Below are 56,603 nucleotides of genomic sequence, written 5' to 3'. Positions count from 1 at the left end.
GGCCTGCAATGAGGCAAGTCCGCAGGTGGCCATGGTCTTTACCGGCCAACGTTCGTTCCGTCACTGATGCGCGTGGCATGAGCAGCCCTTCTGACTCCTCTGCCCGTGCCGCTTGCGCGCGGCTGTGCGTGTCCGCTCTGTCGGGGGGCGGCGGCAAGACCCTGCTTTCGCTGGGGCTGGCGCGGGCCTTTGCGCGCCGGGGTGTGACGGTCAAACCCTTCAAAAAGGGGCCCGACTATATTGACGCGGCGTGGCTCGGCATGGCGGCCCGGCAAACGGCGGTCAACCTTGATCCCCATGTGCTTGCGCCGGACGGGCTGCGGGCGCTTTTCGCGCATTCCCTGCGGGAGGCTGGCGTACATGCGCCGCTGTTGGCGCTGGTGGAGGGCAACCGGGGTCTTTTTGACGGGCTGGACGTGGCCGGCTCCTGCTCCACAGCGGCTCTGGCCCGCACGCTGGGCTGCCCCCTCGTGCTTGCCCTGGACTGTACCAAGATGACGCGCACCGCCGCGGCTCTGGTGCGCGGGGTGCTGGCCTTCGAGCCCGACCTGACCTTTGCCGGGCTTGTGCTCAATCAGGTGGGCTCGGCACGGCACGAAAGCCTTCTGCGCCGTGTTCTGGAGGAATATACCGACCTTCCCGTTCTGGGTGCGCTGCCGCGCATGGAGCGCAATCCCCTGCCCGAACGCCACATGGGCATTGCCACCAGCGGCGGCAGGCTGACGCCGCAACTGGACAGTCTGCTGGAAGAACTGGGAGATTTTGTGGAAGGGCATGTGGACATGCCCTCTGTGCTTGAAGCCGCCGCCCGCGCGCCGTGCCTGCCCGAAACGCCCCCCTTCTGGCCGGAAGATGCGCCAGAAGATCCTGCCCCCAGACCGGAAGAAATGTGCTCCGGTGTACGACGGCGTTCCGCGCGCAGGCCGCGTATCGGCTATGTGCGCGACAGCGCCTTCTGGTTTTACTATCCGGAAAATCTCGAAGCCCTTGCCCGGAGCGGGGCGGAACTGGTGGAGCTTGCGCTGGTGGGGGAGGCTGCAAGCCTGCCGGAATGCCCGCCGCTTGCAAGCGGGGCAGCATCCTCATGGATTTGGCCCGGCGTGGGCGAGTTGCACGGCCTGTATCTGGGCGGGGGCTTTCCCGAAGACTGGGGCCGGGCCCTGAGCACTTCGCCCGCCATGCGTTTTCTGGCCCGATGGGCCGGGGAGGGCATGCCCATATATGCCGAATGTGGCGGTTTTCTGCTGCTGGCCCGTGTCATGGAGAGTGCGGGCGCGCAGTGGCCCATGAGCGGCGTTTTTCCGGTGCGGGCGGAATTTCAGGAGCGTCCCCAGGGCTTGGGCTACGTGCGCGCCGTGGTGACTGGCGACAATCCCTGGTTTCCGCGCGGCATGGAGCTGTTGGGGCACGAATTTCACTACTCGCGTTGCCTCTGGGAAAAAACACCTCCGCCTCATGCTCTGAGCCTGAGCCGGGGCAGGGGTATGGGGCGGCATCCCGCGGACGCGGCACTGTGTTTTGACGGTCTGTTGTACAAGAATGTGTGGGCTTCGTACACGCACATTTTTGCTCCGGCAATCCCCTGCTGGGCGCGCAATTTTGTGGATCTGGCCCGGAATTTTATGAAGAGGGAGGGAGTATGAGCCAGGACGCGCGCGTGTCCGTGATCATACCGGTCTGGAATCTGTGGGCCATGACCGCCGCATGCCTGCGCTCGCTGGCCGCGCATGGCGCGGGCGAAAATATGGAAGTTGTGGTGGTGGACAATGCTTCCACCGACGACACTGTGGCGGAGCTTGAGCCTCTGGGCAGGGCGCTTTTCGGCGCGTCTTTTCGTGCGCTGCGCATGGCGGAGAATGTGGGCTTTGCCAGAGGCTGCAATGCCGGGGCGCGCGCCTGCGATGGTGATCTGGTGTTTTTTCTGAACAACGACACAACAGTGACCCCCGGCTGGCTGCCGCCCCTGCGCGCGGCCCTGCTGGCCTCGGAGCGCATGGGGGCTGTGGGGCCGCTGCTGCTCTATCCCGACACCACGGTACAGCACTGCGGCGTCTGCATTTCGCCTTTTTCCACGCTGGGGCATTTGTACGAGCATTTTCCCGGCAAGTATGCTGCGGCCCGAAACAGGCACCCTCTGCAGGCCATCACCGGGGCGGCCATGCTCTTGCGGCGCGCGGTTTTTGCAGACTGTGGCGGCTTTCATGAGGAATACCGCAACGGTTTTGAAGACCTGGACCTCTGCTGCACCCTGCGTGCGCGGGGGCTGAAGCTGGCTGTGGAAAGCGCGGGTGTGATCTTTCACCACACCAGCCAGACGCCGGGGCGTTTTGACCACGATACCCACAATGCCCAGGTACTGCACCAACGCCACGCACGCTCCCTGCGGCCGGATCTGCACCTTCTGGCCGCGCTGGACGGCTACCGCCTCTGTCTGGGGCCGACGCTCAAGTTCTGGCTGGCGCTGCCCGAAGAGGAAGAGCAGAGGCGCAACAGGGAACTGGACAAAGAAAATTTTTGTGAAGACCGCTGCCGCAGGGAACTTGAACGGGAGCCGCTGTGGCGCGGCGGCTGGCTCTTGCTGGCGGAACATCTGGAAAAAGGAAACAGGCAGGACGAGGCCTTGGAGGTCATGGCCCGCTGCGCCCGCTACTTCCCGGAGCATGACGTGCTGCTGCACCTTTTGCGCCTGGGCCGCAAGAGTGCGGACAAGGCGGAGCAGATCGCCCAAAGCGTGGCGCGGGGCATCAGCCCGATGCCTGATGCCGGGGCTCATGTGCGGCAGGCGAAAAACCAGGCCCGCATCCGGGGCGATGCGGCGCTGGAAAAACTTCTTGATTATTGGCTGGCGCTGCACGGCAAAGACGCCCGCGTGCCTTTGTTGGAAAAACCGTAACCTCTTGGGCCACGGCATCCCGTTGCAGCAATCCGGGCAGGCCGCTCGGCAGGAGGCAGACATGCGTATTCTCCATCATCCCTCCACAGACCCAAGCTTCAATCTGGCGGCCGAAGAGTGGCTGCTGCGCAACAGCGATGAAGACGTGTTCATGCTCTGGCGCAACGCGCGGGCCGTGATTGTGGGGCGAAACCAGAACACCCTTGCGGAAATCAATGTGGATTTTGTGCGAGAAAACGGCATCTCCGTTGTGCGCAGGCTGACCGGCGGCGGAGCGGTTTTTCACGATCTGGGCAACCTCAACTTTACCTTCATCAAGCTGGGCAACGCGCCGGGCCTGCTGGATTTTCGCTGTTTCGCCCAGCCCATGGTTGATGCGCTCCAGGCTCTGGGCCTGCCCTGCGGTTTTACCGGGCGCAATGATCTGGAGGTGAGCGGCAGAAAAATTTCCGGCAACGCCCAGTACATGCACAGGGACAGGGTGCTGCACCACGGGACACTGCTTTTTTCCGCCGATCTGGAGGTTCTTTCCTCGGTGCTCCGGCCGGGAGAGGCCAAGTATGCGGGAAAGGCCGTCAAAAGCGTGCGCAGCCGTGTGGGCAATATTGCGGATTTTCTGGATCATCCCATGAGTATTGAAGAATTCATGGCCTTTCTTCTGGAACGCATGGCCGGTGGGCCTGTTTTGCAAAATCTTGATCTGCGCCGGGAAGAGGCGGAGGCCATCCACCTTCTGGCGGACGAAAAATACCGCTCATGGGAATGGAATTACGGCCATGTGCCCGACTATGCCTTTGCGCGTGAAACGCGCACCGATGGCGGCGTGCTGGACATTCGCCTTGACGTGCGGAAAGGGCGGTTGGAGGACATCAGGATTCTTGGCGACTATTTTGGCGTGCGCGATGTGAAGGAACTGGAAGATCGGCTGCGCGGCTGTCCCCACACGCGCACCGACCTCACCGCCCGCCTTGGCGAGGTGGCGCTGGAAGCCTATATGCAGAACGTGTCGCGGGAAGTTTTTCTGGACTGTCTGTTCTGAGCTCCGGGGCAGCGGCGGAAAGGCTGTTCTTCGCGTACCTGCCGCCGCGCTCTGGACTTTTCTGCGGATATGGGAAATATTTTTTGACACGCTTTTCAGGGAGTGCGCATGGCTTGTCATCTTGTCACCGGAGGGGCGGGGTTTATCGGTTCCTGCTATGTATTGCAGGCTCGCAGGCGGGGAGTGCGCGTCATCACCCTGGACAAGCTCACCTATGCGGGCAATCCGGACAATCTGGCCGCATTGCGGGAGGATCCCGACCACGTTTTTGTGCGCGGCGACATCGGCAACGCAGAACTGGTGGCCTGCCTGCTGGCCACATACCGTCCTGACGCTGTGGTCAACTTTGCCGCCGAAAGCCATGTGGATCGCTCCATCGTCGATCCCGATGCCTTTGTGCGCACCAATGTGCTGGGCACGGCCTCGCTGCTGCGCGTGGTCAAGGACTGGTGGCAGGCGCTGCCTGCGGCAGCGGCGGCGGATTTTCGCTTTCTGCATGTGTCCACGGACGAGGTGTACGGGGCCCTGCAACCGGAGGATCCCCCTTTTCGCGAAACCACGCCCTACAGTCCCAACAGCCCGTATTCCGCCTCCAAGGCGGCCAGCGACCATTTTGTCCGTGCCTTTCACGAAACCTACGGTCTGCCCGTGCTCCTGACCAACTGTTCCAACAATTACGGGCCGCGACAATTCCCCGAAAAGCTCATTCCTCTGGTCATCGGCAATGCTCTGGACCGCAAGCCCCTGCCTGTCTACGGGCAGGGAACCAATATCCGGGACTGGCTGCATGTGGAGGACCACTGTGCGGCTATTGCCCGCGTGCTGGAAGACGGGCGCATTGGCCGGGCCTACAATGTGGGCGGCCGGGCCGAGCGGGCCAATGTGGATGTGGTGCGCGCGGTATGCGCCCTGCTGGACGAGATGGCGCCCTCCGCCGCCGGGCCGTACGCCGACCTCATTACCTTTGTGGCCGACAGGCCCGGCCACGACTTCCGCTATGCCATCGATTGCACCAGAATCGAAAGAGAACTGGGCTGGAAGCCCGCCCACGATTTTGCGTCGGGCCTGCGCGAAACCGTGCGCTGGTATCTGGACAACGGCCCGTGGCTGGAGCGCGTGCGCAGCGGCGAATACCGCTGGTGGATGGAGGCCAACTACCGGCATCGCGGCGCAGGAGGAGCAGCATGACCCGATGGAAAGGCATTGTGCTGGCGGGCGGTTCGGGCACGCGGCTGTATCCGTTGACCCTGAGCGTGAGCAAGCAGCTCATGCCCATTTACGACAAACCCATGATCTATTACCCGCTGGCCACGCTGATGATGGCCGGCATCCGCGAAATCTGCCTCATCTCCACGCCCGAACATCTGCCCCTGTATCAGGCGCTGCTGCGCGACGGCTCGCAGTGGGGCTGCTCTTTCCGCTATGTGGAGCAGCCCCGCCCCGAAGGTCTGGCCCAGTCCTTTCTGTTGGCCGGGGATTTCATTCGCGGCCACAATACCTGCCTTGTGCTGGGCGATAACGTGTTCTTTGGGCACGGCATGCCCGATCTGACCCGCAAGGCCATGGCCCGCTCCCGTGGGGCCACCATTTTCGGCTACCATGTGAGCGACCCGCAGCGCTACGGCGTGGTGGAATTTGACGCGGAGCGCCGCGTGGTCAGCATCGAGGAAAAACCCGCCTACCCCAAATCCAACTTTGCCGTCACCGGACTCTATTTCTATGATGCCGATGTGCTGGACATTGCTCGCAGCATCACGCCCTCGGCACGGGGAGAGCTGGAAATCACCGATGTCAACAATGCCTACCTGCAGCGGGGCGACCTGCATGTGGAGCTCATGGGTCGGGGCATTGCCTGGCTGGACACAGGCACGCACGAATCGCTCATGGACGCGGGCAGCTTTGTGCAGGCCGTGGAAAACCGCCAGGGGCTCAAGGTGGCCTGCCTGGAGGAAATTGCCTGGCGCAACGGCTTCATCTCTGCCGATGACGTGCGCGCCTTGGCCAAACCCCTGGCCAAGACAAGGTACGGCCAATATCTTCTGGAACTGGTGGATACGGGAATAGGCAAATGGAAGTAGTGCCGGCGCCCATTGAGGGCCTTCTTCTGATCAAGCCCAGGGTATGGGGAGATGCGCGCGGCTTTTTTGTGGAAACCTGGCAGCAGGAGCGGTATGCCGCAGCAGGCATTGACCTGCCCTTTGTGCAGGACAATCTCTCCCTCTCCGGGCACGGCATCCTGCGGGGGCTGCATTTTCAGAAAACGCGGCCCCAGGGCAAGCTGGTCAGCGTGGATCAGGGCAGCGTTTTTGACGTGGCTGTGGACATCCGGCCTTCATCCCCCACTTTCGGGCAGTGGCACGGGGTGGAACTCACCGGGGCGAACCAGTGGCAGTTGTGGATTCCGCCGGGGCTGGCCCACGGTTTTGTGGTCACCGGCGAGACAGCCCTTTTCCGCTACAAGTGCACGGACTATTATTGCCCGGAAGACGAAGGCTCCCTGCGCTGGAACGATCCTTTCCTGAACATCGCCTGGCCCGTTGCCTCCCCGCAGCTTTCGGCCAAGGATCAGGCAGCCCCTTCCTGGCGTGATCTTTTCGGGAAGGGGGCGGATGTCTGCCCCTGAAGCTGCGTCCGAGGCCCGGCAACGCCCGTTGTATAGAGAACATTTCTGCCGCATGTCGCGCGGTTAAAAAGCGGAATGCGCGGCAAGATTGCGCTCTTGCTTTGCCTCTGATAGGCTTTCAGAGAACTTGGGAGGTTTTTCATGCGCAAAACATGCCTTTTGCTCGCGTTGTTCGTTGTTGGCGTGCTTTTTCAGGCTCCCGCATTTGCGGCATCGTCTTCTCCCAAAGCGGGCTGGCCCGCCCATGTGCGCCTCTTGACCGGCCCCAACGGAGGGCAGTGGTTTGTGCTGGGCGAACGGATGGCGGAGGTGCTGGGCAAAGGGATGCTCCCCACCACAAGCCGCATGGGCGGCGGCATGGCCAATATTGCCAGCATCAACAGCAGCGCGGGCGACATGGGCTTTTCCCTCGCCTGCTTTCTCGGCGCGAGCCTGTCCGGCGAGGAGGAGTACAAGAGCATCAATCTGGACAATACCGTGCTCATGGCCAATATCTACCCGCAGGTTCTGTACTTTCTGCTGCCCAGGGACTTTGCGGAGCAGCACAACATACAAAGTGTGAAGGATCTGCTCCAACTGCGCATGCCGTTGCGCTTTGCCTCGCTCAAGCCCGGCACGGCTTCGGAATTCATTCTCAACCTGCTTTTCAAGTACGGCTACAATACCAGTTTCGACAAGCTGCGGGAGCAGGGCTGGATCACCTCCTTCAACAATTACGCGGAAACCGCGGACAGTTTTGTCGCCGGCGAGATCGACTGCTTTGCCTATACCGCAGGCACCACGGTTCCCCTCATCCTGCTCATGGAGCAGCACACCGATGTGGTCATCCTGCCTGTGGAAGAGGATGTTCTGAAGCATCTGGAAAAAAAGTTCAAAACCGGCACGTACGTCATAGAGCCGGGAAAATACAAAAGCGTGACCCAACCCATACAAACCTTGGGCGACTGGACGTGCATTCTGGTACGGAAGAATCTGCCCAAGGATTTTGTGTATGAGGTCAACAAGATATTGTGGGAAAACCGGCAGTATCTCAGCGGCTCTGTAGAGGATTTCGGCATGCTTTCGCCGCAGACCGCCCTGCCTGCGGGGCTTGAGGCGCATCCCGGTTCCGTGGCCTTCTGGAAAAGCCTGGGCAAGTAAATCCGTATGTTCAGACGCAGCATCCGTGCAAAACTGATTGCGCCCTTTGTTCTCGGTACCGCCTTTCTCACGCTGGTGCTCGCCTGGTATACCTATACCTCGGCGCGCAAGGCGGTTGAAGACGCCATGCTGCTCATCTCCGAGGCCAAAACCAACCACGCGGTCGCCTCCATAAATCTGCTGGTCAAGTCCTCCCTGACCAGCTTGCAAAACATGGCGGCAGACCCTCACGTCACGGCGCTTTTTGCCGGAGAAACCCCTTCCACCGAAAGTCTCAGGGAGATCGGCAACTGGCTTGAGGCCATCACCCTGGGCAACGAGTTTTACCGCGACAGCCTGGTTGTGGACAAAAACGGCCTCTGCATCGCCGCAAGCAATCCCGGCCATATCGGGCACTCCTATGCAGACAAACCCTATGTGCGCAAGGCTCTGGGCGGCATGTTCACCATGGGCGAAATGAACGTGGGCCGTGTGACCAAGAAGTTCAGCGCCTTTTTTGCCGGCCCCATAGATGCCGGAGGGCGGATTGCGGGCGCTCTTGTCATCGTCAACGATTTTCCAAAAATTGTTGATTACGAGAATCAGGGGGATTTTGACAACCAGGCCATCTTTACCGCCATGCTGACCCCCGAAGGCATGTTCATGGCCCACAGGGACAAAAAGCTGATGGGCAACACCAGGGCTCTGTCTCCCGCTCTCTACGAGGAGCTTGCCCGGCAGGGAGAGCAGGGCGGCGCTGTCAGCTATACCATGGAGGGCACGCGCTATGTTGGCTATGCCAAGGTGGAACCTGCCAGCAAATGGGTTGTGGTGACCAGCGGAAAGCAGACGCAGGTTTTTGCCTCCGCCTACCAGTTGGGAATGATCGTTTTTCTTATCGGTTTCGTTTTTCTGGGGCTGGCGTCCCTGCTCATCATCCGTTTCGGCAACGGCGTTCTGAACACCCTCTTGTCGCTCATCAACTATGCCAAGGATGTTTCGGAAGGAGATTTTGAGCACAAGCTTGAAGACACCACGCGGGAAGACGAGTTGGGCGTTTTGCACACGTCCCTGCAAAAGCTTGTGGATGCTCTGGAGAACATGCTGCTGGAAACACAGGAAAGCAGCAAGATGAAGAGCCAGTTTCTGGCCAACATGAGCCACGAGATACGGACTCCGCTGAACGCCATCATCGGCATGACCCACCTTTCGCTCCGCGATACGGATCTTTCGGACAAACAGCGGGACTATCTGGAAAAAATCCGTACGGCCGCCCGCTCCCTGTTGGGGCTCATCAACGATATTCTGGATCTCTCCAAGGTTGAGGCGGGCATGCTGGAAATGGAGGACTCGCCCTTCAGCCTGCGCGAAACCCTGCAAGACATTCTCTCCGTCCACAATCCCGGCGCATCGGCCAAGGGCCTCGCCCTGACCCTGGAGTATCCGGACGAAGTGTCGGAGCGTTTCATCGGAGATCCTCTGCGCATCGGTCAGGTGGTCAGCAATATTGTGGGCAATGCCATCAAATTCACTTCTTCGGGCAGCGTTTCCATTGCCGTTGCCCATGAAGGCGATGTGGAGGGAGAAGACGGGCAGACGCGCAGCGCCATGCGGGTCAGCGTGACGGATTCGGGCATCGGCATTGCCCCGGAAATGCTCACCAAGCTTTTTCAGCCCTTTACCCAGGCCGATGCCTCCATCTCCCGCCGGTTCGGCGGCACGGGACTGGGGCTGGCCATCAGCAACAGGCTGGTGGGCATGATGGGAGGCCGCTTTGCGGTGGCAAGCACTGTGGGAGAGGGCACGACCTTCAGCTTCACCATGCAGCTTCTGCAAGATCCGGATGGCAAAAAATCCGCAGGGGAAGAGCTTTCTCTGGACGAGGCCTTCGCCGCGCTGAACATTGCGGGCAAGCGCATCCTTGTGGCGGAAGACAATGCCATAAACCAGTTGATCATGCAGGAGCTCATTGCTCCGTCCGGAGCGGAGATCACCATGGTGGACGATGGGCAGCAGGCCGTGGAGGCTGTGCGCGCCCGGAAATTCGATATTGTGTTCATGGATATGCAAATGCCTGTCATGGGCGGCCTGGAGGCCACAGCCAAAATCCGGGAGTCTGTTTCTTCCGAAGATCTTCCCATTATCGCCGTAACGGCCAATGCCATGAAGGAAGACCGGGAAAAGGGCATGGCCGTGGGCATGAACGATTATATCACCAAGCCCCTTGAGCCGCAGCGCCTGCTGGAAATTCTGCGGTTCTGGCTGCCCTCCAAGAAGTGATTTGGGCGTGCGCTTTCCGGCGCGACCTGGACCCTTGGGGACGTTTTTTGCGGCTGTGCAACGGGTTGGGGCGTTGTGCGCAGCAGCACACGACCGCTGCGGAAAAAATTTTTCCGGGCTGGCCTGAAAAATCAGGTACAGCCCTATTCCTTTGCCCGCAAAAGCCGATTTCTCCGGTAAGCGAAGCGTGCGGGGAAGGGGGCGCAAATACGTGGCGACATCCCTGAAACGGTTTTTCCCCACGGCGCAACAGGGATTGTCCGTTTGGGCATAACGTATGTCGGTGCGGCGCATGCAGGCTGCATATTCCGACGGAGCGTACAGGAGTTTTTCATGACACTGAAAAAAATTGTTGCATGCGCATGCCTTGTGCTTGCCCTTGCATGCGGGCTGATGGGCTTTGAGGTCTATGACCTTTACAACAGCAAGGTCGCCACGGACGCCGCCCAGACGGCGCGGCGGGTTTCGCTTCTTCTTGCTTCGGAACTTGAGGCAAGCTCACGCAACCTCACCTCTGCGGTGCGCTCTTTTGCCGTCACCGGTGACGAGCGTTTTGCCGCCGCCTATGCGGAAATTGTGGAAATCCGCGAGGGGCGCAAACCGCGCCCCGCCAACAGCGCTGTTGCCCCCGGCAAGACCGTGCCCCTCCAGCAACTCATGCGCGAAGCCGGCTTTACAGACAGCGAGTTTGCCCTGCTGCGCCAGGCCGGCGATCTTTCCAACAAGCTCATTGTTCTGGAAGCCGAGGCCATGAACGCCGTGCGCGGGCTGTTTCCTGACGGGCAGGGAGCCTTTACAGTGCAGGGCGTGCCGGACAAGGCCCGTGCCCAGGCTCTGGTCTTCGGCCAGGCGTACAATGACGAAGTGGCAAAAATTATGGAGCCTGTGGCACGCTTTGTCACAGAGCTCAACCAGCGCCTGGACAATACCCTTGCCGTGGCCCAGGACGACTTTGCCAATGCCATGCGTCTGCTCAGCATTGTTGGGGCAGTGTTACTGACCGTGTTCGCCGGTTTTCTGCTCATCGTCCACTTTGTGATCGTCCGTCCGATCCTCAAGTGCGATGCTTTTGCCCAGGCTGTGGCCAGGGGCGATCTTTCCGCTCCGCTGGACTATGCGGGGAAAAACGAGATCGGCATGATGGCGGCCTCCCTGCGGGCCATTCCGGCCACGCTGCGCGAAGTTGTTGGCGAATACCACCGCCTGGAGGACAAACTGCTCCACGGAAACTTGGGGGTGAGCGGCGATGCCTCGCGCTTTGCCGGGGAGTTTGCGGATCTGATCAAGGGTACCAACGCCATGCTTGCGCGTTACCAGAATATCTTTGACATGATCAATGCGCCCATCTGCATGTTTGACGGGGAGATGCGCCTTGTTTACCTGAATGCCGCCGCAAAGCGGATTGCAGGGGAAAACTGGCGTGGAAAGACCTGCCGGGAGGTCATTGCCCGCGAAGATGACGGTACGGAAACCTGCGCCCTGCGTCGTGCCGCCGCAACCCTCACGTCCGTTTCGGGCGAAACACGGGCGCATCCCTCCGGCACGGACATGGATATCAGCTACACCGTGACGCCCTTTACCGATGCCCAGGGCAAGCTGACATCCCTGTTTGAACTGATCACGGATCTTACGGAGATCAAGAGGAGCCAGCGCACCATCCTTGAAGTGGCCAACCAGTCTCTGGAGATTTCCGGTCGTGTGGCTGCCGCTGCGGCAGAGCTTTCCACGCAGGTGGAAGGCATCCGGCAAGGCACGGACGTGCAGAGAGAGCGGGTCAGCTCCACCGCCACCGCCATGGAGGAGATGAACTCCACAGTGCTGGAAGTGGCCAGAAGCGCCGGAGACGCCAGCGAGCAGGCCGAACTGACCAGAGAAAAGGCCACCAAGGGCGCAGAGATTGTCTGCGATGTCATTGAGGCCATCAAGACTGTCCATGCGGCGGCTTCGGAACTGAACGACAACATGCAGGCTCTCGGCCAGCAGGCCGAACGTATCGGCAACGTCATGAGCGTCATTTCCGACATTGCCGACCAGACCAACCTCCTTGCTCTCAACGCCGCCATTGAGGCCGCCAGAGCGGGTGAAGCCGGGCGCGGCTTCGCCGTGGTGGCCGACGAGGTGCGCAAACTGGCCGAAAAGACCATGAGCGCCACTACGGAAGTGGGCAGCAATATCAACGCCATCCAGGGCTCCACGCTGTCCAACCTCCAGAGGGTGGGGGAAGCCACGCAGGCCGTGGACAAGGCCACCGAACTGGCTTCCTTCTCCGGCAGGGCGCTGGAAGAAATCCAGGAACTGGTCAACCTCAATTCCGAGCGGATTGCCAGCATTGCCACCGCGGCGGAAGAACAGTCCGCCACATCGGAAGAAATCAACCGCGCCGTGTACGACATCAACAGCATTGCGGAAGATGCGGCCAGAGGCATGCAGCAGTCGGCGGAAGCCGTACAGGGGCTTTCCGCCATGGCGCAGGAACTGCGCGTCATGCTGGACAGGCTGCGGTCATGAATCCTTGCGGTTCGTAGCCTGAAAAGGGGAGCGGACTGCTATTACAAAAGGCCGGGCACAGTATTGTGTCCGGCCTTTGCCATGGGTGCAAAAACTATTGCCCCCACCGCGCGATATACCGGATGTAGGCAAGCTCGGCCGCCAGTTCCACAAGGGTCTGGGTTACGATGACCGCGGGCAGTACCGGCGCGGCTCCGGGCAGCGAAACCGCGAGCGACAGCACAACCAGCGAGTTTCGCGTTCCGGCGCTGAAGGCAATGGCTCTGCCCGCAAAAGCGTCTGTGCGAAAAAGGCGGCTCACCCCCCAGCCAAGGGCGGGGGCGGCAAGGGCAAAAATGACGAACAGGGGCGCGGCACGCAGGGCGGCGTCGCGGGCGGGTTCGATGTGGGGCATGACAGAGGCGATGATGCAAAAAAGCACAACAGCCGTGGAGGGAACGCAGAATATCCCCAGAAAGTCCGGGGCGGTGAACGGCGAAGGTTTTCTTTTTTCCTTGTGCTGCACAAGCCCGGCGCAGACAAGCGGCAGGAGAATGAGCACGGCAAAGGCATGCAGAAAAGGCCCGGCCCGCAAAAGGCCGCTTGCCGCAATGCCCGGAAACAGGCCCAGAAACACCGGCAGAAGCAGCATCTGGGCCAGCAGGAGCACGGGCGTTGCCGCTGCCAGCCGTTGTGCGTCGGCATTGCCCATGTGGGAAAAAGTGACCACATAGTCAATGCACGGAGTGAGCAGCACCAGCAGAATGCCGAGCCGTATGGCAGGATCGGCGGGAAAAAGGGGCAGAAGCAGAAAAATGGACAGGGGCAGGACGATGAAGTTGGTCACGAGCAGTGCGGCCAAAAATCTGCCTTCGGTGAGAATTTTCCCCATCTCCGTCACGGGAACCTGCAAAAAGGTAAAAAACAGCATGACGGCCAGCGCTGCATTGACATATTCCTCCAGCAGGGCCGTGGCGGGAAAAAAGCGGGAGAGCGCCGCCGCCGCGAGAACGGTGCAGAGGTATATGGCGATTTGCCTGCGCTCAAGCGCGTCCCTGAGGTTTTTCATTCCTGCTCCCTGTAGCCTGTGCCCCTGCATGTATGCTGGCGTGCGGCCGTGCCTTCCTGCCAGCATGCGCTGTTTGTGTACCCAACGATCCAGATATACGGACTTCTGCGGGCAGGGCAAGCGTGCGCCCGCAGTGATGGGCGGTTTCGCGTTTGCCGCCTTTTCCGCTTTGTGCTATGCGGTGAGCGGTTTCTCCATACAAACAAGGGCGAACACAATGAGGGCATCATGGAAAGTCTGATCCCCCCTTTCGCGGCCTACAAGGGCGATGATCCGTACATTTTTGTGAGCTATGCGCACAAAAATTCCGAAGTGGTCTTTGCGCACATCACACGCCTGCATGAAGAAGGCTTCCGCATCTGGTACGATGAGGGCATTGATCCCGGAACGGACTGGTCTGACGAAATTGCCAGTGCGCTGGCCAATGCCGAAATTTTTCTGGTCTTCATTTCCGCCGCTGCCATTGCCTCGCACAATGTGCGCAAGGAAATCGTCTTTGCCATCGACCAGAGAAAAACCATGCTCTGCGTCCATGTGGAAGAGGCGGAGCTTCCCCTCGGGCTGAAGATGCAACTCGGCAATATCCAGGCTCTTCTGGAAAACCGTTTTCACGAAAAAGAAAAATTCTATGAGCGCATGTTCAGCGCCCTGCTGCCGGAGCGGACGCGCGGCATTCCTGCCGCAAAGGCCGCGCCGGGCGTCGGCACGCCGCGCCGCGCCCCCGTGGCGGTTTCTTCCCGGCGCGGCGTCAGAAACGTGCTGCTGGGGCTTGTGCTCCTTGCCCTGCTGGGAGGCGCTGCCTTTTTTCTGCTGCCGCGCTTGACCGGGCAGGGGCTTGAGTTCGTGGATCCGCAGTTGGAATCCGCCCTGCGGCAGGAGCTTTCCCGTCCCCACGGCCGCCTTGCGGCCGAAGACCTGGCGGGGCTGCACGGCAAACTTTCCCTGGCCGGGCGCGGCATCACCGACATCGGGCTTCTGGCGCACGCGCGCGGCCTGAACCTGCTTGATCTCGAAAACAACCGGATTGCCGACATCCGTCCCCTGGCCTCCCTGCACGGACTGCTGTTCTTGGGGCTTGGGCACAACCGCATTGAAGACCTTGCGCCCCTGTACGGCTTGAAAAACAGCCTCACGGGCCTGTCGCTCGCGGGCAATCCGGTAAAAGACCTGAAGCAGTTGCGCCCCTTGCGGCAGTTGGAAGTGCTGGATTTGAGCGGCGTGCCCATTACGGACCTTGAGCTCGGCAAATACCTGCGCAAACTGCGCACCCTGATTCTGGATTCTTCGGGCAACGGCCTGGATGAGGAGTCTCTGCGGCGCTTTGTGACGGACCTTCCGCCCAACTGCGAAGTCAAGAGGGAAGGAGGCCCCGCGCAGTGAACCTGCACGATCTTCTCCAGTACGGGCCCATTGCCGTGCAGTGCCACAACGTGCCGGACGCGGACGCGCTGGCGGCGGGCTTTGCCCTGCACCGCTATTTTTCCGCCGCCGGAAAAGACCCCCTGCTGTTCTACGCCGGGCCGCCGGTGACCAAGCCCAACCTTTTGCTCATGATCGAGGCATTGGGCATCCCGGTGCGCCATCTGCCCGGCATGACCGCGTGGGACGGCCTGCTCGTCACGGTGGACTGCCAGTACGGGGCGGGCAATGTGAGCAGGGTGGACGCTCCGTGCGTGGCGGTCATCGACCACCATATCCAGGAACAGGAACTCCCCCCCCTGAGCGAACTGCGGCCCTGGCTGGGCAGTTGCGCCACGCTGGTGTGGGACATGCTCCGGCGCGAGTCCTTCGTGCCGGACGAAGCCCTTTCCACAGCGCTGCACTACGGCCTGTTTACCGACACCAACGGCTTTGCCGAAGTGCGCCACCCCACGGACCGCGACATGTGGGACGCGCTGCACGTCAATACTGCCATTCTCAACAGGCTCAAACTGTCCAACCTGTCACGAAACGACCTGCATACCGTGTCGCAGGCCCTGAGCAATTTTTCCGCCAACGGCGAATACCGCTATGCCCTGATCCCCGTTCCTCCCTGCGATCCCAATATTCTCGGCTTTGTCAGCGACCTTGCCATGCAGGTGGACACGGTGGACATGGTGGTGGCCTATTCCCTGCTGCCCAACGGAGACGTCAAATTTTCCGTCCGCACCTCGGTGCGCGAGGCAAAAGCCTCGGAGCTGGCGGCATGGCTTGCCTCCGGCATGGGAAGCGGCGGCGGGCATAGGGAGAAAGCCGGGGGATACCTGGCGCGGCAGAAATACGGCGAATGCCGCGGCTCCATGCCGGAGCGGGAATATTTCGACACCCGTATCCGGGAATACCTCACCGCGTTCACGGTGCTGGACTGCAACGATCCGCAGAGCCTGCGCATGCTGCCTGAACCGGAAGGCATGGGAGCTTTTCGCAAGCTGCCCGTCCGGCAGGCCTTTGTGCCCTGCGCTGACCTTTTTTCCGCACGCCGTGAAGTGCAGTTGCGCATGCTTGAAGGCGATATTGACGTGACCGTGGACGTGGGCGACATGCTCATGATCGGCATCAGCGGCGAGGTCTATCCCATCCGGCAGGACGTGTTTGCGCGCAATTACCGCCCTCTGGCCGAAGCTCCCGGCCTTGACCTGGCCTATGCTCCCGCCGCACTGGAAAAAGCCTCGGGCAGGCGTATCGAATTGCTGCGGCATGCCAGGGCCTGCGTCAGCACAGGCACGGACGCCGTCCGGGCCATGCGCCTTGACAGAAGGGTGAAGATCTTCACGCTCTGGGATCAAACCAATTATGTGTCCGGCGGCCCCGGGGACTGGCTGGTTGTTCGCGCTCCCGGCGACATCTATATCGTGACCGCAGCCATTTTTGAAAAAATTTACGCCAGAGACATGACCGGCGTGGACCTTGCCTGCCTGCCCGAGGCACGCCCGGCTGTCAAACGCCCCGTCCCCGTGCGCGTATCCTTTGCCGCCACAGAAGGGATACTGCAAACGCGTGAAGGCCCTGTGGCCCATGCGGCGGGGGATGCCCTGATCACAGGCACGGAAGGGGAGTGCTGGCCGGTGAGTCGGCAGCGCTTTGAGCAAACCTACGCGCAAAGCGGAGAGGAGGGCATGTATGTTTCCCTGCCGGGCAAGGCGCGCGCCCTGCTGCTTGGTGAGCCCGCCGCTGTGGCGCTGCCCGGCGGCAAGGGGGTATTGGTCGGCAGCCCCGGCGACTGGCTGGTGCAGTATGCCGATGGGGAATATGGCATTGTGGGCGGCGAAATTTTTGCGCGCACATACCACCTGCCGGAGTAGGTCTGTTCGCGTTGACAGTGGATTGTATGGTTCAAGGCTCATTCAGAGTGTGCAAGACTGAAACCCTGAGTGGGAGGAGAGTCGTTGCCCGATTCCAGCAGTGTTGTCAGCGCTTCGTCCACTGTTGCATTGTCATGCACGATGCCTCTCAAAGCTTTTAACAGCTTCCCGCGCCGTGGATGCTGAAAAATATTACGGCCGACGGACAAACCCGATGCACCAGCCTTGATGGCGTCCGCAGCCATGGTCAGAAAGTCGCGATCCGATGTTATGCGCTTTCCTCCGGCAAGCACCACTGGTATTCCGCATGCTTTCACAACATCGGCGAAGGTGTTTGCCTCGTCTGTATAGGGAACTTTGACAATATCAGCTCCCAGTTCCATGCCCACTCGCGCGCAATGGGTCACCACGGAAGGGGCATGAGAATTTTTGACATGCGGACCGCGTGCATATACCATGGCAAGCAGAGGCATGCCCCAATTTTCACACTGTCCGGCTACGCGGCCCATATCCGTCAGCATTTCATGCTCTCTGGAATCCCCCAGGTTGATATGCACAGAAACAGCATCAACCCCAAGCCGCAGGGCCTCTTCCACAGACCCCACAAGTGTTTTGCTGTTGGTATGGGGCGACAAACTGGTGGAGGCCGAAAGATGCATTATCAAGGCCGTGCGCTTCCCGTCTGCAAAGCGGCACCGGCGGATAAGCCCCTTGTGCAGAACCAGCGCGTCCGCACCCCCGGCAACCATGTCATTCATGGTTGCGTGCATTTCGGTCAGGCCCTGTATGGGCCCTGCCGTTACGCCGTGATCCATGGGCACAATAAGTGCTCGGTTGGACTTTTTGCTGATAATACGGGCAAGACGGTTTTCTTTGCCTGTGTTCATTGCTGCATCCTTGCCTGAGTGTTCCGATCGCCGGTAAGATCCCGGTGGCTGCCTGAATTTCTTATTCTCCATCGCCATGGGTGAGGCACAAACCGTCAAGCATTGTGGAAAATTTGAACCGCGTTTCCTGATACTCCATATCTGGGTCAGAGTTCGCCACAAGTCCGCAACCGGCAAAAAGAGCAGCGTTTTCTCCGCAGATTACGCCTGAGCGCAGGGCCACCATAAACTCCCCATTGTTTTCGGCATCAAGCCACCCCACGGGGCCTGCGTACCACCCCCGATCAATGCCTTCGTACTCACGCAGGAAAGCCAGCGCAAACTCTGTGGGAGCTCCGCCCACCGCAGGAGTGGGGTGCAGATGGGCTACTATATCAAGAAGATTTTGGCCGGAGGAAAGATTTCCTTTGAAGTGCGTGATAAGATGTTGCACCTTATGCAGTTTGTGCAAGGACGGTGCAGAATCGGCCACAAGGGTTTCGCAATGTGGCTGCAAGGATCGCAACACCGCCTGCACCACAAAGTCGTGTTCAATCCGGTCTTTGTCAGAGACAAGAAGCGCCTGCCCCAGTTCTGCGTCCCGCGCGGGATCTCCACTTCGGGGAGCGCTTCCAGCTAGGGCCATGGTCTGAAAAGAGCGTTCCTTGGCGGTGATGAGTATCTCCGGTGTAGCACCCACAAAGTAGGTCCCGCACCGGCCAAATGCGAATACAGTGGCTTGGGGGTTTTTCGCGTGCAGGCGTTTTACAATATTGGGCACAGCGAAGGGGGTGGTGGATGTGGCGCGTATCATGCGCGCGGCCACAATTTTTTTTGCCAGACCTCGCGAGATAGCGTCCAGCGCGTTATGAACAAGATTCTGCCATTGTTTCCTCGCGTTGCCAGAGTCAAAAATGGAGATGTGCCCTTCCTGTTCGGGAGGCGGCATGTTTCGTTCGTTCTCCCCGATATTGAAGCCAGAGCATATATTCCTGATCCGGGCATCGGCATCAGCACCAGGGGGGGCATAATCCGCCGCAACAATGCGGCAGTACTCGGCGCCGTTTTGAAGAATAGTCACTCGCGGAATCACCAGGGCGCCGTCCGCAAATCCCGCCCACATCGGAGATGCCGGGCAGGCGGTGTCAAAGCGGAATCCGCCAAGAGCAACAGGGGCAGTATCACCCTCGGTCACGGCATTTTTGATAAGGTCATGCCACCTCGCCGAAACATCTGTAAATCTGTCTGCGCCGTGCCCGGTGCATTCGATGGCCGCCCCAAGCCCGAGTATTGATTTTTTTGTGAGTCCGAACCACAAGTTCGCGTTCATATGCGGTGAATAGCGGGCAAAAGCCGAAAGCAGGTTCATCCGGGGCACAGAAGCAGCCGTGATGGCAAGCGCGGGTTGTCTTTGTTGGGATGCGTTTTGGCAAGCGTTCCGAATGGCGGAACGCAGGGGGCGCTGTAGTGCTTCAACCATGACTGTTGTCCCTGATCTGACCGCGTATTTTCCGCCAGTGCCCAATCTGCGTCGCAATGTACCAACTGGTGATCTGCTCGAATAGTGCTTCAATGAAGTTTTCAGAAAGCCCATTTTTTTTTGCCCATGTCCGCCGATCTGCCAGCATATCCCTTACCCGTTCCGGAGCAGGGATATCTTCTTCATTTTTTTTAAACTGCGCCGCTGCAAGAACATAGGCAAGGCGTTGGCCGAGAAGGCGGATCATTTCTCCGTCCAAGCGGTCAATTTCGCAACGTATCTCTCCAAGATTTTGGCATGCGTCAGGTGGTTTCAAGTATTGTCTCCTATAATCGCGGTCTTGAACCGCCTGGCCATGATCGGAGGCTTGTTTTCCTGTTTCAGACGTGCGGATTCTCACACGAAACCTGAACGGGAGTGAGGCGTAACAGGCGCTGGGTCATGGGAGCCCAGAGGGTTGCTGCAAGGATGTACTTTTTGAATATAAAATTCATTTTCTTTTTTTAAAATAGGCAATCTGTCATACCCTGTCAAGCTATCGGGAAAGTTGCTGCCGGGAGCAGCAGTATGCCGTCTGCATGGCCGGTAATCTGCGAGGCAGAAGAGTTTGCGTTTACGCTCTGCCGAATACGATGCGCAACCGTTGTTCGCCAATATGCCGGAAATAATGCCTGCGGCACCCGGGTAGCCGCCTCCAGCGCTCTTTATGCGCGGCGTGAATGCGCTTCTCGTGGCAGCAGGCATGATTCCTGCAAGAATGCTTGCGCCGGTATTTTCGGCAAGGAGTCAGCGCCATGAAAATGACAATCCTGCGCCTTTTTGTCCTGTGCCTGGGTATGGCCTTTCTTCCCCTTTGTGCGGCCGGGCCTGCCCATGCGGTGCGCATCAAGGACATTGCGACCTTTTCCGGCGTGCGCGACAACCAGCTTATCGGGTACGGGCTGGTAGTGGGGCTGGCCGGTACGGGCGACAAGAAAGACTCCGTTTTCACCCTGAGTTCCATGAAGAACATGATGGACCGCATGGGCGTGGGCATTGATTCCGGCGCGTTCAAGACCAAAAACGTGGCCTCGGTAATGGTGACCGCGCGCATGCCTGTTTCCGCCAAGCCGGGAACCCGGCTGGACGTGACGGTTTCTTCGGTGGGCGATGCCACGTCCCTGCTGGGCGGGGTTTTGCTGCAAACGGCCCTCAAGGGCGTGGACGGCAAGATCTACAGTCTGGCTCAAGGTTCCCTGACCGTGGGCGGCTATTCCGCGGGCGGCAGGGCCGCCAGCACCAGCAAGAATGTCAGCACCGTGGGCATCATTCCCGGCGGCGGCATTGTGGAAAGGGGCATTCCCTTTGAATTCAACCAGCAGGACAAGCTGACCCTCAACCTGCGCATTGCCGATTTTTCCACGGCGCAGCAGATTGCCGAGCGGCTCAACAGCGTCATGGGCGGGCCTTTTGCCCGCGCGGTGGACGCCACCAGCGTCACCATGGAAGTGCCGCCCCAGCACCGCAACAATCTTGTGCCTCTCATGGCTTCGGTGGAAAATCTGGACATCAGCCCGGACACCGCAGCCCGTGTGGTGGTGGACGAAAAAACCGGAACCGTGGTGCTGGGCCGCGATGTGCGCATTTCGCGCGCGGCTGTGGCCCACGGCAACCTGCAAATCACCGTGCAGGAAAGCGAGCAGGTTTCCCAGCCCGGCCCCTTCTCCCAGGGGCAGACCGTGGTGAGCCCGCAGACCGAGGCCAATGTGCGCGAGGAAAAGCGCAATCTCAACATGGTGGAGGGGGCCACCCTCCAGGAACTGGTGGACGGGCTCAATGCCATAGGCGCCACGCCGCGCGACCTGATTTCCATCCTGCGCACGTTGCAGGTTTCCGGCTCTCTGCACGCGGAACTGGAGGTGCTCTAAATGACTTCGCCCCTGTCTGTTCCCCTGTCGCCGGAAGCCGATTCTTCGGAACTGGCCCGACGCGACCTTCAGGCCCGCCTTTCGGGCCTTGGCAGGCTCAATAACGGCAAAACGGACGAAGCGCAGAAAGAAAAAAAACTGCGTGAGGCCTGCGAGGGCTTCGAGTCCATCTTCATCCAGAAAATGTGGCAGGAAATGCGCAATACCCTGCCCAAGACCAATATTTTGCAGGGACGGGAGGAGCAATTCTGGCAGGGCATGTACGATCAGGAACTGGCCAAAAAAATGACCTCCGCCGGAGGGATTGGCCTTGCCGACATGATGTATGCCCAACTTTCGCAGGGTTTGTCCTCCGCCAGCCGGACATCGGCGGCCGCAGCGCCGCAAGGGGGGATGCGCGCCTTTGTGCCGGACGCTTCTCCCCTGGTGCCCCGGGCATTGTCCCGCTCTGCCGCAGCGGCAGAGGACGGGCAGGCCAGCCAGGCAGGCAGCCAGCCAGCCAGCCCATCTGGCCGCCAGCCCGGCCACCCGCTGGGGAACACGCCCGGCATGCAGCGTGATGCGGGCGCGGCTGCCCATACGGAATTTGTTGGGGCGCAATCTGCCAGCGCGGAGGCAGCCCAGCGGCAGCCCGGCCCTGAAGGCATGTTCGCACTGCCGGATTCCGGGCAGACAGAAGCCCAGCCTTCGGTGGTGGAGCAGGCCCTGTCTGTGCTGCGTGCCCAGAAAGACATGCAGTACCCCGCGCAGCAGGCCCCGCACGTTTCTCTGTCGGCGCCGGGCAGGGGGGAGCGCACGGATCCGGGGCTGGCCCTGTCCCGGCAGGCGCATTTTGAGGCGGGCAGCAAGCTCGGCCCCCGCGGGGTGCGTCCGCCTTTGCGCAAAAGCGCCGCCCCCGCGGAAGCGCGAGCACCTCTCGCCGCGCAGGGCGCGGGCAGCCATGTGAGAACGCAGAACCTGAACCGTGAGCTCCATGTGGACGCCGTTGGCCCCAACAGCAAGGCTGGCGCGGGTCTGGCGGCCTACCACGCACAACGGGACGCACCCATGCCCGAGGCCGGCCTGCCTCTTGCGGGCTTTGCGGGGTCGGCACAGCCCACGGCCGTGCCCGCCGGAGCGGACGGAGAGGCGGCGGGCCGTGGCGGGGAAATGTCTTCCTTTCCGCCGCTGACGGCGCTGGACCTGCAAAGATAGGCCTTGCGGGACAAAAGGCACGGATATTGCTTTCAGATCCGTATCACGGCACGGCGGCACATTCTGCCGCTGGCCGCACACAAGCCGACACGTTGCCGAGGTTGCCATGTACACCTTGATCCACGCCTCCCTTGCCCGTCAGGAAAAAGCCCTGGGCCTTTTGCGTGACCTGCTGGAAGAAGAATACCGTGCCCTTCTGGCGCGCGGCACAGACACTGTGGTGGCGCTGGAATTTTCTGTTCAGGAGCTTGTCCGGCAACTGGCGGTGGAAAAAGACATGGTGATCAGATTTCTTGGCGGGACGCGCGTTGCGGACTACGCAGACATGCTTGAAGAAGAGCGGGCAGAGCCTTTGAGAGATCTTCTGGCGGCGGTGGACGCGGGCGAACAGGGCGCAGCGCGGCAGGCCGCGCGCAATTCCCAGCTTTCTCTGGCCCTGCTTGACCAGAGCAGCCGCACTCTGCAAGCATTGACCAGCAAGGCGGTTCCCCCCGCAGCGGACGTGTACGGGCGGCGCGGCGGCATGCGTACGCGCGTCCGGCCCGATGCCGCGCTCATTTCCGGGAGGCTCTGATGCTCAACGGACTGCTCAATATCGGCCAGACGGCCCTCAACGCCGCGCAGGCCTGGATTTCCGTTACCGGCAGCAATATCGCCAATGCCGATACCGAAGGCTATACCCGGCGCTATGTGGATCAGCGCGATGCGGGTACCATCAAGACCCGGCCCGGCGGAGAGGGGGTGGGCGTCAACGCCCAGCAGGTGCTGCGCTATTTCGACGCCTTTCTTGAACGCTCTTTTGTGGTTCAGTCTACCAATTCCGCACGCTGGGACAAGCAGAAAAGCATCATGGCCTCGGTGGAAAACGTCTTCAACGAGTCCAACCGCGCGGGCGTCAACTCCGCGCTCAACGCGTTCTTCCGGGCCTGGCAGGATCTGACCAAGCGCCCCGACGATACGGCCAGCCGCGAAAGCCTGCTTTCCCATGCCGACAACCTCGCCGATCTTCTGGGCAGCAGTGTGGACAGGCTCAAGGCCATCCAGAGAGAAATGGATGTTTCCATCGAGCATGCGGTGGAAAGGGTCAATACCCTGTCCAAAGGTATTGCGGACCTCAACCGCCAGATCAACGCCCATACCGTGGAAGAGGTCAGCAATCCCAACCACCTTCTGGACAAGCGCGACATGATGGTGCGCGAAATGGCTACCCTGGTGGGCGTGGAAACCGTGGACAACGGGAACGGCAATTTCGTGGTCAAGCTCACAACCGGGCAGCCGCTGGTGCAGGGCCTGCACACCTTTGACCTGCAGGTCATGCCGCCCCGCTCGGAAAGGCGGCTCATGAACGGCTCCGCCTTTGCGGGCCATGCGGTTTTTGACGGGACGGACAGCCACGAATACACGGTGGAAATCGTCTCGGGCGGCACGGCGGGGGTCATGGGCGCGGCGGGCAATCCCGTGTTCCGCGTTTCTCTGGACGCGGGCAAAACGTGGCTGCGGGACGAAAACGGTGCAGAACTGCGTTTTGAAGTCAGCGACAATGACGGGGACGGCACCACCGATCCCGTGCAGGTCAAAAAACTGAAAATTTCTTTTGACAGTGCCGCCAACTTTGCCGTGGGCGACAAATTTGACATCATCCCCAAGAACGGCCTTGCCTGGGTTGAACCCACGCGCGGGCCGCAGAACATCACGCCCCAGATATTTTTTGACGGCTCGGATAACCGCGACCGCGTGGTGGGCGGCGAACTGGCGTCATTTTTCAATATCCGCGACGACAACTGCGGCCGCTATCTGGACGAACTGGACGCCTTTGCCGCAGCCCTGATCTGGGAGGTCAACCGCATCCACAGTCAGGGCACGGGCAATGTCATGCTGGGCTATGTCCAGGGCCAGCAGGCTGTGGGGCGCACCGATGTTGCCCTGGGCTCGCCGCAGGCCATTTTGCCGCAGGCGCACAGGTTGCAGGCGGGCAACCTCAATCTGCACTTTTTCAGCAGCGTGACCGGGGAGCACGTCTCTTCCGGGCAACTGGATTTTGATGCGGGAACAGGAGGCATTCAGAACTTCGACCCCGCAGTCCATACGCTGGAGGACGTGGTCGCGGCCATCAATTCCAGCTTTCCCGACCCCGCCAACGCCGGGCAAAATCTGCTTCAGGCCGAAATCCAGCACGGCAAACTGCTGGTCAGGACCAACCCGGTCAGCAATGTGCGCTTTGGCATGGGCGTGGACAGCACGGGCCTTCTGGCCGCTCTGGGGCTGAACACCTTTTTTTCCGGCTCCGATGCCGACAGCCTGGCCGTCAATGCCCAACTGCACGGGGACGTGAACCTTGTGGCCGCCGGGCAGGTCAACGGGCAGTTTCAGGCCAATGCCGGCGACAATATCACGGCCATTGGCATCGGGCAGTTGGCCGACGCCACAGTGCCCATATCCACAGTCTGGAAGACGGTCAAAAACCAGACCCTCAGCCAGTATTTCGCCACCCTGGTCACCACCGTGGGCGCGGACACGCGCCTTGCCGGAACCAATGCGGAATACCATGCGGCCCTGACCGCCAATCTGGACGATCAGGTCAACTCGGTCAGCGGGGTGAACCTGGACGAAGAAATGGCCAAACTGGTCAGGCACCAGCACTCCTACACGGCTGCGGCCAAGCTCATCACCACGGCCGACCAGATGCTCCAGACCCTTCTGGGGCTCAAGCAGTAGCGCCGAAATTCCGGTGAACCACAGGAGGCTGCCATGAGCATGCGCGTCACGCAAAAATCCATGCACAATGCGGTGGTGAGCCAGATGCAGAGGAATCTTTCCGCCTATATGGAAAGCAACCAGCAAGGCTCCACCCAGAAAAAAATCAACCGCCCTTCCGACGACCCCGCCGGAACCTACCGCGTGCTCATGACGCGCAACGATATTGACGCCACCAAACAGTACCAGAGCAATGTGGACACGGCCAAGGGCTGGCTGAATCTGGCCGATGAGGTGCTGGGCACAAAGCTGAGCACGGTCATCACGAGGGCCAGGACCCTGGCCGAGCAGGCGTCCAGCGGAACCTACACCGCGGAAAACCGCAGGCAGATCGCCTTTGAGGTGCGGGAGATTTTCGGCTCCGTACTGAACATGTCCAATACGGAATTTGAGGGCAAGAGCATTTTTGGCGGGCAGCGGTACGACCGCAATGCCTTTGAGCAGGGGCTGGCCCTGACCAGTTGGGACAAAACCTGGGATGCGGCCATCCAGGCGGGAGAATACCGCGTGGAAGGCGCGTCGAACAGCACCATGATGATCCAGTTCACCAGTACGGGAGAACTGGGAACGGACGCGCTCACCTACCGCTGGTCCAGAGACGGCGGCGCCACATGGCATGACGATACTGTGGCCGCGGGCAGCACAACGCTGGTCGCCGACGGCGTGACCGTGGTCATGCAAAACAAGTTGGCGGTCAGCGCGGCTGATGTGAGCCTTGGCCCCGGCGCCAACAACGGAACCCTGCTCTATGTGCGCCCCGCAGCCTTTTATCAGGGCGACGACAACGACCCTCCGGCGGACATGACCATGGGCGGGCCTCCGGGCCTCACATCCAGCGCCAGCGGCGAATTTGGCAGCAACCTTCTGGTGCGTCTGGATACGGATGCAGATCTTTCCGCCGCAGGCAATGCCTTCACCTATTCCTACAGCCTGGACGCCGGTTCCACGTGGGTCACGGCCACGGCGGAATCAGGGGCAGGCAACAAAGTGCGCCTGCCTGTGCCCGGCGGCTATGTGGATCTGGACGCAGCAGGCGTGGCGGGCAATATGGTGGACGCGGGAACGCAGGTGCTCGTGCATCCCTCGCGCGCGGACCTTGACCTGGAGATCATGAAAGGCTCCTACATTGCGGTAAACAATGTGGGCAAGGACATTTTTGGCGGATACTATGAAGGCAAGCCCGCACGGAATCTGGAAAAAAATCTGTTTGAGGTGCTGGGCAATTTTGTGGCCTATTGCGAAAACAACAACCAGCAGGGCTGCCAGCAGGTTCTGGAACAGCTCGGCAGCGTGCAGCAGGGCATCCTCACCGAGGTGGCCCGCATCGGCGGGCTGGAAAATCGTCTGAACACCGCGGCCGATGTTTTGAGTTTTCTGAAGCTGGACCAGCAGGAACGTTTGAGCTATGTTGAAGACATAGACCTCACGGAATTGCTGAACAAGCTGGCCAGACAGCAACTGACATACCAGACCGTGCTTCAGTCCTCTTCCAGGATCATGCAGATGAGCCTTTCCAATTACCTCTAACGCACAGGGCAGCGCATGCTGATATTGACGCGGCGTCCCGGAGAAAGCCTGTATCTGGGAGAAGACATACGCATAACCGTGCTGGGCATACAGGGCAAGCAGGTCAGGCTCGGACTGGACGTGCCGGACGGCATGACCGTATACCGTGAAGAAGTGTACCGGCGGGTTGTGGAGGAAAACCGCCGCGCCCTCGAAACCACCAACAATGACCTCCTTGTGGCGGCGGAACTATGGCACGAAGCAAAGAAATAGAAATCGACACCCGGCTGGGGCGGCGCATCATCCGGACAGACAAGATCGTACGCTTTCCCCGTGGCCTGGCCGGTTTTGAAAACGAGCGGGATTTCACCCTGTTGCAGATTGTGCCTGACGCTCCCCTGCTCATTCTCCAGAGCGTGAACCTGCCGCAGGTGGGGCTTCTGGTGGCGGACCCCTACAGTTTTCTGGACAAAAGCTACGCGCCCGTGGTGAGCGAAGCGGAGCTCCGGATTCTGCAACTGCAAAGCCTGGAACAGGCGGCCATTCTGCTCACCGTGTCCATTCCTTCCGGCAGGCCGGAGGAAGCCGTGCTCAACCTCACCGGCCCCATCATCATCAACCATGAGGCCTGTCTGGGCCTTCAGGTTCCGCAGACCATCGATGGCGTGCAGCAGGTCAGCATGCATGCCTGCAAACCCGCGCACAGCGAAGACGCCCCCTCCCCCCAAGACTGAGGGTGCAGTACCGGGCAGGCCTGAAACGGGCCTGAAACAGGATTGGGCAGGGCGGCATGCCGCTCCCTGCGGGGCTGCCGCAATCTTTTGTTGGCATTTTTGCGTGCTGGCGGCAAGCCGCCCGGCGGGACAGGCTAGATGGAAGGCGGCGCCGCATAGTCCGGCGCAATGTCCTCAAAGGACGTGTAGGGCGAAAGATACATGAGCCTCACAGAGCCTACCGGGCCGTTGCGCTGCTTGCCGATGATGACCTCGGCCTCGCCCCGTGTGGGGCGCTCTTCCGGCTTCTGGTATTTGTAGACGTCTTCCCGGTAGACGAACATGATCACGTCCGCATCCTGCTCAATGGCTCCCGATTCGCGCAGGTCCGAGAGCATGGGGCGTTTGTCGCCCCGTTCCTCGACCTTGCGGTTGAGCTGGGAAAGGGCCACCACAGGCACGTCCATCTCCTTGGCCAGACCCTTGAGCGAGCGGGAAATGTCCGAAATTTCCAGTTCGCGCGAGTCTGTGCGGCGACTGGTGCGCATGAGCTGCAAATAGTCCACCACCACCAGTCCCAGCCCCTTTTCCGCTTTCAGACGGCGGGAGCGCGCGCGCAGCTCCAGAGTGCTCAGGGCGGGCGTGTCGTCAATGAAGATGGGGGCGCGGCTGATAACGTCGGCGGCCTCTTGCAGGTGTAGCCAGTCATCGTCGTTGAGCAGCGAGGGGCGGCGCATTTTGGAGAGATCCACCTTGGCCCAGACGGCCAGCATGCGCTGCACCAGTTGCTCCTTGCTCATTTCCAGCGAAAAAACAGCCACCGGAACGTCCTGATGCACGGCGGCGTGCAGGCTCATGCAGAGGGCAAAGGCCGTCTTGCCCATGCTGGGGCGGGCGGCGACAATGATCAGGTCGGAAGGCTGAAGCCCGGCGGTCAGTTTGTCCAGCTTGCCGTAGCCCGTGGTGACGCCGGTGATGACGTCCTTTCTGCTGTGCAGCCTGACCAGATCGTCAAAAACTGTCTGCACCAGACTGCTGGTAGGGGAAAATTCCTTGCCTGCCGTGCGCCGGGCAATGGCAAAAACCGCCTGTTCCGACTCGTCCAGCAGTTCGTCCACCGGGCGGGACGTATCGTAGCAGTTGCCGATGATTCGGGAGCACGCCGTGATCAGCCCGCGCTGGAGAGATTTGTCGCGGACAATGGTGGCATAATATTCGGCATTGGCTCCGGAAACCACAGCCTGGGCCAGATCGCCCAGATACACAGCACCGCCTGCGGTTTCCAGCGTGTTGGCGTTTTTCAGGTGTTCGGCAACAGAAACCAGATCAATGGGAGCGGACTTCTGGTACAGCTCCACAAAAGCGCCGAAAATGACGTTGTGCGCGGGCAGATAGAAGTCGTCGGGTCTGAGCTGGTCCACCAGCACATGCATGATCTGCGGGCGCAACAGCACGCCGCCCAGCACGGCCTGCTCGGCTTCCGCGCTGTGCGGCGGCACGCGCCGCAGCAGAGTTTCCTCGGCGCGCCGGGCGCTTCTGGCTGCCGGGGATTCAGGGCGCGTAGTGCCTTCCGCTGCAAACGGCCGGCCCCCGGCCACAGGGCCGGGGGCCGCAATGTCGTCACGGGGACCCATGTATGCCCCTATTGCGCGGCTTCTTCCACGGCGCTGGCATCCGCCGGAGTCTGGGGTGCCGGTTCTTCCTCTTCAGGCACATGGTCGGAAACGACCTTGACCGGCACTTCTGCCGTCACGCTGGCGTGCAGGCGCACACGCACGCGGTGCTCGCCCAGGGTGCGGATGGGCGCTTCCAGCAGGATGCGGCGGCGATCCACTTCCACCCCGAGGGCGGCCAGAGCTTCGCCAATGATGGTGGAGGTCACCGAGCCGTAGAGCTTTTCGTTTTCGCCCACATGCATGGTGATGACCACATCCAGAGCTTCCAGACGGGTCTGAAGGTCCTGAGCTTCGGCGCGCAGTTTGTCCATGCGGGCCTGAAGCTTTTTGCGTTCCTGCTCGAACACCTTGAGATTGGCTTCGGAGGCGACCATGGCCAGCCCCTGGGGCAACAGGAAGTTGCGGCCATAGCCGGGGCGAACGTCAACCAGGTCGCCGAGATTGCCGAGGTTTTCCACGTCGGCGCGGAGTATCAGTTTCATGTGCGCCTCCTAGATGGTGCTCTTTTTCTTGACAACGGAATCGTGCGTGGCGGTGTAGATGAGCAGGGCCATCTGGCGGGCACGCTTGATTTCGCGCGTCAACAGGCGCTGGTGGTGGGCGCAGGTGCCGGTGATGCGGCGGGCGATGATCTTGCCGCGCTCGGTGATGAAATCACGCAAAATATCGGGGCGCTTGTAGTTCAGGGGCAGTTCCCTGTCGGCGCAGAAGCGGCAGAACTTGCGGCGGGGGGCAAAGCGTTTCTTGAAGGCCATCTAGGCAACCTCCCCGGCCACTTCGTCGGCCAGCCTGACGGTCACAAACTTGAAAATGCCGTCGATGATACGGATATTGCGTTCCAGTTCGGCCACAAGTTCGGGCGGAGCCTGGTATTCCAGCCGCACATAAAAGCCGCGCATGAGTTTGCGCACAGGGTAGGCCAAGTCACGCATGCCCCAGTTGTCCACAGTGAGCATGCTGCCCTTTTCGCGCTCGACAATCGCTGTCAGGGAGCTGATGACGCCCTCGCGGTTTTCGGCGGAAAGCTCCGGGGAGAGGAGCAGCAGGGTTTCAAATTTCCGCATGGGATTCTCCTTCTGGATTGACAGCCCACGCCCTCTGGCGTGAGCAAGGACTCACCTCTATACACGCCCGCCAAGGGGCTGTCAAGGCGTGTTTTCGGGGCAGAGGGAGGCGCATCCTCCTGCTTGGAAATCATGCGTACACGCGCCGGTTGGTGACGCCCATCAGGCAGAGCACCTCATAGGGAATGGTGTCAAGAAGCCCGGCCAGTTCCTGCGCGTCCACGGCCTTTTGCCCTTTGGCGGCGGGGCCGCCCAGCAGCCATGCCCTGTCGCCCGGCTGCACGGGGCCGGCATCGGTCACATCGACCATGAGGATGCCCATGCACACCCTGCCCACCTGCGGGGCGCGGCGACCGTTGACCAGCACTGCGGCGCGGTTGGAAAGCGCACGGGCAAAGCCCGTGGCGTAGCCGATGCCCACTGCCGCCACCAGCATGGGCCTGTCTGCCCGGAAGGCGCGCCCGTACGAAACGCTCTCTCCGGCGGCCAGGCTGTGCACCTCCAACACCGGGGCGCTGACGCTCATGGCCCACTCAAGGTCGGGGCACAGATTTTCCCGGTCTGTGCCCGCAAAAGGGTTGCCTCCGTAGAGGGCAAGGCCGGGACGGCAGACTTCGTACCGGGCTTTGGGCAGCGCCAGGGTTGCGGCCGAATTGGCCAGCGAGCGCGAAATCCCCGGAAAAACGCTCCGCAGGGCAGCGCTCATGTGCTCAAACCGCGCTATCTGTTCGCGGGTATGGGCGTCTTCTTCCGGCATGTCGGCAGAAGAAAGGTGCGAGAGAACCATGACCGGCGTGACGCCCGGCATGTGGCGCAATTTGTCCAGCAGAAGGGGCAGGGCATCGCGCCGGAAGCCCAGGCGGCCCATGCCGGTTTCGCACTTGACGGCCACGCGGACGGGAGATGCGGCGGCAGCCGCGTCAAGGGCCTCGAAGCTGCCCACAAGGGGAGTGAGCCTGTTGCCTGCGGCAGCCTGCCACTCTTCAGCGCCGTGCGCGCCCAGCAGAAGCAGGATTTCCTGCCCGATGCCTCCGGCGCGCAGGGCCAGACCCTCGGCTGCCGTGCCCACGGCAAAACGCTCTGCGCCGCTTTGGGCCAGAGCATCGGCCACGGGCATCAGCCCGTGCCCGTACGCATCGGACTTGATGACGGGCATGATGGCTGACGCCGCCCCCAGGCGGGAAAAATTGCGCCGCACCGCCCCCAGATCCACATGGCAGAGAGCCGGAGAGAAAATGTTCGCATGCATGGGGGCTTCCTCCAAGCCTCGAAGCATAGCAATATGCCTTGCGGGCCACAAGCCCGCAACTGGAGCACGGGCAAAACGCCCGAAAAAAATTTCCGCTCCGCGCGCCTCTTTGCCGCGTTTTCGCGGGCTTGCGCCCCAAGCGCCTTGCGGATAGTGTACGGCGCATGACGACACCCGTTTTTACCCTGGAGCACAGCGACGGCAATGCCCGCGCGGGCTTGCTGCGCACAGCCCACGGCATCGTCCCCACCCCCGTATTCATGCCCGTGGGCACGGTAGGTTCGGTCAAGGCTCTGGCTCCCGACGACCTGCTGGCCATCGGCGCGCCCGTTATTCTGGGCAATACCTACCATCTCTATCTGCGCCCCGGCGACGCCCTTGTGGCGCGGCGCGGCGGGCTGCACGCCTTTGCCTCCTGGCCCGGCGCCATTTTGACCGACAGCGGCGGCTTTCAGGTTTTCAGTTTGAGTTCCCTGCGCAAAATCCGTGAGGAGGGGGTGGAGTTCCGCTCGCACCTTGACGGCTCGCGGCATTTGTTCACGCCCGAAAAAGTGCTGGAAATCCAGCGCAACCTGAACTCCGACATCATGATGGTGCTGGACGAATGCGTTCCGTACGGCGCGGACCATGCCTATACCCGCAAGTCTCTGGCCCTGACCACACGCTGGGCCGCGAGAGCGCGGGAGGCGTATCCCGCAGGCACGGCGCACAATCTGCTTTTCGGTATTGTGCAGGGCGGTTTTTACAAGGACTTGCGGGCGCAGTCCACAGAGGAAATCTGCGGTATGGATTTTGACGGTCTGGCCATCGGCGGGCTTTCTGTAGGGGAGCCCAAGAGCCAGATGTACGATATGCTGGGGCACACGGCCCCCCTCCTGCCCTGGGGCAAGGCCCGCTATCTCATGGGCGTGGGCACGCCACTGGATATCGTCACGGGCATCGGGGCCGGAGTGGACATGTTCGACTGCGTTTTGCCCACCCGCAACGCGCGCAACGGCACGCTCTATACGTCGCTGGGCAAGGTCAACATCAAGCGCCGCCAGTATGCGGAGGACGACGGCCCGCTGGATCCCTGCTGCTCCTGCTATGCCTGTCGCAACTTTTCGCGGGCCTATCTGCGGCATCTGTATGTGAGCCGGGAACTGCTCTCCTGCCGGCTCAATTCCCTGCACAACCTGACCTATTATCTCCATCTGGTGCGCGAGGCCCGCAAGGCCATTGTGGAAGGACGCTACAACGCTTTTGCGGCGGGCATTGCGGCCCTGTATCCCGAAGAAGCTGCCGGTACCGCCTGACGGCGCGCCGGATCCGAAGCCGCTACACGCTCTGGCGGCCCAGAGCCTGCGGCCGCATTTCCCGGCGGCGCACCAGCCAGAAAACCAGCAGCGCGCCCGCTGTCTTGCTCAGGCTCATGGTCAGGACAGACCAGGGCGAGGCCAGCCCGATGACAGACAGAAAGACAATGCTGTCCAGAGGCGCGCCCGCCAGACTCGACAAAAGGATGCGTTGGGAAAAGCTGCGCCGGGTAAAGGTATACAGGGCCCAGTCCGCCAGTTCGCCCACGGCAAAGGCCGCGGCGCTGGCCAGCGCCAGTTGGGGGCTGGCCATATGCCAGCTCACCACGCAGCCCGCCAGCATGGCCCAGAGCACATGATGCCCCACGCGGCGCTGGGCAAAGTCGCGCACCACAAAAATGAAACCCACCAGCAGGGAAACTGGCGGCCACATTTCGCCGTTGGGCAGTTCCACCAGCGGCGTGACGGCAAAGGCGTAGTTGACGCCGACAATCAGGGAAACATAGGTTACGAGGCTGAACATGCCCGGAGAGTATGCGCCGTCCGCGCATTCGTCAAGCCGCGCGCGTTCCGGGCAGGGCGCGGCTTACGGCCCGGCGGGCGCGGGAACCCCGGACGTGCGTGCGGCCTTGAGCTGGCCGCAGGCGGCGGAAATGTCCTGCCCCTTGCTTTTGCGCACAATAGCCGTGATGCGGCGCTTCCAGAGATACTGCTCGAAGGCCAGGATGCGCTCCTCGTCAGGAGCCGCATAGGGCGCGCCGTCAGTGGGATTGTAGACAATGAGGTTGAGCTTGCCCTTCAGGTCGGCCACCAGTTTTGCCAAATCTCTAGCCTGTTCCGGGCCGTCGTTGACCCCGCCCAGCAGCAGGTATTCGAGGGTGATGCGCTCCCGCGTCTTGAGGGGGTAGGATTTGAGGGCGCGCACCAGATCGTCCAGCGGCCAGCGGGCCGCCTTGGGCATGATGCGCTCGCGCAGTTGCTGGGTGGGGGCGTGCAGAGAAACAGCCAGATAGGCCAGGCCGCTTTCGCCCAGTTCTTGCAGACCTTTTTCGATGCCGCAGGTGGAAACGGTGATGCGGCGGGGGGAAAAGTTCAGGCCCTTGTCGTTGTTCAGGCATTCCAGAGAGCGCATGACCTGCCGCAGGTTGAGCAGCGGCTCGCCCATGCCCATGAAAACCAGATTGCGCAGCACGGGCCTGTCCGGCCGGGCATCGCCCAGATGTTTGCGGGCCACCAGAATCTGCCCCAGAATTTCCGCCATGCTCATCTGGCGCTCGAATCCCGCCTGCCCGGTGGCGCAGAAGGTGCAGCCCATGGCGCACCCCACCTGGGAGGACAGGCATTGCGTCCAACGCCGGACGCCCTCGCGCGAATCCGAGGGGATGAGCACGGTTTCCACCAGCGCCCCGTCTTCCAGCCGCAGGAGGAACTTGGTGGTGCCGTCCCTGCTTTCTGCAACAGACTCCACCTCGGGCCAGACAATGCGCGCAAGACCAGCGAGGCGCTCACGGCAGGCGCGGGAAACATTGGTCATTTCCGTGAAATCGCGGGCCAGCTTCTGCCACATCCACTGCCAGATCTGCACCGCGCGGAATCCCGGCTCGCCCAGATGATCCCGCAGCCAGGCTTCCAGCTCGGGCAGGGTCAGGTCAAGAAGGTTGGTCATGGGCCTGCCGCCGCGCCGCCTACCCCACGGACTTGCGGGCGTACTCCCGTACAAAGCGCGCGGCGGATTCCACATCGGTGACTTCGCCCGCGATCTGGGCCTGCAAAAGCGCATCGCGGATCACGCCCACCGCAGGGCCGGGGGTGAGGCTGGTTTCCCGCATGATCTCGTTGCCGTTGAGGAGCGGCTCCAGCATCTGTTCGGGCATTTCTGCACGGCCCAGGTACTTCATGTTGTGGTTGAACGAGGTCAGGATACCGTTGCGGGCCTTGAGGTCCGCGCGGGCCATGGCGATCAGGCGCGGATAATCGTCCAGGGCCTTGAAACGGCGGATGCCCCTGTCGGTCATCATGAAGTGGAAGCGCATGTGATGGCGGACAAGGTGGCAGAGCAGATCAATGTCTTCCTGGGCGAAGTGCAGGCGGCGCAGGATCTTGCGCGTGACCTTGGCCCCCACACGGTGGTGCTGGTAGTAGGTCCACTGGCCGTCAAAAAATTCGCCGGTATACAGTTTGCCCACGTCATGAAAGAGCATGGCCATGGTTCCCAGCCAGTCGTAGTGGAAGTCCTCTTCCGGATAGTGGCGCATGCATTGCAGGGTGTGCTCGAAGACGTTTTCCGTTTCGCCTTCCTTGTTGCGCATCTGGGTCAGACAGGCCAGAGCAGCCACTTCGGGAATAAGCCCTTGCAGAATGTGGGCATCGTACAAAAGGCGTACGAAGCGGTGCATGGACTCTGCGGCCACCTTGCGCCATTCGTCCATGATGTCCGTGCCGGGCACATAGTCCAGCACGCGGGACGAGGCGCGAACAATGGCCAGCCAGGTATTGGGCTCAATGGGCAGATCAAAATTGGCCGCGAAACGCAAGGCCCGCACGGCCAGCAGGTAGTCGTGGCGCAGGGTTTCGTCGGGCAGGCCCGTGAGACAGATGGCCCCGCCCTGCACATCTTCAAAACCTTCGTAGGCGTCGCCGCTGGTCTCGGGGCTGCCAAAGCCCGTGAGGCGCAGTTTGCAGCGTTCTTCGGGGCGCAGGCGGTCAATGATGCCCGGCGTGATGCGCAGCAGGGCCAGTTCGGGGTGCCCGGCGGCAGCCACTTCCAGAGGGTAGAAGTAGAAGAGAACTCCTCCTTCCTCCATCACGGCCAGGGCGCGCTGGCCCGGAACGGGAGCTGCCTTGGGAAACAGGCGCACCAGGGTTTCCAGGTCCGGCTCGCAGGCAATGTCCACCGCCGCCTGCGTGTTTCTGTGCAGAAGGGTGTTTTGCAGGGGAGCGTTGATGACATGGGCGTCATAGCCGTTGCGCAGCAGGGTCTTGCAGATGGATATGGCGTCTTTGAGAGCTTGGTGCATCATGGGCTCCTTGCGGGGATGGCGGGGCATTTTGTGAAAAAAATGCCCTGTATCCTGTAAGTATGCCTGTGAGCGAGGTTTCAAGTCAAGCCCGGTTTTCCGGGGAGAGTTTCCTGCTCTTTTCCCGTTCTTTTTCTGATGTGTGCCCTGTTTGGGGGCTGCCGAACAGCCGGTTTTCGATATATATGAGCGTGACAGTGCGGCTTGTGCCGAATCGGTCACGGACTGCCCGGCCAGGACGCTTCAAAGCCATCATGAGGGGCAAGGTTTCTCCCCAAACTGATGTCCCGGAGCGCATAATTTTGTGGCAGATGCTACAAAAATCTGCTAGAAGAGCAGGGCGATGGTTATGCCCATTTCTTCTATTTGACAAGTTGCCATGCCAAACACAAAAAAAACTCCAAAAAATATTCGCAGCAAAGGCCGTCCGCGCTGTTTTGACCGGGATAAAGCCCTTTTTGCAGCTCTGGAAGTTTTCTGGCAGCGCGGCTATGAGCCTGCGTCCATTTCCGAATTGTGCAAAGCCATGGGAATCAATGCGCCCAGCCTGTACGCAACCTTTGGCAACAAAGCCAAGCTGTTTCTGGAGGCAGCCACCTTTTATGAGGAAACGTATTGGGATGCGCCTGGGAAAAAGTTCATGGCGGAACCCGACATTTACAAAGCCATAGGCGATTTTTTCGCTGAATCAGCCCGGATTCTTTTGTCCCCCGATACCCCATGCGGCTGCATGGTTGTACTCGCAGCCGTCAATATTTCGGAAGATGCCCAGGAAATTGCTGATGCCATCCGGCAACTTCGTCTCGCCACCAAGGATATGTTCGCAGCCAGAATCCGACAGGGAATCGAGGACGGCCAACTGCCTCAAGATACGGACGTAGCCTCAATGGCCGGGGCATTCAATGCCATGTTGGAGGGTTTGTCCATTCAAGCCCGTGACGGCTTATCTCAATCACAACTTGAGAAGGTGGCGCAATACGCGATTCATATTTTGCCCGACAAGATAGTTTAATTAACAGTATGAATTTATAGGCTTTATTTCTTATGGGCATCCTAAAAAACTCCCGCGCAGTCACCTTTTGACCTTTGGGAGGGAGCCGCAGGCACAAACGCTGTGCGGGGAAACTCCCGCAGGATTCAGGCAATACCCAGCCATACAGCAAAAGGCGTTCTGTCTCGCGCAGACGTTCTTCCTCCAACTGTCCAAAAATCTCGCCCGCCTTTTCACGGGGAACGGCGGTCGCCTTGTCTATCATGATCTCCGAGGTGACACGCAGGCCATTCTGGGGAGATGGTTCGACACGGAGCCGAAAAAGGGGTGCTTCCCGTAACGTGCTGGTCAGGGGAAGAATGGTTACCGAAGGATGCACATGAAACAGGTCCGACTGGATGACCAGCGCTGGCCGGGGTTCGTATGCTCCGGGCTGGACAATGGCCACAATATCCCCACGCTTCACGAAGTCCATCCTTCACGGGCAGAAGTTTCTTCAATCCATTTCAGTAGTTCTGCTTCGTGGGCATCATGGAGCAAAAGCAGGCTCTGGCGGCATTCTTCGGCAAAGCCCTTCTTCCGGGTATCCGGAACCCAGATCTGTACCGGCCTGAGCCCCGCAGCGCGCAGACTGGCCCGGTGCTTTTGCACTCTTTCGGAAGTACATGTGGGCATTGCCGTCTTTCCTTTTTGTTACATGTACAAGGGCGGACAAAAATGTCTACCAGCATATTCTTTTTGAGCAGTGCTGATGCCCCCTTGGCCGCGCCGAAATATGGCAAACCTGCCCGTGACGCAAAACGGCCGACCCCCGTACGGGAGTCGGCCGTATGTGTTACTGCGCTTGCGCCTTTCATTCGGTATAGGCGTTCAGCTCTTTTTTGACGCCCAGGGCCACCCGCCAGAGCAGGGAGAGCACCAGAGCGCCCACGGCGTAAACGCCCAGAGCCACGGCGATTTCCTTGGCTGTGGGCATGTAGGGGGTGATGGCTTCAAACATGTTGGGAGTGAATCCGCCGACGAGCAGGCCAAGGCCCTTGTCAATCCAGGACGCCAGCACCAGCATGATCAGAGCGATGGGCATGATGCAGGGATGCGTGCGCCACTGCGGCGGGATAAGCAGGGCCAGCGATGCGAAGGCCATGATCACTGCCGCCCACATCCAGTAGCCCACCCAGAACAGGTGCCCGTCATGGCCGAGGAACAGCAGACGGATGGGTTCTTCATGGCCGGGAATGCCGCTGTAGAAAGCGGTGAACAGTTCCAGCAGATAGAAGAACACGTTGATGCACATGGCGTAGACAATGATGGTGGTCAGGGTTTTGACCGCCTCCCGGCCCACGTCAAAGCCGGTGAAGCGGCGCACCACCAGCATGAGCAGCAGGAGGATGGCCGGACCGGAGCAGAAGGCCGAAGAAAGGAAGCGGGCGGCCATGATGGCCGTGAGCCAGTAATGGCGGCCGGGGATGCCCGCGTACAGGAAGGCCGTCACCGTGTGGATGGAAAAGGCCCAGAGAATGGAAATGTAGATGAGGGGCTTGATCCATTTGGGCGGCGCCACTTCGTGGCGCTCGGCCTCCAGGGTGACCCAGCCGATGATGATGTTCAGGCCGAGATAGCCGATGAGCACCAGCATGTCATAAAACATGACTGAGTTGGGCGTGGGGTGCAGCATGACGTTGAGCATGCGCTGGGGCTGGCCCAGGTCCACCACGATGAACAGGGCGCACATGACCACGGCCGCCACGGCCATGAACTCGCCAAAGATGATCATGCGCTTGAATTTCTTGTAGTGGTGAAAGTAGGTCGGCAGCACCAGCATGACGGCCGAAGCGGCAACGCCCACAAAGTAGGTGAACTGCGAGATGTACAGCCCCCAGGAAACATCGCGGCTCAGGCCGGTGACGCTGAGGCCGTTCTGGAGCTGGTCCAGGTACACAAGGCCGCACCCTGCGATAAGGCAGAGCAGAAAGAGCAGCCACACATAATAGGCTTTGGGCCCTTCGAGCAATTTTTCAAGCATGGCCTGTTCTCCCTATATGAGGTAGTAAACGCCGGGCTGCGTGCCCAGGTTGGGCTTGCGGCGGATACTGTAGTTGGCGGCCAGAGCCTGCCGCACCGTTGATTTGGGGTCTTCCAGGTCGCCGAAAAGGATTTTCCCGCCGGAGGCTTCGACACAGGCCGGCAGTTGCCCCGCGGCCAGACGCTCCGCACAGAAGGTGCATTTTTCCACCACGCCGATCATGCGTGTGGGGTAGGCCTGGTTGGGGGCCGGATCCGCCAGGAATTTGCGCGGATCCTTGAAGTTGAACGAACGCGCTCCGTAGGGACAGCCCGCCATGCAGAAACGGCAGCCGATGCAGCGATGGTAGTCCATGGCCACAATGCCGTCTTCCATCTTGTAGGTGGCCTGGGTCGGGCACACGCGCACGCACGGAGGATTGGTGCAGTGGTTGCACAGCAGGGGATAGCTGTTCGAACTGCGGCGCTCGTCCAGATACTGGTTCATTTCGTCGGGAAAGGCGTGGTTGAAGGTGTCCAGCCAGAGCCACTTGATGTCCTGATTGTCGGGAATGGCGGGTACATTGTGGAAAGCGTGGCAGGCATCGATGAGCGGCTGGTAGTCCTTGGCTGTGTGGAACTGCCGCGTGTCGATGACCATGGCCCAGCGTTTGGCCTTCAGGGCCGCGCCCCCGCGCTCATAGCGTCCCGGGGCGATCTGCGCCCGCGCCTCGCCAGCCAGGGAAAGACCCGCCACGGAGCCGCTCAGGGCAAAGGCGGAGATGCCCGCCACTTTCAGAAAGCTTCTTCTGCTCTTGTTCATTGCTTGCTCCCCTGAGGAATGATGTGGCAGGTCCAGCAATAGGTATCAACGCTGTTGGCCACATGGCACTTGTCGCAGAATTCCTTGTAGTTCTCGTGGCACTTCAGACAGGTATTCTGCAGGCTGACAGTCCACTTTTTGCCGCTGGAGGCCACATAGACGCGGTTTTCGTTGCGCAGGGCCTCGTCGCGCCACTCATTGAGCAGGCGCATGTGCTGGTTGCGCATGAAGTCCACATTTTCGACGCACTCTTTTTCGTTCTTGGGCAGTACAATGCCGGTTTCGGTGTAGTTTTTCCCCAGCAGGCCGGCCCAGAACGGGGAGGTGAACAGACCCACAAAAATGAGGATCCCGAGGATGACAAATTTGGCGTTATACATTTACCGGCCCTCCCCCTGCGCCTCGGGCGCGTCATCGTCCTCCGCCACGTTGGGCAGGTCTTCCTGGCGCAGATCCATGGTGCGCTTGCTCTCGCCCTTCATGACCAGAGCGTTGCCCACAAGTTCGTGCAGGCCGCTCACATTGACGCCCGGCGCCCAGTAATTGGCCAGGGGCGGCAGGGTGGCGCGGTCAATGGCGCAAACGCAGGCCATGTGGTTGACGCCGTGTTTTTCCTGCACGTAGCGCAGGGCATTGCCGCGCGGCATGCCTGCGCGCATGCGCAGTTCCATGATTTCCTCGGTGTTCAGGCCCGATCCCGCGCCACAGCAGAAGGTCTGCTCGCGGATGGTGTTTTCGGGCATTTCCACGAAGTTGTTGCATACGGCCTTGAGCACATAGCGCGGCTCGTCAAGCATGCCCATGGCGCGGGCCGGGTTGCACGAGTCGTGGAAGGTAGTGATGATGTGGTCGTTGCGGCTGGGGTCCAGCTTCAGTTTGTTGTGGTGGATGAGGTCGGCCGTGAATTCGGCAATGTGCACCATTTTTGTGGATGCGGCGTTGTGGAAGGTCGTGCCGGTAATGGGCGAAACCGGCGTTTTCATGTGATCCGGGGACGGGCCGTTGTAGGTGTCCATATATTGGTTGATGACGCGCCACATGTGCCCGCACTCGCCGCCCAGAATCCACTTGGCGCCCAGGCGCTCGGCCTCGGCGTACATTTTGGCGTTGAGCTTTTTGGCCATGTTGAAGGAGGTGAAGGAACCGAAGTTGCCGCCTTCGGAAGCATAGGTGGACAGGGTGTAGTCCAGATCCAACTCGTGGAAGAGCAGCAGATAGCCCATGAAGGTGTAGATGCCCGGATCCGCGAACACATCGCCCGAGGGCGTGATGAACAGGATTTCGTGCCCCTTTTCGTTGAAGGGGGTCTTGGGGCGGATGCCGGTGACAGTTTCGCAGTCATCGGCCAGCATTTCCACGATTTCCACAAAGGAATGAGGCTGGATGCCCAAGTGGTTGCCGGTGAAACTGCAATTTTTCACCGGATCCATGATCCAGTGCGTGCCCAAGCCCACTTCGTGCAGCAGCTCGCGGACAATGGCAGTGATTTCTGCGGTGTCGATGCCGTAGGGACAGAACAGCGAGCAGCGACGGCACTCGGTACACTGGTAGGCATAGTAGAAAAGCTCCTTGACCACGGCCTTGTCCCAGCCGCGCGCGCCCACTTTCTTGCCCAGAATCTTGCCCAGCATGCTGTGGTCGCGGCGGTACAGGGAGCGCAGAAGCTCGGCGCGCAGCACGGGCATGTTTTTGGGGTCATTGGTGCCCAGGAAAAAATGGCACTTGTCGGCGCAGGCTCCGCAGCGCACACAGATATCCATGAAGAGCTTGAGCGAACGGTGTTTCTCCAGGCGGTCGGCAAAGGCGTCGCAGAGGATTTGCTCCCAGTTTTCGGGCAGATTCCAGTCTTCTTCCGCCGGATCCCAATCGTGGGGATTGGGCATGTGCAGAAGCTCCATGGTCTCTTTCTTGGCCGGATAGCAGAAGCTGCCGGGCGTGAATTCGGGCTTGACGTCAAGCCAGTCCTGCTCGGGAAATCCCGGACGGCTGGCGACAAGCATTTGCGGCGTAGGTAATTTTGCCATAGCGGAAACTCCTTACTCGGCGGCCTTTTCGGGTTGCTTTTCCAGCGGCAGCCCGGCCTCGGCCATGGCGTCGCGGTAGGTGTCCTCATACTCGGGGTAGGTGAAGAACTGCTTGGGAGGATTCCAGGGATTGATGTGCCGCACGCGGCGCGAATTGTTGGGCAGGTTGCGCGTGGGGCTGAAAAAGACTCCCGGCATGTGCATGAGCTTGGAGAAGGGGAAGTAGATCAAAAGTACGCAGACCAGCGTCAGGTGCGTGAAGAACAGGGCATTGATGCCGGAGGCAGCCACAGGTGCAAAATGGATGAGCCCCATGATGAAGATTCTGACCTGGGCGATCTCGGCCTTGTCAAAATAGCGCAGGCAGATGCCCGTGCCCACGATGGCAATGAGCAGCCAGAGGGGGAAATAGTCGTTGGGCAGGGACAGATAGCGCAGACGCTCGTTGAAGATGCGCCGCCCCAGCAAAAAGAGCAAGGCCACCAGCACCAGACCGCCGGTCATGAAGAAGCGGGGCGAACCCACCTGCATGATGCCGTCAATGCTTTCGAGAAAGCGGATACAGGAGGGCACCGGCTCCATGAAGAAACGGAAATGGCGGATGAAAACCAGCAGAAAACAGTAGTGAAAAAGAAGCGCGAAGGCCCAGAGCCATTTGGAGGAATAATAGATGGTCCGGGGGCCGTTGCTGACGGGGTCGTGCTCCAGCGTTTCCGCATGCGTGTTGCGGAACAGCGAACGGAAAAGAAAAACCTCCAGGAACATGCGTTGCAGCACGCCCCAGGTGGTGCTGGGGCAGTCCACCTTGTCCTGCCGGATAAAGTCCAGCGATTGCTCCTGCCCGCCGGTGGTGGGGATGCAGAAGGGCACGGGGGATTTGGCCCAGTAAACCATGCGCCATATGACGCCGGCAAGAAAAACGACCACTGCCGCATAGGGGAGCGCAATGCCGAACAGACCGGCAAGCCCGATGGCCGATCCCGCCCAGGCAACGGCTCCTATGAGCAGCACCAGCAGCAATGAATTGAACATTCCCTACCTCTCTTCCACTAAAGTTGCCTCAAAAGCCCACTGCGGGCCTGAGCTGTGTCCGGCCGCGGGCGCGGCGGCCTGTCAGTTTTTGGCCGTCAGGGGCTGGCCGTTTTCCAGGGCCTGCGCCCAGCGCGCCAGTTGGGCGTGCTGGGAGCGTATCTCTGTAATGCGTGATTCTGCAAGAATCTCGCGGTTCTGCATATACATGTCAAAGGCCAGCAGGGTCAGGCTGTCCAGGCGTGCTTCGGTGTCGAAATACGCGGACAACTCGCCCCGCTCCAGCAGTTCGGGCAACAGGTGTTCGCGCAGAATGGGCTTCATGAGGCTGAAAATGCCCAGGCTCTGGCTTGGGGGAAATTTCTGCACGGCGCGCAGTTTGACAAAGCGGTCCAGAGCCTTGCGGGTGCTTTCCACCTCCACATGCTCGCCGGTGGCCGCATCATAGAGGGCGGAAGCCGCCTCGCGGGTCATGTGGGCCACGGGATTGCCAAAAGGATCCTGCCGCGTGCGCAGAAAACCGGTTGTTTCAAAAGGGTAGGTGTCGAAGACAGCTTCTGTCCACAGGCGTACAATTTCGCCCTTGTGCTTGCGAAACACGTCGATTGCTTTCATGCCGTCCCCAGGGATTTTTTCGGATAGGACTTTTTATTATACGAGAGAAATCTCTTTGACGTCAAGACCGTCTGCGCTCCGGAGACAGGGGAGGAGAGCGCAGGGGGCACCGGACAGTGCCGAAAAACGGCAAAATCTGCTGTGCGGACGCCAGAACCATTTTTGTCCGGCAAAGCGGATGTGTTCGCGGCCTGGACGGCGCAAACTCCGCGAAGCAGGGTTTGGGATCAGCCTGTGTGTCGCCTGCGTCCCTTACGGGCAAGGGTTTGCGCCGCCGCACTGGCCTGCGGTCAGTGGCTCCACAGGCAGATGCGCGTCCTCGTGCTCAGGGGGTTGTGCGGGCGGCTGCCCAGGTGCCGGGGCAGGCGGCTGCGCAGGCGGGGCAGCGCGCCGCTCCTCCCGCTCCCGGTTTTTCTGGGCCAGCATGGAGGGCAGGCCGCGATACTCGAGAAAAGGCACGGTCTGGCTTCCGGTAGACAAGACGTGGGCCTTGTTGCGCAGCATGCGGAAGCGCAGCAGAAGCATATCCGGGTGCAGGGATGCCGTGGCCTGCGGAGATTCCGCGCGGGCCTTGAGCAGGGCGTCGATCATGCTGGTTCCGTCGTCCAGAAGGCGCAGCATGCGGGCTGTGGTCTGCACGTCGGCATCGTTTTCCGCCAGGGGGCAGAAAGCCACATCCACATGGCCCGACAGCGCGGCCACGGCGTCACGACAACTGGGGCAGGAGGGAGAAAAGAAAACGCGCACGGCGGCGTCTTCATTGTCTGTCATGGCCCAGACTCCGGCCTGGGAGCGGCCCACAGCCCCCAGGTTGACCAGAAAAAGCACGAGCCATGCGGCCAGCAGCAGCGAGCGCCCGCCCTGGGGCGTGCGTGCGCGGGAAAGGGCTGTTTTGCGGAAGCTCCTGTACAGCAAAGCAAAAAAAACAGCGACCACCAGGCAGTTGCTGCACGGGGCTGTGAGGGCCATGAGCAGCAGAAGGGCCGTGTCGGCCAGCAGGGCCAGGGCCGAAAGGGCGCGCCCCAGGCCTGCAGCGCCCAGCAGGGCCAAAAGGCCCAGCAGAAGAAAAACGCCGCTGCCCACCCACCAGAGGGAAACACCCGCCACCGTGGCGTCCTGATACAGGGCGCACCCCCCTGTCACGCACAGGCCAAGATCATTGCCCGCAGCGCTCCAGAAACAAAAGGCCGCAGCCAGCAAGGCGAGGCACAGCGCGCCGGTATGGATTTCACGCGGTCGGTTCATGCTCTCCTCTTCCACGGATGGTTGCACGGAAAAAACAGATCACGGCAGGCAGCATACTCTTTTGGAGGGTCTGCGTAAAGCGCGGGCCTTCGGGCGGCAGCAGGCCGCAGCGTGAAATTTTTTCGTATGCGCGGATTCTGCTGTATAATGTCTGTATGATGCGCACTGTATGCTTTTCAAAAACAATTCATAGAAAAAATCTAGAAAAAATCAATACTGCATCTTCTCTGGAAAGTCTGCTGTAAGATACGCTTTTCTGTGTCTGATACGGAAAAATTTTTTCTTTTTCTGTGCAAGTGCAGTCTTTGTGGTCTGCTTTTTGCTTGTTGCGCAGCATGGTGGACATTTTGTCAAAATATTGTTGGCGGCGTGCCGGCGCGCGCTGCGGCAAGGCCCAAAAGCACGGCTCCGGCCTGGGCCACATTGAGAGAATCAAAGGCGCGGGCCAGAGGAATGTGCAGCATGCGGGCGCAGCGCTTGGCCACGCCGGGGCGCAGCCCCTTGTTTTCGTTGCCCAGCACCAGCACGGCGGGCAGGAGCATGGGTTCGGCAAAAATATCCTGTGCTCCGGGGCAGTTCGGCGCGCCTGTGCCGTAGATGGTCAGGCCCGCTTCTTCCGCGCTGTCCAGGGCGTGGGCCAGATTGGTCACGCGGGCCACGGGCAGGCGCTCCAGCGCGCCTGCCGCCGCGCGCCGCGCGGCCGGACCGAGGTAGGCGCTGTTGTGGAGCGGCAGCAGGATGCCCGCTCCGCCCAGAGCGTAGAGGGTGCGGCAGAGCGTGCCCACATTGCCTGGATCCTGCACCTGATCAAAGGCCACAATCACGGGCAGCGGAGCGTGGCGCACCGCGTCCAGCATCTGTTCCAGGCCGCAGAATTCCGTAGCCGCCAGACGGGCCGCCACACCCTGGTGCGCAACGGCATGGCGGTGCCCCTGCCCGCAGGCGGGAGCGCACAGGCGGTCCAGAAAAACCTGGTCCACAAGGTTCAGGCGCACACCGTGCTGTCGGCACAGAGTCTGGATGGCGTGCGCGTCCGGCCCGCGCAGTCCTTTTTTGCAAAACACGCAGTCAATGCGGCGCGGGTCGCTGCCGAGCAGTTCCAGAACGGGCTTCAGGCCCGGCAAAAGAGAAATGTCGGAGGAAGAATCATGCATACGGGGCTCCGCGTGGGGAAGGGACGAAAAGGGCAATGGCTTTCGCGGCTGTGTACGCGCCTTCCCGGCCAATGGCAAGCCGGGGCCGCGCGGAGCATGCTGGCGCTGCTGTTCTGTCTGCTGCTGGCCGGAGGCTGCGCGCCGGGACTGGGCGGCGGCTCGTCAAGATTGTCCGGCTTTTCCCTGCCGACAGAAGACACGGGTCCGCCCCTGAACCATACGGAAATTGCGGCCATGCACACCACAGGCCATGTGGACAAGGGACTTTCCGCCGCGGCCATGCGGGATGTGGAGCGGGAGTACAAGCGCTATCTGCGCACGCACCGCAAGGTCATCCACGCCGCCTCCCAGAGGGCGCAACCCTATATGGATCAGGTGCGGGCCACGTTCCGTTCGCACGGCATGCCGGAGGAGCTTGCCTGGCTGGGCATTGTGGAAAGCGGATACCGCTGCGAAGCCCGCTCTTCGGCGGGGGCGGCCGGGGTCTGGCAGTTCATGCCCCGGACAGGGCAGCAGTACGGCCTGACCCAGGACTGGTGGTCTGACGACAGGCTGGACGTTCTGCGCTCCACCGAGGCTGCGGCGGCCTATCTGCGCAAGCTTCATGGAGATTTTGGCGACTGGCCCACGGCCATTGCCGCCTACAATGCCGGAGAAGGCAAGCTGGGCCGCGCCCTGCGCGGCACGGGCAGCAGGGATTTTTTTGCCGCCAGCTCCCGCAACCATATGCTGGACGACAAGGAGCAACTGCGCGCGGAAACCGTGCAGTATGTGCCCCGCTTTCTGGCTGTGGCCAAAATCATGCGCAATCTGCCGCAACTGGGCTTTGACGGCGTGCGCACCGGCGGCAGCCCCGGCATGGCGCGCCTGACAGCCCCCCCGGGAACCGATCTGTCCGGTCTGGCCGATGCCTGCCGTCTGAGCCGGGAGGACTTTGCCGCCCACAACAGGCACCACAAGCGGAGCATCACGGACACGGGGCGCACCACCTTTGTCTATGTTCCCGAAAAACATGCCGGGCAGGCGCAGGCTTTTCTCGCGTCAGAGAAAAACCGGCAGTATGCCGGATGGGGAGCGGTGCAGGTGCAGTCCGGCGCAGATTCGTGGAAGAAAATCAGCCGCCGCACGGGAGTTTCCGTCGCTGCCCTGCGCGCGGTCAATCCCGGCGCGGAAAGCCTGCGCGCAGGCCAGACCATTCTTGTGCCCCGCTCCGCAGACATGTCTGCGGCGGCTGTGGCCGCTCTGGACAGCCGCCCTGCCCGTCCCGCCCCCAAGGGGGCCGGAGCGGGTGTGCCCGCAGCGCGCTCCAGACAGGCGGAGGATCAGGGCGGCAGGGTGCACCGCCTTGCGGCGGGCGAAAGCCTGGGAGTTGTGGCGCGCATGTACCGTGTGGATACGGAGCTGTTGCGGGCTTACAACAGGATTGAAGATCCCCGCAGGCTGCGCGCCGGGCTGCTGCTGCGCATTCCCGGCGCTGCGGAAGGCGCGGCCGCTGCGGGCAGCACCCGCCAGATGGCCGAAAACACAGCGGGCGGGGGGAACAGGCAAATCCATACCGTACAGGACAGGGACAGCCTCTGGAAAATCGCCCGCACCTATAACGTGAGCGTGGAAGACCTGAAACGCTGGAACAGCGTGGACGAAAAGAACTTGCGCGTTGGCGCGTCTCTGGTGGTGCGCCCGTAACGCCCATGAAGATCAGGCCGGAGCTTCGTCTCCGTCCATGCGGAACACCGCCCGGATTTTGAACAGGCGGGTTGCGGGCAGGTTGAGAATGGGCACACCCGTGGCGGCGGTGATGGCGTCCAGAGTGGCCTGCTCCGCTTCTTTGGAAGGGCTGATGAGCGTGAACCAGATATTGTATTCGTGCTCGCGCAGGTAATTGTGGGTCACGCCGGGCTGTGCGTTCACCGCAGCCACGAAGGACTCCATTTTTTCCGGTGAAACCCTGGCCGCGCAGAGTGTGGAAACAAAGCCCAGTTTGGCTGACTGGAAGTTGGCCCCCAGGCGGCGGATGATCTTGCGCTCCCGCAGGGCACGCACCCGGTCCAGTGCTTCCTGCTCCGCAATGCCCAGCATTTTGCCCAGGTCGGCATAGGGACGCGGAGTCAGGGGAAAATCGGCCTGGATGATGTCCAGAAGTTTTTTGTCCATCTGATCCAGACCCGCCGCAGCGGCTGCGGATTCTGTGCTCATGGCCTGCCTCCCGTTGTCGGCGCGCGGCGCAGTTTTTCCGGAATATGGGAGCACAGAGGCTCCTCGCCCATGTGGTCGCCGTCCATGCTGTGCGCGCGGGCGCGGCAGCCTCCGCAGACCTTGTGGTATTCGCAGACTCCGCATTTGCCCTGATAGCAGGACTGGCTACGGAATTGCAGAAAATATTCACTGGTGCGCCAGATGTGGGGAAAGGGCGTTTGCCGCACATTGCCGCAGTTCAGTTCCAGATAGCCGCAGGGCTGCACCTGCCCTGCGTGGCTGATGAAGCAGAAGCCCGTCCCGCCCAGACAGCCTCTGGTGTGCGCGTCCATGCCGAAGTTGTCGGGCGTTACGCTGATGCCCTCCTCGCGGGCGCGCTGCCGCATGATGCGGTAATAGTGCGGGGCGCAGGTGGCCTTGAGGTGCATGTCGGTGCTTTTGCGAAAGTCGTACAGCCAGTGCAGAACCTCTTCGTATTCCTGCGCGCTGATGACCTGATCGGCCAGACCCGCGGCGCGGCCCATGGGCACCAGAAGAAAAATATGCCAGGCCTGCGCGCCGATGCGCTGACAGAGGTCAAAGATTTTCCGGAAGCTGGACAGATTGTTGCGGGTCACCGTGGTGTTGATCTGAAAGGGAACACCTGCGGCCTTGAGGTGTTCGATGCCGCGCAGGGAGGCCGCAAATGCGCCGGGCACGCCGCGAAAACTGTCGTGGCTGGCGGCATCGGCTCCGTCAAGGGAAATGGAGCAGCGGCCCACACCGGCGTCCTTTATTTTTCGCGCGCTTTCGGCGGTAATCAGGGTTCCGTTGGGCGAAAAGGCGCAGGGCAGCCCCTTCTCGCGGGTATAGGCCACCAGTTCGTACACGTCCGGGCGCATCATGGGATCGCCGCCGGTAAAAATGACAATGGGCCTGCCCACCTGGGGAAAGGTGTCGATGAGGGCCTTGGCCTCGGCTGTGGAAAGTTCGCCGGGATAGGGCGTTGGGTGCGCCTCGGCACGGCAGTGCCTGCAAGCCAGATTGCAGGAGCGGGTCACTTCCCAGGCAATGAGGCGGCAGGCGGGGCTGCCGTCTTCCAGCGTACGCGGGGGCGCTGCCATGGCATCGGCGGGCGCGGCTCCGCGGGCGTGCGCGTGGTCATGCGGGGGCATCAGCGCACCAGCCCTTGCCGCAGCAGGCTTTCTGCAAAATAGGTGACAATCATGTCCGCTCCCGCGCGTTTGATGCCTTGAAGGGATTCCAGCATGACGGCCTGCTCGTCAATCCAGCCGTTGATGCCCGCCGCGCGGATCATGGAGTATTCTCCGCTGACCTGATAGGCGCAGAGGGGCACGTCCACCTGCTCGCGCACAGCGCGGATAATGTCGCCATACGGCCCGGCAGGTTTGACGATCAGGGCGTCCGCTCCCTCGTCCAGATCCGCGCGGGCTTCGCGCAGGGCCTCGCGGGCATTGCCCGGATCCATCTGGTAGGATTTGCGGTCGCCGCTGGCCGGAGCGCTTTCTGCCGCATCGCGAAAAGGGCCGTAATAGGCCGAGGCGTATTTGACCGCGTAGGAGAGCACGGGCAGATGCGCAAAATTGTGATCGTCCAGGCAGCGGCGGATGGCCGCAACGCGGCCGTCCATCATGTCTGACGGGGCCACCACGTCCGCTCCGGCCTGCGCGTGGCTGAGCGCGGTTTTTGCCAGCAGGGGCAGGGTCGGGTCGTTGAGCGCTTCCCCGTCGGGGGCAAGCAGGCCGCAGTGCCCGTGGCTCATGTATTCGCACAGGCAAACATCGGTAATGACCAGCAGGGCGGGCCAGCGGCGCTTGAGCAGCCGCACGGCCTGCTGCACAATGCCGTTTTCGGCGTATGCGCCGGAAGCCCTTTCGTCCTTGACAGCGGGAATGCCGAAAAGCAGCACGGCTGTCAGCCCTGCGTCCACAGCCCGGGCCACCTGTTTTTCCAGTTGGCCCAAGCCCAGTTGGAACTGGCCGGGCATGGAGGGGATTGGCTTGCAAAAATCCGCATCCCGGCTTTCGGCCACAAACCAGGGCATGATCAGGTCTTCGGCGAGGAGGGGGGCTGTTTCACGCGTCAGGGCGCGGAGCGGGGGCGTCCGGCGCAGGCGGCGGCCGCGATGAAAAGTGGTCATTGTTGTTTCCCTGTGCAAGAGCCTGAAAACAGATGCGATTTTTCCCCGGCGGCTTTTTCGCCGGGCAGCGTCACTCCGGTTTCAGGCGATGCCGATTTCTTCGTCCGTAAGGTAGCATGCCGGGTCCTGCGCCCATTCGTCGCCGTACCAGGCTTCGGCGCGGGCGCGGAAGTTGCCGCCGCAGATGTTCAGAAAACGGCAACGGGCGCAACGGCCCTTGACGTGCTTTTTCTTGTCCTTGAGTTTGTGCAGGAGTTCGATGGAGGGGTCGTCCCAAATATGGGAAAAGGGGCGCTCCAGCACATTGCCGAATACATGCTCCCGCCAGAACTGGTCCGCGTGGACTTTGCCGTCCCACGAAATACAGCCGATGCCGCGCCCGGAACTGTTGCCCTCGTTGTACTGGAGAAGTTCAAAAACTTCTTCGGCGCGCCGGGGATCTTCCTTTTGCAGGCGCATCCAGAGATAGGGGCCGTCGGCATGGTTGTCCACAGTGAGGATTTCCTTGGGGTGGCCCGCCTCGAACAGGGCGCGGGTTTCGTCCATGATGAGATCCAGCACCTGACGGGTCTGGGCGTGGTCCAGATCTTCCCGGATGAGGTCGGAGCCGCGCCCGGAATAGACCAGATGGTAAAAACAGGCGCGGGGCACTTCCAGCTCTTCAAGCAGGCGGAAAATACCCGGAATTTCCGCCACATTGCGTTTGTTGATGGTGAAGCGCAGGCCCACCTTCAGCCCTTCGGCCTGGCAGTTGGCAATGCCTTCCAGCGCCTTTCTGAAAGAGCCGGGCACAGCCCGGAATCTGTCGTGCACATCTTCCATGCCGTCCAGCGAGATGCCCACATAGGAAAGGCCCACGGCCTTGAGTTCGCGCGCCTTGTCCTTGGTGATGAGGGTGCCGTTGGTGGAGATGACCGCGCGCATGCCGCGGGAGGTGGCATAACTGGCCAGTTCTGTCAGGTCTTTGCGCACCAGCGGCTCCCCGCCGGAAAAAAGCATGACCGGTGCGCCGTAGGCCGCCAGATCATCGATCATGGCCCTGGCCTGGGCTGTGCTGATGTCGTCCTGCCCGTCCACTGCCACGGCGTGGGCATAGCAGTGCACACACTTCAAGTTGCAGCGTTTGGTCATGTTCCAGACCACAACGGGCTTTTTGTCCTTGGAGAATTGGAGCAGATGGGAGGGAAGCTTGCCCGCCTCACGCCCGTAGCGCAAGGCGTCGGAAGGTTCCACCTGGCCGCAGTACAGTTTGGAGATGCCGATCATGGCGTGTCCTCAATGGGCAATGCTGTTGTGCAGGACGGCAAAGGCAGAGTCAATGCCGTCGGGGTTGGTGCCGCCCGCCTGGGCCAGATCGGGCCTGCCGCCGCCCGAGCCGCCGCAGGGCGCGGCAACGTCCCGGATCAGGGCGGGAGCGGTGAAGGAGCCGTGCAGGTCTTTGGAAACATAGAGCAGCAGGCCCACCTTGCCGTCTTCAACAGTGGCCAGGCAGGCCACGGCTGCCTGGGGCAGGCGGGAGCGCACGTCGTCCATCACTTCGCGCAGCGCCTTGACGGGCACGCCGTCCAGAAGGGCGGTGAGCAGGCTGATGCCGTTGACGTTTCTGGCCTGTGCAACAAGGTCGGCCCCGGAGGCGGGCGCGGCTTTTTCTGAAGTTTTGCGCAGTTTCTTCATTTCGGCGTGCAGGGCCTGCACGCGTTCGGCCAACTGGCCGGGCCGGGCCTTGAGCAGGGCGGCAAGGGCCTCCTGCTCCGCACGCTGGGTCAAGATGCGGTCGTAGGCCGACCAGCCGGTAACGGCCTCGATGCGCCGTGTGCCTGCGGCCACGCCGCTTTCGGCCACAACAAGAAATATCCCGGCCTCGCCCGTGCGGCTCAAATGCGTGCCGCCGCAAAGCTCCACGGATTCCGGGCCGTTTTGCCCGTCAATGGTCAGCACGCGCACCACATCGCCGTATTTTTCGCCAAACAGGGCCATGGCGCCCAGTTTTTCCGCTTCCGCGAGGGGCATTTCCCTTGCGGTGACGGGGAGGTCGGCCAGAATGGCGCGGTTGACATCGCGTTCCACGGCGGCCAGTTCTTCCGGCGTCAGGGCGGCAATGTGGGAGAAGTCAAAGCGCAGCCGCCGGGCGTCCACCAGTGAACCGGCCTGCCTGACGTGTGTGCCCAGCACGCGGCGCAGGGCCGCGTGCAGCAGATGGGTGCAGGTATGGTTGCGGGCCGTGCTCTTGCGCAGGTCCGGATCCACGCGCAGGGAAGCCTCACCGCCGGTGTGGATTTCGCCTTTGAGCACCTCCACCTGATGTACCAGAAGATCGGGCGCGGGGCGGTGGGCGCACAGCACACGGGCTTCTCCGGAGGCAAGGCGCATCAGGCCCGCGTCTCCGCACTGCCCGCCGCCTTCTCCGTAAAAGGGGCTGCTGCTGGTCACGGCATAGCCGCTCTCGCCTTCGCCCAGGCTGGAAACAGGCTCGCCTGCGGCATTGAGCAGGGCGGTCAGGGGGCTTTGGGCCTCAAGACCCTCATAGCCGGTGAAAACACAGGTGATGCCCGCATCCCGCAGAGGCTTGAAAAGATCTTTGCCGTCGGAGGTCTGGCCGAGCAGGCCGCCTTTTTTCTGGCTTTCGCGGGCGCGGCGGCGCTGCGCGGCCATATGGCTTTCAAATTCGGCGGAATCCACGCTGAAACCGCGTTTTCCGGCCACATCGGTCACAATGTCCAGAGGGAAGCCATAGGTATCGTACAGGCGGAAGCAGAACTCGCCGGAAATGCGCGTGCTGCCCGCCTTGGCAAGAGAGGCAAGCTCTTCTTCCAGCAATTCCAAGCCCTTTTGCAGGGTGAGGGAAAAACGCTGCTCCTCCTCGTGCACGGCGCGCTCAATGAAATCCGCCTGTTCCGGCAGTTCGGGATAGGCTTCGCCCATGACTTCCGTGACCTTGCGGGCCACCTTGTGCATGAAAGGCTCGTTGACGCCCATGAGGGTGGCAAAACGCAGGGCGCGGCGGATGAGGCGGCGCAGAACATAGCCCCGGCTCTCGTTGGAGGGCAGCACTCCGTCAGCGATGAGAAAGGCCGCAGAACGGCTGTGGTCGGCGATGACGCGCAGGGCCGTGTCCACATCGTTGCTGTCCGGCGGGCTGAAACTGTAGGTCACGCCAGCCAGGGAGGCCGCATGCTGGATGATGGCCTGAAAAAGGTCGCAGTCAAAGTTGGAGAGCTTGCCCTGGGCCACTGCCGCCATGCGTTCCAGACCCATGCCCGTATCAATGTTGGGATGGGCCAGGGCCACACGCGAGCCGTCTGCGGCCTGATCAAACTGGGTGAAAACAAGGTTCCAGATTTCCAGAAAACGGTCACAGTCACACCGGCCGATGCCGCAGTCCGGGCCGCAGGCCAGGGCTTCGCCCTGATCCACATAGATTTCCGAACAGGGGCCGCAGGGGCCGGTGTCGCCCATGGTCCAGAAATTGTCTTTCTCGCCCATGCGCACAATGCGTTCGGGGGCGATTCCGGCCAGTTCCTGCCAGAGGGAGGCGGCTTCCTCATCGTCCCGGAAAACGGTGATCCAGAGTTTTTCTTTGGGCAACTCCATGTCTACAGTCAGAAATTCCCAGGCCATGGCAATGGCGTCGCGCTTGAAATAATCGCCGAAGGAGAAATTGCCCAGCATTTCGAAAAACGTGTGGTGGCGGGCCGTGCGCCCCACATTTTCCAGATCGTTGTGCTTGCCGGACACCCGCAGGCATTTCTGGCAACTAACGGCACGGGTATAGGCGCGCCTTTCCTCGCCGAGAAAAAGTTTTTTGAACTGCACCATGCCCGAATTGGCAAAAAGCAGGCTCGGGTCGTCAGGGGGCACAAGCGGCCCTGAACGGACGATCTGGTGCTGGTGGCGCTGGAAAAAATCAAGATAGCGGCGGCGGATTTCCTGGGCGGTGAGCATGGGCTGCGGCTCCGTTACATAAAGACGCCCCCGCACGGCAGGGGCGAGAAAAAAGTCCTAGTCGTAGGCCGGGGGCTGGCCCTCGTCCATTTCTTCTGCGGTGGGGGTGAACTCTTGCGGGTGCATGCCGAGAAATTCCACTACCTTGGCTTCGATTCTGGAGCGCAGGTCAGGGGTTTCGTCCAGCAGGGCGCGGACCTTTTCTCTCCCCTGCCCCAGCTTTTCTCCGTCAAAGGCGAACCATGAGCCGCTCTGGTCGATGATTTTGGCTTCCACGCCGATGTCCAGGAGCTCGCCCGCGCGTGAGATGCCCTGCCCGTACAGGATGTCAAAGAGGGCGCTGCGAAAGGGGGGGGCCACCTTGTTTTTGACCACCTTGACGCGGGTGCGTGAGCCGAAGGATTCTTCTTTGTCCTTGAGGGTCTGGATACGCCGGATGTCCATGCGGACGGAAGAATAGAACTTGAGCGCGTTGCCGCCGGTGGTGGTTTCGGGGCTGCCGTAGCCCATGGTGCCGATTTTCATGCGGATCTGGTTGATGAAGACCACCGAGGTGCGCGATTTGTGGATGGTGCCCGTCAGGCGGCGCATGGCGTGGGACATGAGGCGGGCATGCCCCCCCACCTGGGTTTCGCCGATGTCGCCTTCCAGCTCGGCCTGGGGGATGAGGGCCGCCACGGAGTCGATGACCACCAGATCCACCGCGCCGGAACGCACCAGCATGTCGGCAATGTCCAGAGCCTGTTCGCCGTAGTCGGGCTGGGCAATGATCAGGTCGTCGGTATTGACGCCCAGGCGGCGGGCATAGCCCACGTCCAGAGCATGCTCCGCGTCCACAAAGGCGCAGGTGCCGCCCTGTTTCTGGCATTCGGCAATGATGTGCAGGGTCAGGGTCGTCTTGCCCGAGGATTCCGGGCCGAAAATTTCCGTAACGCGCCCGCGCGGGATGCCGCCAACGCCCAAGGCCAGATCAAGGCCGATGGAACCCGTGGGAATGACGGGAATGTTGACGTGAGCCTCGTCAGAGAGCTTCATTACCGCGCCCTTGCCGTACTTGCGCTCAATGGTCGCAAGCGCGGTTCCCAGAGCTTCGGCGCGGGCGTCCAGGGGATTTGGGGCCGCTTTTTTGGCCATGATGGTACTCCGTATGGATAGTTTCCAAGCACAACAGCATACCAGAGGACATGCCGCAAGGCAAATGGAAGAATGCTGCCCGCGTGTATTTTGGCCCCATATGGCGGAGCTTGTGCGTGGCAGAAAGTAACGGAGCAGCGCGATCTTGCGCGCTTTTTTGGGGGCTTTGTACTGCGGAAATTGGCGGTCGGCATGGGTACCAGCGCACTGTGAACTCGAGGAATGCCCCGCGCGGCGGGGATTATCGAACAAAAGCGGAGATCGTGATGGCCGCCACCCGGATGCCCCCGTGCGGCGGAATTGCCAAACTATGGGCGGACGCGTTCTCCCTGCCTGGGGTTTGCCCGCACGGCGGGAATTGACAGAACAGGCGGGCATGGCATAGGTATGCTGCGTCTGCCTTTGCCGGTGCATGCCCCCACGCATGCCTGCCTTTTTGGCGGCCCGGCAATTTGGCAACCCGGCGCGGAGCGTGGCGCAGTCTGGTAGCGCACCTGCTTTGGGAGCAGGGGGTCGCTGGTTCGAATCCAGTCGCTCCGACCATTTTTTCAGGCACTTGCCAGTAACTGGCAGGTGCCTTGAACGGGCAATCCGCGCCCTGGAAAATACTATCGAGTGGCGTGTTTCGGGGCTACACCAAAAAGAGGGGCGGAAGTCCAGAGAATCCTTTCCGACCGAATTCATATTTCCTACCCGCATAGGTCCATTTTTGTAAATTGAAGCGGGTAAATACGGTATGACAGGCACTATTTCGCCTTCTGTAAAAGCATCATACAATATGGAAGTGTTTCCTTTAATACGGAGAATTTCTCTAAGGATAATGATATTCATAGTTATCCTTGCTCTGCAGTTGTAACAATATATGTTTTGACGTCAGTTTTCTGAAGAAAGAATGCATTGATATATTCCTACAATGATTGCTTAAGATGGCGACTGACCATCATTTCCAGTTCCTCATCCGTGGAGGAACGCAGGATGTCGTCAATATCTTTCAGGACGCGGCGTTTTTCTTCTGTGTCAGTATTGGAAAAACGGTAGTTGAGCGAATTCAGGTAATGGATGCCGTCATAGAAGGTATCTATGGTCAGAGCCTTCAGAAATACCTGAAGTTCTTCTATTTTTTCCCGTTCTGATGCCTCAATGAATTCATTCCGCGTTTTCATTTCCGCCAGTGGGGTATTAGGGAAGACCGTCATGCCTGTCGTGGTGATCCGCTGCGGGTGCACTTGATTGAACATCCGTGCCGTGGCTTCACCGCTGGCGATTCCCATGCCCTTGCCGCCCATGCCGATAATGTAGAACGTGGTATATGTTATTCCCGCCTCATCCAGCCGCAGCAGTTGTTCTACAGTTTCGGAAGCGGAATGCCCCTTGTTCATGAGCGAGAGAACGGCGTCGTTGCCATTTTCCGTGCCGATATAGAGATGACTCAGTCCAAGACCGCAAAGTTCGCGTAATTCCGCCGTGCTCTTGTTCGCAATGTCGTCAATACGGCTCTGCATGCTTACGCGTGCAAAGTGCGGAAAATGCTTGCGCAGTATGGCAATGTATTTTTTCAGTTTTCCGGCAGGCAGGGCAAAAGGGTTGGAGCCGGTCATATAAATGGCGGTGTTGTCGGGGAAAAGCGGTTTGTTTGACGAGAATTTCCTGCTCCAACTGGTCGGGGGTGACTGCCATAAAGGGGTAGCCCCGCGACACATAGATAGTGTCGTCAAATTATTTTTGCCCACAATGAGATGCACCTGATTTGCACGGCGGCAAGGAAGGAAAGGCTTCGTTTTGCGTAGCGCGTAGCGA

General features: G+C 60.9%; 51 protein-coding genes, 1 tRNA gene and 2 pseudogenes (1 of these 54 running past the window's edge). 24 read left to right on the top strand and 30 right to left on the bottom strand.

All coding sequences use genetic code 11. From position 1 onward, the window contains the following. The 10 genes from EII23_RS06155 to EII23_RS06110 form a co-directional block, all read left to right on the top strand. A protein-coding gene (locus EII23_RS06155; RefSeq protein WP_124792520.1) for an IMP cyclohydrolase crosses the window boundary here: on the top strand, window positions 1-67 show its end. The gene continues 1,208 nt to the left of window position 1, outside the view; 67 of the gene's 1,275 nt are visible here — the last part of the coding sequence; the start codon falls outside the window, past its left edge; its stop codon occupies window positions 65-67. 10 nt (window positions 68-77) lie between these two features. Next, on the top strand, window positions 78-1,643 hold the full coding sequence (locus EII23_RS06150) for a cobyrinate a,c-diamide synthase (protein WP_124792514.1): 1,566 nt from the start codon (window positions 78-80) through the stop codon (window positions 1,641-1,643). After that, complete coding sequence (locus EII23_RS06145) at window positions 1,640-2,893, top strand: glycosyltransferase family 2 protein (RefSeq protein WP_124792513.1); 1,254 nt, start codon at window positions 1,640-1,642, stop codon at window positions 2,891-2,893. Before EII23_RS06150 ends, EII23_RS06145 begins: the two co-directional genes overlap by 4 nt. A 61-nt stretch (window positions 2,894-2,954) precedes the next feature. Then, window positions 2,955-3,932 carry a lipoate--protein ligase gene (locus tag EII23_RS06140; protein WP_124792512.1) on the top strand — a complete coding sequence of 326 codons (978 nt, stop codon included), beginning with the start codon at window positions 2,955-2,957 and terminating at the stop codon, window positions 3,930-3,932. A gap of 108 nt (window positions 3,933-4,040) precedes the next feature. Continuing rightward, window positions 4,041-5,120 carry a dTDP-glucose 4,6-dehydratase gene (rfbB, locus tag EII23_RS06135; RefSeq protein ID WP_124792511.1) on the top strand — a complete coding sequence of 360 codons (1,080 nt, stop codon included), beginning with the start codon at window positions 4,041-4,043 and terminating at the stop codon, window positions 5,118-5,120. Further along, window positions 5,117-6,010: a glucose-1-phosphate thymidylyltransferase RfbA gene (gene rfbA / locus EII23_RS06130; RefSeq protein WP_124792510.1), complete on the top strand. Its 894-nt coding sequence runs from the start codon at window positions 5,117-5,119 to the stop codon at window positions 6,008-6,010. The genes rfbB and rfbA overlap by 4 nt, the downstream gene beginning before the upstream one ends. Further along, a complete protein-coding gene (rfbC, locus tag EII23_RS06125) occupies window positions 6,001-6,555 on the top strand; it encodes a dTDP-4-dehydrorhamnose 3,5-epimerase (protein WP_124792509.1) in 555 nt (184 codons plus the stop codon). The genes rfbA and rfbC overlap by 10 nt, the downstream gene beginning before the upstream one ends. Window positions 6,556-6,696: 141 nt before the next feature. Then, window positions 6,697-7,695 (top strand): TAXI family TRAP transporter solute-binding subunit, encoded by a 999-nt coding sequence (locus EII23_RS06120; protein ID WP_124792508.1) that lies wholly within the window; start codon window positions 6,697-6,699, stop codon window positions 7,693-7,695. A 6-nt stretch (window positions 7,696-7,701) separates the two neighbouring features. Then, a complete protein-coding gene (locus EII23_RS06115; protein ID WP_124792507.1) occupies window positions 7,702-9,954 on the top strand; it encodes a response regulator in 2,253 nt (750 codons plus the stop codon). 333 nt (window positions 9,955-10,287) lie between these two features. Continuing rightward, a complete protein-coding gene (locus EII23_RS06110) occupies window positions 10,288-12,462 on the top strand; it encodes a methyl-accepting chemotaxis protein (RefSeq protein WP_124792506.1) in 2,175 nt (724 codons plus the stop codon). Between the two features lie 94 nt (window positions 12,463-12,556). On the opposite strand, the gene EII23_RS06105 is transcribed toward EII23_RS06110, so the two are convergent. Further along, the gene (locus tag EII23_RS06105) at window positions 12,557-13,510 is read right to left on the bottom strand and encodes an arsenic resistance protein (RefSeq protein WP_124792505.1); all 954 of its coding nucleotides are present in this window, start codon (window positions 13,508-13,510) and stop codon (window positions 12,557-12,559) included. Window positions 13,511-13,738: 228 nt separating this feature from the next. On the opposite strand from EII23_RS06105, the gene EII23_RS06100 reads away from it, so the two are divergent. Further along, a complete protein-coding gene (locus EII23_RS06100; protein ID WP_124792504.1) occupies window positions 13,739-14,890 on the top strand; it encodes a TIR domain-containing protein in 1,152 nt (383 codons plus the stop codon). Then, complete coding sequence (locus EII23_RS06095) at window positions 14,887-16,791, top strand: PGDYG domain-containing protein (RefSeq protein WP_124792503.1); 1,905 nt, start codon at window positions 14,887-14,889, stop codon at window positions 16,789-16,791. Before EII23_RS06100 ends, EII23_RS06095 begins: the two co-directional genes overlap by 4 nt. Window positions 16,792-16,829: 38 nt before the next feature. On the opposite strand, the gene EII23_RS06090 is transcribed toward EII23_RS06095, so the two are convergent. From EII23_RS06090 to EII23_RS06080, 3 genes are all read right to left on the bottom strand, one after another. Beyond that, window positions 16,830-17,678, bottom strand: a complete 849-nt coding sequence (locus EII23_RS06090; protein ID WP_124792502.1) for a 2-amino-3,7-dideoxy-D-threo-hept-6-ulosonate synthase — start codon at window positions 17,676-17,678, stop codon at window positions 16,830-16,832. A gap of 61 nt (window positions 17,679-17,739) precedes the next feature. Then, the gene (locus EII23_RS13395; protein WP_260424620.1) at window positions 17,740-19,242 is read right to left on the bottom strand and encodes an isochorismate synthase MenF; all 1,503 of its coding nucleotides are present in this window, start codon (window positions 19,240-19,242) and stop codon (window positions 17,740-17,742) included. Further along, window positions 19,130-19,453 carry an isochorismate lyase gene (locus tag EII23_RS06080; protein ID WP_124792500.1) on the bottom strand — a complete coding sequence of 108 codons (324 nt, stop codon included), beginning with the start codon at window positions 19,451-19,453 and terminating at the stop codon, window positions 19,130-19,132. Before EII23_RS06080 ends, EII23_RS13395 begins: the two co-directional genes overlap by 113 nt. A gap of 478 nt (window positions 19,454-19,931) precedes the next feature. Between EII23_RS06080 and EII23_RS06075 the strand changes: the two genes are divergently transcribed. The 7 genes from EII23_RS06075 (at window position 19,932) to fliW (ending at window position 27,232) form a co-directional block, all read left to right on the top strand. Next, window positions 19,932-21,044, top strand: coding sequence for a flagellar basal body P-ring protein FlgI (locus tag EII23_RS06075; protein ID WP_124792499.1), 1,113 nt, complete (start codon window positions 19,932-19,934; stop codon window positions 21,042-21,044). Beyond that, window positions 21,045-22,238, top strand: a complete 1,194-nt coding sequence (locus tag EII23_RS06070; RefSeq protein WP_124792498.1) for a rod-binding protein — start codon at window positions 21,045-21,047, stop codon at window positions 22,236-22,238. It begins immediately after the preceding gene. 106 nt (window positions 22,239-22,344) lie between these two features. Continuing rightward, a complete protein-coding gene (gene flgN / locus EII23_RS06065) occupies window positions 22,345-22,812 on the top strand; it encodes a flagellar export chaperone FlgN (RefSeq protein WP_124792497.1) in 468 nt (155 codons plus the stop codon). After that, window positions 22,812-24,953, top strand: coding sequence for a flagellar hook-associated protein FlgK (gene flgK, locus EII23_RS06060; protein WP_124792496.1), 2,142 nt, complete (start codon window positions 22,812-22,814; stop codon window positions 24,951-24,953). The genes flgN and flgK overlap by 1 nt, the downstream gene beginning before the upstream one ends. Window positions 24,954-24,986: 33 nt before the next feature. Continuing rightward, window positions 24,987-26,519: a flagellar hook-associated protein FlgL gene (gene flgL, locus EII23_RS06055; RefSeq protein WP_124792495.1), complete on the top strand. Its 1,533-nt coding sequence runs from the start codon at window positions 24,987-24,989 to the stop codon at window positions 26,517-26,519. Window positions 26,520-26,534: 15 nt separating this feature from the next. Next, the gene (csrA, locus tag EII23_RS06050; RefSeq protein ID WP_124792494.1) at window positions 26,535-26,771 is read left to right on the top strand and encodes a carbon storage regulator CsrA; all 237 of its coding nucleotides are present in this window, start codon (window positions 26,535-26,537) and stop codon (window positions 26,769-26,771) included. Beyond that, the gene (gene fliW, locus EII23_RS06045) at window positions 26,750-27,232 is read left to right on the top strand and encodes a flagellar assembly protein FliW (protein ID WP_124792493.1); all 483 of its coding nucleotides are present in this window, start codon (window positions 26,750-26,752) and stop codon (window positions 27,230-27,232) included. Before csrA ends, fliW begins: the two co-directional genes overlap by 22 nt. 134 nt (window positions 27,233-27,366) lie before the next feature. On the opposite strand, the gene dnaB is transcribed toward fliW, so the two are convergent. From dnaB to alr, 5 genes are all read right to left on the bottom strand, one after another. After that, complete coding sequence (dnaB, locus tag EII23_RS06040) at window positions 27,367-28,845, bottom strand: replicative DNA helicase (protein ID WP_124792492.1); 1,479 nt, start codon at window positions 28,843-28,845, stop codon at window positions 27,367-27,369. Between the two features lie 8 nt (window positions 28,846-28,853). Further along, window positions 28,854-29,369: a 50S ribosomal protein L9 gene (rplI, locus tag EII23_RS06035; protein ID WP_124792491.1), complete on the bottom strand. Its 516-nt coding sequence runs from the start codon at window positions 29,367-29,369 to the stop codon at window positions 28,854-28,856. A gap of 9 nt (window positions 29,370-29,378) precedes the next feature. Next, window positions 29,379-29,642, bottom strand: coding sequence for a 30S ribosomal protein S18 (gene rpsR, locus EII23_RS06030; protein ID WP_124792490.1), 264 nt, complete (start codon window positions 29,640-29,642; stop codon window positions 29,379-29,381). After that, entirely contained in the window at window positions 29,643-29,951 is a 309-nt protein-coding gene (rpsF, locus tag EII23_RS06025; protein WP_124792489.1) for a 30S ribosomal protein S6, read from the bottom strand. Between the two features lie 130 nt (window positions 29,952-30,081). Continuing rightward, complete coding sequence (alr, locus tag EII23_RS06020) at window positions 30,082-31,200, bottom strand: alanine racemase (protein WP_124792488.1); 1,119 nt, start codon at window positions 31,198-31,200, stop codon at window positions 30,082-30,084. Window positions 31,201-31,364: 164 nt separating this feature from the next. Between alr and tgt the strand changes: the two genes are divergently transcribed. Continuing rightward, window positions 31,365-32,495, top strand: coding sequence for a tRNA guanosine(34) transglycosylase Tgt (gene tgt / locus EII23_RS06015; RefSeq protein WP_124792487.1), 1,131 nt, complete (start codon window positions 31,365-31,367; stop codon window positions 32,493-32,495). A 22-nt stretch (window positions 32,496-32,517) separates the two neighbouring features. On the opposite strand, the gene EII23_RS06010 is transcribed toward tgt, so the two are convergent. The 3 genes from EII23_RS06010 to EII23_RS06000 form a co-directional block, all read right to left on the bottom strand. Further along, window positions 32,518-33,018, bottom strand: coding sequence for a VUT family protein (locus EII23_RS06010; RefSeq protein ID WP_124792486.1), 501 nt, complete (start codon window positions 33,016-33,018; stop codon window positions 32,518-32,520). A gap of 63 nt (window positions 33,019-33,081) precedes the next feature. Further along, a complete protein-coding gene (rlmN, locus tag EII23_RS06005) occupies window positions 33,082-34,161 on the bottom strand; it encodes a 23S rRNA (adenine(2503)-C(2))-methyltransferase RlmN (protein WP_124792485.1) in 1,080 nt (359 codons plus the stop codon). Window positions 34,162-34,180: 19 nt separating this feature from the next. Continuing rightward, complete coding sequence (locus EII23_RS06000; protein WP_124792519.1) at window positions 34,181-35,512, bottom strand: HD domain-containing protein; 1,332 nt, start codon at window positions 35,510-35,512, stop codon at window positions 34,181-34,183. Window positions 35,513-35,666: 154 nt separating this feature from the next. Between EII23_RS06000 and EII23_RS13390 the strand changes: the two are divergent. After that, a pseudogene (locus EII23_RS13390) lies at window positions 35,667-35,793 on the top strand (IS1595 family transposase); the annotation flags it as partial. Between the two features lie 98 nt (window positions 35,794-35,891). After that, complete coding sequence (locus EII23_RS05995; protein WP_124792484.1) at window positions 35,892-36,524, top strand: TetR/AcrR family transcriptional regulator; 633 nt, start codon at window positions 35,892-35,894, stop codon at window positions 36,522-36,524. Here the strand turns inward: EII23_RS05995 and EII23_RS05990 are convergent. The 10 genes from EII23_RS05990 to EII23_RS05945 form a co-directional block, all read right to left on the bottom strand. Then, complete coding sequence (locus EII23_RS05990; RefSeq protein ID WP_260424618.1) at window positions 36,412-36,978, bottom strand: type II toxin-antitoxin system PemK/MazF family toxin; 567 nt, start codon at window positions 36,976-36,978, stop codon at window positions 36,412-36,414. The two genes, EII23_RS05995 and EII23_RS05990, sit on opposite strands and share 113 nt — an antisense overlap. Beyond that, window positions 36,966-37,178 carry an antitoxin MazE family protein gene (locus tag EII23_RS05985; protein WP_124792482.1) on the bottom strand — a complete coding sequence of 71 codons (213 nt, stop codon included), beginning with the start codon at window positions 37,176-37,178 and terminating at the stop codon, window positions 36,966-36,968. The genes EII23_RS05990 and EII23_RS05985 overlap by 13 nt, the downstream gene beginning before the upstream one ends. Window positions 37,179-37,356: 178 nt before the next feature. Next, the gene (gene dsrP / locus EII23_RS05980; RefSeq protein ID WP_124792481.1) at window positions 37,357-38,526 is read right to left on the bottom strand and encodes a sulfate reduction electron transfer complex DsrMKJOP subunit DsrP; all 1,170 of its coding nucleotides are present in this window, start codon (window positions 38,524-38,526) and stop codon (window positions 37,357-37,359) included. A 12-nt stretch (window positions 38,527-38,538) separates the two neighbouring features. Next, window positions 38,539-39,327 (bottom strand): sulfate reduction electron transfer complex DsrMKJOP subunit DsrO, encoded by a 789-nt coding sequence (gene dsrO, locus EII23_RS05975; protein ID WP_124792480.1) that lies wholly within the window; start codon window positions 39,325-39,327, stop codon window positions 38,539-38,541. Continuing rightward, on the bottom strand, window positions 39,324-39,707 hold the full coding sequence (gene dsrJ, locus EII23_RS05970) for a sulfate reduction electron transfer complex DsrMKJOP subunit DsrJ (protein ID WP_124792479.1): 384 nt from the start codon (window positions 39,705-39,707) through the stop codon (window positions 39,324-39,326). The genes dsrO and dsrJ overlap by 4 nt, the downstream gene beginning before the upstream one ends. Further along, entirely contained in the window at window positions 39,708-41,351 is a 1,644-nt protein-coding gene (gene dsrK, locus EII23_RS05965) for a sulfate reduction electron transfer complex DsrMKJOP subunit DsrK (protein WP_124792478.1), read from the bottom strand. Between the two features lie 12 nt (window positions 41,352-41,363). Beyond that, complete coding sequence (dsrM, locus tag EII23_RS05960; protein WP_124792477.1) at window positions 41,364-42,383, bottom strand: sulfate reduction electron transfer complex DsrMKJOP subunit DsrM; 1,020 nt, start codon at window positions 42,381-42,383, stop codon at window positions 41,364-41,366. 81 nt (window positions 42,384-42,464) lie between these two features. Next, window positions 42,465-42,995, bottom strand: coding sequence for an RsbRD N-terminal domain-containing protein (locus EII23_RS05955; protein WP_124792476.1), 531 nt, complete (start codon window positions 42,993-42,995; stop codon window positions 42,465-42,467). A 252-nt stretch (window positions 42,996-43,247) separates the two neighbouring features. Beyond that, the gene (locus EII23_RS05950) at window positions 43,248-44,240 is read right to left on the bottom strand and encodes a hypothetical protein (protein ID WP_124792475.1); all 993 of its coding nucleotides are present in this window, start codon (window positions 44,238-44,240) and stop codon (window positions 43,248-43,250) included. 350 nt (window positions 44,241-44,590) lie between these two features. Continuing rightward, the gene (locus tag EII23_RS05945) at window positions 44,591-45,394 is read right to left on the bottom strand and encodes an RNA methyltransferase (protein WP_124792474.1); all 804 of its coding nucleotides are present in this window, start codon (window positions 45,392-45,394) and stop codon (window positions 44,591-44,593) included. On the opposite strand from EII23_RS05945, the gene EII23_RS05940 reads away from it, so the two are divergent. Beyond that, window positions 45,389-47,080: a LysM peptidoglycan-binding domain-containing protein gene (locus tag EII23_RS05940; RefSeq protein WP_124792473.1), complete on the top strand. Its 1,692-nt coding sequence runs from the start codon at window positions 45,389-45,391 to the stop codon at window positions 47,078-47,080. The two genes, EII23_RS05945 and EII23_RS05940, sit on opposite strands and share 6 nt — an antisense overlap. Before the next feature lie 12 nt (window positions 47,081-47,092). Here EII23_RS05940 and EII23_RS05935 read toward each other — a convergent pair whose 3' ends face one another. The 6 genes from EII23_RS05935 to recA form a co-directional block, all read right to left on the bottom strand. Then, on the bottom strand, window positions 47,093-47,590 hold the full coding sequence (locus tag EII23_RS05935) for an AsnC family transcriptional regulator (RefSeq protein WP_124792472.1): 498 nt from the start codon (window positions 47,588-47,590) through the stop codon (window positions 47,093-47,095). Continuing rightward, window positions 47,587-48,744 (bottom strand): heme b synthase, encoded by a 1,158-nt coding sequence (gene ahbD, locus EII23_RS05930; RefSeq protein ID WP_185702318.1) that lies wholly within the window; start codon window positions 48,742-48,744, stop codon window positions 47,587-47,589. Before ahbD ends, EII23_RS05935 begins: the two co-directional genes overlap by 4 nt. Beyond that, window positions 48,744-49,730: a porphobilinogen synthase gene (gene hemB, locus EII23_RS05925; RefSeq protein WP_124792471.1), complete on the bottom strand. Its 987-nt coding sequence runs from the start codon at window positions 49,728-49,730 to the stop codon at window positions 48,744-48,746. The genes ahbD and hemB overlap by 1 nt, the downstream gene beginning before the upstream one ends. 81 nt (window positions 49,731-49,811) lie before the next feature. Continuing rightward, window positions 49,812-50,996, bottom strand: coding sequence for a 12,18-didecarboxysiroheme deacetylase (gene ahbC / locus EII23_RS05920; protein ID WP_124792470.1), 1,185 nt, complete (start codon window positions 50,994-50,996; stop codon window positions 49,812-49,814). 9 nt (window positions 50,997-51,005) lie between these two features. Then, complete coding sequence (gene alaS / locus EII23_RS05915; protein WP_124792469.1) at window positions 51,006-53,672, bottom strand: alanine--tRNA ligase; 2,667 nt, start codon at window positions 53,670-53,672, stop codon at window positions 51,006-51,008. A gap of 57 nt (window positions 53,673-53,729) precedes the next feature. Then, window positions 53,730-54,806: a recombinase RecA gene (recA, locus tag EII23_RS05910; protein ID WP_185702317.1), complete on the bottom strand. Its 1,077-nt coding sequence runs from the start codon at window positions 54,804-54,806 to the stop codon at window positions 53,730-53,732. A 466-nt stretch (window positions 54,807-55,272) separates the two neighbouring features. Between recA and EII23_RS05905 the strand changes: the two genes are divergently transcribed. Further along, window positions 55,273-55,349, top strand: a tRNA-Pro gene (locus EII23_RS05905). Between the two features lie 365 nt (window positions 55,350-55,714). Here EII23_RS05905 and EII23_RS13620 read toward each other — a convergent pair. Next, the gene (locus tag EII23_RS13620) at window positions 55,715-56,404 is read right to left on the bottom strand and encodes a radical SAM protein (RefSeq protein ID WP_409360228.1); all 690 of its coding nucleotides are present in this window, start codon (window positions 56,402-56,404) and stop codon (window positions 55,715-55,717) included. Window positions 56,405-56,517: 113 nt separating this feature from the next. Further along, window positions 56,518-56,603 (bottom strand): annotated as a pseudogene (locus tag EII23_RS05895) (IS5/IS1182 family transposase); the annotation flags it as partial.

The organism is Desulfovibrio sp. OH1186_COT-070, assembly GCF_003860215.1.
Lineage (GTDB): Bacteria > Desulfobacterota > Desulfovibrionia > Desulfovibrionales > Desulfovibrionaceae > Desulfovibrio.
The sequence above is the reverse complement of the archived record's forward strand: the minus strand, read 5'-3'. Positions and strand labels throughout refer to the sequence as shown.

Bases quoted from the DNA above. Each gene is read 5' to 3' on its own strand.
- EII23_RS06150 (WP_124792514.1), top strand. From the start codon at position 78: ATGAGCAGCCCTTCTGACTCCTCTGCCCGTGCCGCTTGCGCGCGGCTG.
- EII23_RS06145 (WP_124792513.1), top strand. From the start codon at position 1,640: ATGAGCCAGGACGCGCGCGTGTCCGTGATCATACCGGTCTGGAATCTG.
- EII23_RS06140 (WP_124792512.1), top strand. From the start codon at position 2,955: ATGCGTATTCTCCATCATCCCTCCACAGACCCAAGCTTCAATCTGGCG.
- rfbB (WP_124792511.1), top strand. From the start codon at position 4,041: ATGGCTTGTCATCTTGTCACCGGAGGGGCGGGGTTTATCGGTTCCTGC.
- rfbA (WP_124792510.1), top strand. From the start codon at position 5,117: ATGACCCGATGGAAAGGCATTGTGCTGGCGGGCGGTTCGGGCACGCGG.
- rfbC (WP_124792509.1), top strand. From the start codon at position 6,001: ATGGAAGTAGTGCCGGCGCCCATTGAGGGCCTTCTTCTGATCAAGCCC.
- EII23_RS06120 (WP_124792508.1), top strand. From the start codon at position 6,697: ATGCGCAAAACATGCCTTTTGCTCGCGTTGTTCGTTGTTGGCGTGCTT.
- EII23_RS06115 (WP_124792507.1), top strand. From the start codon at position 7,702: ATGTTCAGACGCAGCATCCGTGCAAAACTGATTGCGCCCTTTGTTCTC.
- EII23_RS06110 (WP_124792506.1), top strand. From the start codon at position 10,288: ATGACACTGAAAAAAATTGTTGCATGCGCATGCCTTGTGCTTGCCCTT.
- EII23_RS06105 (WP_124792505.1), bottom strand. From the start codon at position 13,510: ATGAAAAACCTCAGGGACGCGCTTGAGCGCAGGCAAATCGCCATATAC.
- EII23_RS06100 (WP_124792504.1), top strand. From the start codon at position 13,739: ATGGAAAGTCTGATCCCCCCTTTCGCGGCCTACAAGGGCGATGATCCG.
- EII23_RS06090 (WP_124792502.1), bottom strand. From the start codon at position 17,678: ATGAACACAGGCAAAGAAAACCGTCTTGCCCGTATTATCAGCAAAAAG.
- EII23_RS06075 (WP_124792499.1), top strand. From the start codon at position 19,932: ATGAAAATGACAATCCTGCGCCTTTTTGTCCTGTGCCTGGGTATGGCC.
- EII23_RS06070 (WP_124792498.1), top strand. From the start codon at position 21,045: ATGACTTCGCCCCTGTCTGTTCCCCTGTCGCCGGAAGCCGATTCTTCG.
- flgN (WP_124792497.1), top strand. From the start codon at position 22,345: ATGTACACCTTGATCCACGCCTCCCTTGCCCGTCAGGAAAAAGCCCTG.
- flgK (WP_124792496.1), top strand. From the start codon at position 22,812: ATGCTCAACGGACTGCTCAATATCGGCCAGACGGCCCTCAACGCCGCG.
- flgL (WP_124792495.1), top strand. From the start codon at position 24,987: ATGAGCATGCGCGTCACGCAAAAATCCATGCACAATGCGGTGGTGAGC.
- csrA (WP_124792494.1), top strand. From the start codon at position 26,535: ATGCTGATATTGACGCGGCGTCCCGGAGAAAGCCTGTATCTGGGAGAA.
- fliW (WP_124792493.1), top strand. From the start codon at position 26,750: ATGGCACGAAGCAAAGAAATAGAAATCGACACCCGGCTGGGGCGGCGC.
- dnaB (WP_124792492.1), bottom strand. From the start codon at position 28,845: ATGGGTCCCCGTGACGACATTGCGGCCCCCGGCCCTGTGGCCGGGGGC.
- rplI (WP_124792491.1), bottom strand. From the start codon at position 29,369: ATGAAACTGATACTCCGCGCCGACGTGGAAAACCTCGGCAATCTCGGC.
- rpsR (WP_124792490.1), bottom strand. From the start codon at position 29,642: ATGGCCTTCAAGAAACGCTTTGCCCCCCGCCGCAAGTTCTGCCGCTTC.
- rpsF (WP_124792489.1), bottom strand. From the start codon at position 29,951: ATGCGGAAATTTGAAACCCTGCTGCTCCTCTCCCCGGAGCTTTCCGCC.
- alr (WP_124792488.1), bottom strand. From the start codon at position 31,200: ATGCATGCGAACATTTTCTCTCCGGCTCTCTGCCATGTGGATCTGGGG.
- tgt (WP_124792487.1), top strand. From the start codon at position 31,365: ATGACGACACCCGTTTTTACCCTGGAGCACAGCGACGGCAATGCCCGC.
- EII23_RS06010 (WP_124792486.1), bottom strand. From the start codon at position 33,018: ATGTTCAGCCTCGTAACCTATGTTTCCCTGATTGTCGGCGTCAACTAC.
- rlmN (WP_124792485.1), bottom strand. From the start codon at position 34,161: ATGACCAACCTTCTTGACCTGACCCTGCCCGAGCTGGAAGCCTGGCTG.
- EII23_RS06000 (WP_124792519.1), bottom strand. From the start codon at position 35,512: ATGCACCAAGCTCTCAAAGACGCCATATCCATCTGCAAGACCCTGCTG.
- EII23_RS05995 (WP_124792484.1), top strand. From the start codon at position 35,892: ATGCCAAACACAAAAAAAACTCCAAAAAATATTCGCAGCAAAGGCCGT.
- EII23_RS05990 (WP_260424618.1), bottom strand. From the start codon at position 36,978: ATGGACTTCGTGAAGCGTGGGGATATTGTGGCCATTGTCCAGCCCGGA.
- EII23_RS05985 (WP_124792482.1), bottom strand. From the start codon at position 37,178: ATGCCCACATGTACTTCCGAAAGAGTGCAAAAGCACCGGGCCAGTCTG.
- dsrP (WP_124792481.1), bottom strand. From the start codon at position 38,526: ATGCTTGAAAAATTGCTCGAAGGGCCCAAAGCCTATTATGTGTGGCTG.
- dsrO (WP_124792480.1), bottom strand. From the start codon at position 39,327: ATGAACAAGAGCAGAAGAAGCTTTCTGAAAGTGGCGGGCATCTCCGCC.
- dsrJ (WP_124792479.1), bottom strand. From the start codon at position 39,707: ATGTATAACGCCAAATTTGTCATCCTCGGGATCCTCATTTTTGTGGGT.
- dsrK (WP_124792478.1), bottom strand. From the start codon at position 41,351: ATGGCAAAATTACCTACGCCGCAAATGCTTGTCGCCAGCCGTCCGGGA.
- dsrM (WP_124792477.1), bottom strand. From the start codon at position 42,383: ATGTTCAATTCATTGCTGCTGGTGCTGCTCATAGGAGCCGTTGCCTGG.
- EII23_RS05955 (WP_124792476.1), bottom strand. From the start codon at position 42,995: ATGAAAGCAATCGACGTGTTTCGCAAGCACAAGGGCGAAATTGTACGC.
- EII23_RS05950 (WP_124792475.1), bottom strand. From the start codon at position 44,240: ATGAACCGACCGCGTGAAATCCATACCGGCGCGCTGTGCCTCGCCTTG.
- EII23_RS05940 (WP_124792473.1), top strand. From the start codon at position 45,389: ATGCATACGGGGCTCCGCGTGGGGAAGGGACGAAAAGGGCAATGGCTT.
- EII23_RS05945 (WP_124792474.1), bottom strand. From the start codon at position 45,394: ATGCATGATTCTTCCTCCGACATTTCTCTTTTGCCGGGCCTGAAGCCC.
- EII23_RS05935 (WP_124792472.1), bottom strand. From the start codon at position 47,590: ATGAGCACAGAATCCGCAGCCGCTGCGGCGGGTCTGGATCAGATGGAC.
- ahbD (WP_185702318.1), bottom strand. From the start codon at position 48,744: ATGCCCCCGCATGACCACGCGCACGCCCGCGGAGCCGCGCCCGCCGAT.
- hemB (WP_124792471.1), bottom strand. From the start codon at position 49,730: ATGACCACTTTTCATCGCGGCCGCCGCCTGCGCCGGACGCCCCCGCTC.
- ahbC (WP_124792470.1), bottom strand. From the start codon at position 50,996: ATGATCGGCATCTCCAAACTGTACTGCGGCCAGGTGGAACCTTCCGAC.
- alaS (WP_124792469.1), bottom strand. From the start codon at position 53,672: ATGCTCACCGCCCAGGAAATCCGCCGCCGCTATCTTGATTTTTTCCAG.
- recA (WP_185702317.1), bottom strand. From the start codon at position 54,806: ATGGCCAAAAAAGCGGCCCCAAATCCCCTGGACGCCCGCGCCGAAGCT.
- EII23_RS13620 (WP_409360228.1), bottom strand. From the start codon at position 56,404: ATGACCGGCTCCAACCCTTTTGCCCTGCCTGCCGGAAAACTGAAAAAA.